Source organism: Bradyrhizobium sp. WSM4873, from assembly GCF_055811355.1.
Window position 1 is genome coordinate 1 of record NZ_JBVVPS010000014.1, and the last position, 56429, is coordinate 56429.

Below are 56429 nucleotides of genomic sequence, written 5' to 3' on the forward strand. Positions count from 1 at the left end.
CGCCCTCCCCGCGGCCCCCCCAACGCGCTTGCACCTGGGCCTATCAAACCCCCCGCCCGGGCGCCACGCCGGCAGGCGGGGCGCGGCCTAATATTCCCCCGGCCCCGGGGGCGGCGCCGCGGGCGCCGATGACGACGTTGGAGGCCGAGCCGCCGTCATAGTTGAACGCCATCACCGGCGAGCCGAGCTCGTCGAGCTTGACGTGGCGCGCGCCGTAAAGCCCGCTCTCCTCGCGGACGCAGAACAGCAGCGTGATCGGCGGATGATCGAGCTTCTGCTTTTCGAGCTCGGCTGCCAGCGTCACCAGCACGCCGCAGCCGCAGCGGTTGTCGCCGCCGAGCGCGGTCTTGGCCTCGTTGACGATCTTGCGACCGGACTTCTTCGGCCTGGCGCCGGCGCACAGCGGCACAGTGTCCATGTGGGTCATGAACATGATGCGCGGCTGGTTGTGCAGCGCGCCGCGGCCGGGCAGGTCGACGATGAGGTTGCCGGTCTCGGTCGGCACGGGAATGCGCGTATTGGCGTCGTCGAGCCGGATCGCCTTCGCCGGCACGCCGCTTTCCTTCAGCGCGGCCGTGAGCTCACGCCCGATCGCGGCCTCCTGTCCGGTGACGCCCTCGACGGCGAGAAAGCGCATGAGGCGGTCAGTGGCGGCTTTGGTGTCGACAGGCATGAGATGTCCCCTTGATGCAGGGCTCTACTCTATCGCCGGTCTTGGCGAGGTATAGACCAAAAAAACCAGCGCGCCGACGCCAAGCATGGCTGCCATGAACAGCAGCACCGCCGGCAGCCCCGCGAAGGCGGCCACCGCGCCGGTGACCGACTGCATCAGCGCCGCGCCGAGGAAGAAGGCGAGGTTGATCGCCGCGAGCGCCTTGCCCGCGACCTGGGCGTCGACCAGCTGCCGCGACATGCCGAACAGCAGCGGCTGCGCCGAGGTCGCCAAGCCAATGAGCACGAACAGCACGAGGTCGTATTGCGGCGGCATCACGGGAAGGCCGAGCAGCATCGAGACGGCATAGTGCGGCGCCCCTAACGCCATCAGCGCCAGCAGCAATGCGCCGACCAGGTGCGTTCCGGCCACCAGCGCGCGGCGGCGGCCGATCCTGCGGTCGATCATGCCGACGAGAAGCGGACCGGCAATCATCGCGAGCGTGAACGCGCCGAGCTGGTTGCCGGCCTCGACTCGCGACAATCCCTTGACCTGCATCAGCCACGGTCCGCCCCACAGGCCGCGCAGCACCAGCGAGGTCGCGAGCGACACCAGCGCCAGCGCGATCAGGCCGCGCAAGGGCCGCGAGAGTCCGAGCCTGAGCACCTCGATCATCTGCGACAGCGGCGAGGACTCGTCCTTGTGCTCGGCGGGCTGGCTCGGCACCAGCAGGAACACCGCGAGTGCCACGGCGACGCCGCCGAGGCCTGCGATCCAGAACCCGGCGCGCCAGCCGTAGGTGTCGACCACGAAAGCGAGCGGGCTCGACGACAACAGCATGCCGATATTGCCGATCGAGAGGATCGCGCCCGACCACAGCCCGAAGCGCGCGGCCGACAATTGCTTGGCCGCCAGTGTCATCGGGCACATCAGCATGCCGGAGGTGGCAACGCCCAGCAGCACCTGACCGACCGCGAAGCTTTCGGCTCCCGTCGCGAATCCCGACGCGATGGCGCCGACCACGGTTCCCGCGAGCAGGCTCAGCGACACCGGCCGCACGCCAAAGCGGTCCATCGCCGCACCGACCGGGATCTGCGCAGCCGCAAACGCGAACGGGTAGACCGAGGTGAGGCTCGCCAGCGCCTGCGGTTCGATGCCGAAATCCGCCGCCATCAGGTCGAGGCTGACCGCCGGAATGGTGCGCAGCAAGGTCGAGAGCATGTGCCCGCAGGCGAGCGCGAGCAACGCAAGGATCAGCGCGCGGGTGGCTCCCGCGTCGTTGGTGGCGGCGGTGGTCATGGGCGTTCCGTCCCGGCAAGGTTTCGGGTGGGGTTACATGATTGGCGGGTGCATGCCAACATCGGGACCGCCATGCCCGCAATGCCATGGACGCACAAGGCGATGGACACGTAAGGCAATGGGCACGCAAGGCAAGTGACATCATGTATCTCGGCATCGACCTCGGCACCTCCGCCGTCAAAATCGTTCTGGTCGACGACGCGCAGCGCGTGGTGGCGAGCCGCAGCCGGTCGCTGACGGTCAACTCGCCGCGTCCCGGCCATTGCGAGCAGGACCCGGCGCAGTGGATCGAAGCCACCTTCGCGACGCTGGACGCCTTGACGGCAGATCACGCTCGCGAACTGGCCGAGGTCGAGGGCATCGGCCTGTCCGGCCAGATGCACGGCGCGACGCTGCTCGACGCCGGTCACGCGCCATTGCGGCCCTGCATTCTCTGGAATGACGGACGGTCCTTTGCGGAATGCGCCGAGCTGGAGCGGCGCTGGCCCGCCTTGCGGACGACGACAGGCAACAAGGCGATGCCGGGATTCACCGCGCCAAAACTGCTTTGGGTCGCCAGGCACGAACCGGAGATCTTCGCGGCGACAAAACTCGTGCTGCAACCAAAGGCCTATCTGCGCCTGGTGCTGACGGGCGAGGCGATCGAGGATGTCTCGGACGCCTCGGGTTCGCTGTGGCTCGATGTTAACAGCCGCGATTGGTCGGATGAGGGGCTCGCCGCGACCGCACTATCGCGCCGGCAGATGCCGCGCCTCGTCGAGGGCTGCGCGCCGTCGGCACGGCTGCGGAGCGAGTTGGCGCAGCGCTGGGGCATGACCAGGCGGCCGATGATCGCCGGCGGGGCCGGCGACAATCCGGCAGGAGCCGTCGGCATCGGCGCCATCAATCCCGGCGCAGCCTTCATTTCGCTCGGAACCTCCGGCGCATTGCTGGTGCCGACCGAGACGATCGCGGCCAACCCGGAGCGGGTCGTGCACACGTTCTGTCACGCCGTCCCGGATAGATGGATTCAAGCCGGCGCGATCCTCTCGGCGGCATCGTGCCTGGCCTGGATCGCCCGGCTGTTGGGGACTTCCGAGGCCGACCTGCTGGCGCCGCTCGGGTTGCGCCCGCGGGCGCCGTCGCCGGTCAGCTTCCTGCCGTACCTCTCCGGCGAACGCACCCCGCACGATGACCCCGATGTGCGCGGCATGCTCGATGGCCTCAGTCACGCCACCGATCGTGACGCGATCGTGCAGGCCGTGCTCGAAGGCGTCGCCTTCGCGCTTGCCGATTGCCGGGACGTTCTCGCCGAGACTGGACTGGCGATCGCGGAGGCCGATGTCATCGGCGGCGGTTCGCGGTCGCGGTTCTGGTTGTCGGTGCTGGCCAATGTCCTGAACATGCCGGTGCATCGCTTTGCCGACGGCGAGACGGGCGCGGCGTTTGGTGCGGCGCGGCTCGGCCGCCTCGCCGTCACCGGGGAGACGATCGATTCCGTCTGCACCGCGCCACGGCGCGTCGAGACGTTCGAGCCCGACCGCGCGCTTGCACAAGCCTATGCCGAGCGGCTTCCGCAATGGCGCCGCCTGTACCGGCCGCGGCGCTGATCGCGATACGCGATGATGTGGCGAAGAAAAGGCATCACGCGCGAGATCGGTTCCGTCTGCAAAAGATAAAAGCAGCGCCGGACCGTGCATCGGCGTGCGGGAGGTATTGCCCTGCGCCACAACCTTTTGTTTAATGCTTGCACCCGCGCCAGGGACCAACGAGACGCGGGTGAGATTGCGATGCCGCCGTCGGCGCGTCGGGGAGGTGTGATGAGCGAGCCCATCCTCGAGATGCGCCGGGTCTCCAAATCGTTCTTCAGCATCAAGGCGCTGCGCGACGTCGACCTCACCGTCTACGCGGGCGAGATCCACGCATTGATGGGCGAGAACGGCGCCGGCAAATCCACCCTGATGAAGATCCTGTCGGGCGCCTACCGGCCGGACCCTGGCAGCGAAATCCGCATCGACGGCCAGCCCGTGCAGATCAGCGGTCCGCTCGGTGGCCGCGCGGCCGGCATCGCGATCATCTATCAGGAGCTCTCGCTCGCCCCCAATCTGAGCGTCGCCGAGAACATCTATCTCGGTCGCGAGGTCTCGCGCGGCGGCTTGCTGGCGCGCGAGGCGATGCAGGCCGGCGTCGGTCCGATCCTGGCGCGGCTCGGCGCGGATTTCACGCCACAGACGCAGGTCGCCAATCTCTCGATGGGCCAGCGCCAACTGGTCGAGATCGCGCGCGCGCTGCACGCCCGCTCCAGGATCCTGATCATGGACGAGCCGACCACCGCGCTGTCGGCCGGTGAGAGCGAAAGGCTGTTCGCGCTGATCCGCCAGCTGCGCGCCGAAGGTCTCGCCATCATCTACATTTCCCATCGCATGGACGAGGTCTACGCGCTCGGCGATCGGGTCACCGTGCTGCGCGACGGCACGCTGGTCGGTTCGCTCGACAAGGGCGACATCCGCGCCGACACCATCGTCCGGATGATGGTGGGACGCGACGTCTCCTCCTTCTACAAGAAGGAGCATGATCCCAGGAATGAGGCGCGGTCGGGAGCTCCGGTGCTCGCGGCCGTCGACATCGCCGACGGCAGGCGCGTCAAGGGATGTTCGCTGACGGTGCATGCGGGCGAGGTCGTCGGCCTTGCCGGCCTGGTCGGCGCCGGCCGCACCGAGCTTGCACACCTCATCATCGGCGCCGCGCCGATGGTCTCGGGCCATGTCGAGATCGACGGGCGCGCGGTCTCCATCCGCACGCCCGGCGAGGCGCTGGACGCCGGCATTGCCTATCTCACCGAGGACAGGAAGGCGCTCGGCCTGTTCCTCGACATGTCCTGCCTCGACAACATCAATCTCGCGGTGCTCGGCCGGGATGCGAAATTCGGCGGCATACTCGACCGCGACAAGGCCCGCGACCGCGCCAAACGCGCGTTCGCGGGGCTCGGCATCCGTGCTGCGAATGTCGGTGTTCCCGCCGGCGGGCTTTCCGGCGGTAACCAGCAGAAAGTGCTGCTGTCGCGGCTGCTCGCGATCGGCCCGAAGATCCTGATCCTGGACGAGCCGACGCGCGGCGTCGACGTCGGCGCCAAGTCCGAGATCTATTCGATCATCGACAATCTCGCGAAGTCGGGCACCGCGGTTCTCGTCATCTCGTCCGACCTGCCCGAGATCATCGGCATCTGCGACCGCGTCGTCGTGATGCGCGCAGGACATATCGCCGGGCAGATCCGGCGCAACGCGACATCGCCGCTCGGTCAGGAGGAGATCATGGCCCTCGCCACCGGAACGGAGCAGCTCGATGCCTGAGAACGGCGCTTCCGCCAACACCGCCCCCGCTGCGCCCGGTCTTGCCGCCGCGCAGGAGACGAAGCGGCAGCGGACGCGGATGATCATTCGCGCGGTCGGCATGCTGCCGGTGCTGCTGTTGTTGTGCATCGGCTTTCACGTGCTGTCGGACGGCCGCTTCTTCACCGGCCAGAACATCGGCATCGTGGTGCAGCAGTCCGCGGTCAATACCGTGCTGGCCGCGGGCATGACCTTCGTCATCCTCACCGGCGGCATCGACCTGTCGGTCGGCTCCATCCTGGCGGCATCGGCGATGGCCGGGCTGATCATCTCCAAATTCCCGGATCTCGGAGTGCTGTGGTTGCCGGCCGCGGTGCTCACCGGCGGGGTCTTCGGCATTCTCAATGGCGGCTTGATCGCGCTGTTGCGCCTGCCGCCCTTCATCGTCACCCTGGGGTCGTTGACCGCCGTGCGCGGCGCGGCGCGGCTGCTCGGCGCCGACACCACGGTGTTCAATCCGTCGATCCCCTATGCCTTCATCGGCAACGGCGCCTTGACCCTCATCCCCGGCGTATTGTCGATTCCCTGGCTCTGGGTGATCGCGTTGCTGGTCATCCTGGTGTCGTGGCTGGTGCTCAAGCGCACCGTGCTCGGGGTGCACATCTACGCGGTCGGCGGCAATGAGAGCGCGGCGCGGCTCGCCGGCATCAAGGTCTGGGCCGTGCTGATCTTCGTCTATGGCGTGTCCGGCCTGCTTGCGGGCCTCGGTGGCGCGATGCAGGCGGCGCGGCTCTATGCGGCCAATGGCCTGCAGCTCGGCCAGTCCTACGAGCTCGACGCCATCACCGCCGTGATCCTGGGCGGCACCTCCTTTGTCGGCGGCATCGGCTCGATCTGGGGAACGCTGGTCGGCGCGCTGATCATTGCCGTGTTGTCGAACGGCCTGATCCTGATCGGCGTGTCCGACGTCTGGCAATATGTGATCAAGGGCCTGGTGATCATCGGCGCGGTGGCGCTGGACCGCTATCGGCTGCAGGGCTCGGCCCGGACTTGAGAGCAAGAAATGCAGCGGGCGCTGTGCCGTCATGTTCATTCCGTCACGGCAACTGGTCGCCGTACGGGAGATTCAATAGACCAGGGAGGAAGCCAATGTTGAAGTCGATCTCGTTTGCCGGCGCCGCGATGGCGCTCGTCCTGAGCTCTGCACCGTGCTTCGCCAAGGAGCTCAAGTCGATCGGCGTTTCGCTGGGCTCGCTCGGCAATCCGTTTTTCGTCGCGTTGTCGAAGGGCGCCGAGTTCGAGGCCAAGAAGACCAACCCCAACGTGAAGATCACCACCGTCGGGTTCGAATATGATCTCGGCAAGCAGGTCACCCAGATCGACAATTTCATTGCCGCCGGCGTCGACCTGATCCTGCTCAATCCCGGCGATCCCAAGGCGGTCGGACCGGCGATCAAGAAGGCGCAGGCCGCCGGCATCGTCGTCGTCGCCGTCGACACCGCGGCCGAAGGCGCCGACGCCACGGTGACCACCAACAACGTCCAGGCCGGCGAGATCTCCTGCCAGTACATCGTCGACAAGCTCGGGGGCAAGGGCGACGTCATCATCGAGAACGGCCCGCAGGTCTCCGCGGTGATCGATCGCGTCGTCGGCTGCAAGAACGTGTTCGGCAAGAACCCAGGCATCAAGGTCCTGTCCAACGACCAGGACGGCAAGGGCTCGCGCGAAGGCGGCCTTACGGTGGCGCAGGGCTATCTGACTCGCTTTGCCAAGATCGATGCCATCTTCGCCATCAACGATCCGCAGGCGATTGGCACCGACCTTGCGGCGCGTCAGCAGCAGCGCACCGGCATTATCATTACCGCGGTCGACGGCGCGCCCGACATCGAAGCCGCCCTCAAGGACCCGCAGGCGACGCAGATCCAGGCCTCCGCCTCGCAGGACCCGTTCTTCATGGCCCGCCGCGCCGTCCAGGTCGGCGTCAACATTCTCAACGGCCAGAAGCCGGCCTCCACCGTCGAGCTGCTGCCGTCCAAACTCGTGACGCGCGACAATGTCAAAGACTACAAGGGCTGGACCTCGGATCGGTCGCAGTAGCGCGCGGGAGACGGCCGGCGCCGGATGCGGCGCTGGCCGGCTTGCGTATTGGCTAGGCATGCAGCGGTTGACCGCGACTGGGTCGGCCGCGCTCTCCGACGTCCGCTTTTCGACACGAAGCGGGCCCTGGCTTCCAGTGGACCAGTTCAGCTTGTGCCCCAAAGGCGAAGTCGTGGCCGCTTTAGTCAAAATTGAGCATCTGCCAAGCCCGTGGTTGACAAAGGTTATCCGCACAACCTAGTGACGAGCCTTTATTTGGGCAGAACATAATGCCGATGATCTTGCCACTCGTTACCCGGCTCGGGGCACTCGTCGCCATCAGTCTTTGCCTATCGGGATGCGGAAGGACAGAGAGCTACCGATACAAGCTAACGTTGGCGGTCAGCACGCCTGATGGCGTTAAGCGTGGTTCGACAGTGATCAAAGTGACCTTTTGGGATGTTTCGTTCCCTGCGAAAGGCACGATGCACAAGCTCGATGGTGGGGCTCTCTATCTGGACCTCGGCCCAGGCATGCGTCCCCTGATCGCGTTGCTTACAAGTAGGCTCCACCGGAAATACGATGACGAGATCCGCTGGACGGAGGAGGCAGGGCCTGGAACCGACCTCGTGCTGCGGGCGTACGGCGAATCTTGGTCCCGAGAGTTTATGGATGATGTGCCACGCGTCGCGCGTTTGCGCGGCCCGCGCCAGATTGCTCCAAAAGATCTGCCGGATCTGGTGACGTTTGCGGACGTAAATGATCCGAGCAGCCTGATCGAAGTTGACCGCAATGATCTCCAAGCATCGCTAGGTGCGAATATTGCTTGGAATGACATTACGATCGAGAGCACCGACGAGCCGATTCCAAAGAGCATTGAGCAAAAGTTGCCCTGGCTATTGACCTACTTCGAAAAGAATCTGCGTCTCGACGGATCCAGTCTCACAGGCGAAGAGACGGTCGCCAACCGTCTGACCTGGTGGGATTTCATCCAATCTAGCGATTTGAAGAGGAGCAACTGACATGACGCCTAGCTTCCGACACTCGATCGATGCTCGGGATGTCAGCTTGTGGCCGGGCCCGTAGCCGACCTGTCCCGCGCAGCCGGTCCATGACCGCTTGTCACTCTTAGCCGACCTCGCGCCGCTTTGGCTCAGGTGCGGACATCAAGTTGCACCAGAATTGCGGTCGGACAATCCCAACGGGTCCCGCAGCGGCATCGTGTGTTGGTGGGTTGCGCCGCCGCGTCAATGCGTTACCACGATGAAGTCCGTGTCTTTTCCCGTCTCCTGGCTAATTCCGTTGTCGGAAACAATCAACGAAGAAGCCGGCGTCAGGAGTTCAGAGATCTTCTCAACCGTATCCTGGGGCATTTCGATACGGTTGAGCGCAGCGTTGGCTTTGTCGGGTAACGGTTCCGGCGCGGTTTGCTTCGCGGGCGCTTCTCGCCGTTTCGTGGCAGCTTCGGACATACGGGGCAATTCCTCCGGCATCGACACGACGCTCCAGCGAATAGCCGTTCCCTCGTTCTGGAATTCCATTGCGGTAAACACGTGCGTTCCCAGCGGCTCCTCCGGATTTTCGATCTTGACCGGGACATCAAACAACGGCGTGAAGCCCTGACGTACGAACAGCTTGCTCAACTTGCGACTGACGAAGATGGAGATCGGGACGATCTTTTTAGGCCCGCTTGCAGCGGGAGCCGAGCCTGGCTCCTGGAGACTGGCGGCTTCTGGAGTCTCGGCGTTTGACACCAGTGATCCCTGCGTTGCCGCGGCTGCATCGATGCTCTTGGTTGCGACGGTGGCACTCTGGAATTCGGACGAACCGGACGCGGCTTTCGGTTGAAAAAGATGCGGATTGGCTATCTCGACCGGCTGGACATCACCATGCGCAATGATCACCCGCGTGCCGCGCTTCGTGAGATGCCAGAGTCGAACGGCAAAATCATTTTTCAAACGGATGCAGCCGTGTGACGCTGGATGCCCGGGCACGACACCGGCGTGCAACGCTATCCCTGACCAGGTGATGCGTTGCATGTAGGGCATGGGGGCGGCGCTATAAATATTTGAACGGTGCCATCGTTCTTTGCTGATGACGCTGAACACGCCGAGGGGCGTCGGATGCCCCTCCATTCCCGTGGACACCGAAGAGCGTGCAATCAGCGCCCCGTTGTCAAAAAGCGAGACCCGTTGGTCTGCGATCGAGATGATGATCTGGAGCGGGCCCTTCGGAAGGGGCTCCGGCCGAACGCTCTTCGCCGTTTCAGAGCTTGTCTGCCGGTGGTGGTGCTTGTCCTTGTACGGAGCGTATTGGCTTCGCCAGAACGTGTGTTGGGGTCCAAACAGAAATTGAGCGTGTGCGATCCCCGCAGGGATCATGAAAATGGCGAATACAGCGGTTGTTATCGCGCGCTGCATTGCTGGTAATTCCTTAACGAACATCGCCCGGTCCCGTAGGCGCGACTCCATCGTTTCGAGACGATGCGCGAAGCCGAAGCCTGATGCGTCATCCTGACGGCGCGCCAAGCCTCTCCTCCAAATCTGGTCGCAGTGGGTCGAAAATTGGACGGTACTCACAATTACCGTGCGAGTTGCCGCTGAGACGGGCGCAATGGCTTGTGATCGACGCGTTGCAATCGGGCAACACGCTTCGGAAAAATTGACGAGCGGCGGTTCGCGCCATTGCGCGGCCCACATTGATCCCAAGGATGAGCCTCTTCGCATGCTTGGCTTTTCTACACGCTCCGGTGGAGCCTATGGGGGCGACGGCATCATGAACCCGCGGCGATTTGCGATAGTGGCGCCGACATTTTGCGGAACGGTCGTTCTCGCGGGGTGGATCGTTGGCTGGCTGGCTGGCTTCGGTCCGGCCGGCACCGAAAACTCCCGCGCGGTGACAATCCAGCAGCGCACAGCATCCCTCGCCGCCAGCGCGAGGCTCGCGGATGAACCGCAGGCAATCGCAATGGGCAACACCGGGCCCGCGAACGCCGCTGTTGCTAGCGCCGAAGTGGCGACGGCCGCTGAGCCCGCGGCAGGGACGGCCACCGACACGACGGTGGCCTCGGACAAATCGGAATCGATCGTCGTGGCCGCGTTGCCCGATCCGTCGCAAACGCTGTCGGCCGATTTACCGCCTGCGCAGGACACGGTGGACCTGGGCCACCACGATGTCGCCCAGCCGGCGCCGACCACGTGCGGTGCATCCGGCGGTGCCTCCAGCACGGGGCCGCAGGATTTCCGGTATCTCATTTGTTATGTCTGGTCCGAACTGCCGCCTGCCGAGAAGCCGGCGGCGATCGTCTTGCGTTCGTTCAAGGACATCCCGGTCGGAACGCCGGTGGAAGAGATCAAGCGCGCGTCCGACGCTTTCGGTCTGGATTTCAATTTCATGAAGGCCGTGGCCAAGGTCGAGTCCGGTTTCGATCCCAAGCAGCGCACCGGGTCGTATATCGGGCTGTTCCAGCTGAGCAAATACGAGTTCAGAAAATTCGGCTCCGGAGACATTCTTAATCCCCGCGATAATGCCGTCGCGGCAGCCTACAAGGTCATCACGGAAGGCATTCTATTCCAGTGGGTGACACGCAGGAAGCCGGACTTGAACGATCTTTACCTGATTCATCAGCAGGGCTGGGAAGGCGCCGCGGAGCACCTCAGCCAACCCAATCGCATCGCCTGGAAATCGATGTGCGCCACCGGCGAAGGCAGGGAGAAGGGCGAAAAATGGTGCAGGCGCGCGATCTGGGGCAATACGCTTCCGGCCGTCAAAGAGGCGTGGAAATCCGTGGACAAGCTGACGTCGGAGGCGTTCGTCGGAATGTGGCGCGAGCGGGTTGCTCATTTCCAATCGAAATACATGGGCACCGCGACCGCCGACGCCGAGCGGGCGCAGGCACCAGTGAATATCCGTTGAGTGGCTAGCAGGAGTTGCCGCACCCGCGGGCGAGCGGGGTTTCACCGTCGCCGGTCGCGCGGATGCACTTTATATCGTCAACAACGCGCTCGGGTCGTTCCTGCTGCTAGCGAGGCGATCGATCGGGTGCCGATGTCTGCTTGTGGTCCGAAAGCGAAGTGTCCGGCACGCCGGCAGCTAGGGCCAAAGCGGACATCGAGAATACGCGGGCAAATCGACGCGAGTGACCCGAAGCGGAGCATTTGAAAGTGAAGTCAAGTCATGATTCCAGGCATGAAGCATCGGACGCGCGGATGGCCGTCTATGTAATGCCTCCAGACCATTGTACGGCCGAAGCGGTTTGGTTCTGTGACAACTGCACCGTCAGGTACGAGCACCCATTCGCCGTCAATGAGGACGCGGTAACGGCCCCGACTGGACTCCCAATCGGCATCGGACACGATGTATCCATCGGCATCGGTACAGCACTTTCCAAATTCGCTCTGCAAGCTTTCAAACCAAGACTTCAGCGGAGAGTGGTCGTATCGGCCGTCGTCGCGTGCAAGTACCGGCGTCAGTAGCAACGCTGAACCCAGCAACGATGCCGCAAGTTTCGCTGGAAACATCTGTTTGCCTCCGCGATATTCGCCGGGCGATCCGCTGGCCTGATGCGGCTTAGGCTGGCAACCCGGAAACCAAGTCCGTTGCAACTGCCGCTGACGAGTGTCGATAGCTACAATCGCTCGATGCTGTGATGGGACAGTTCATTCCCATCGCCTACTGACGTGAGTCCGGCCATTCGAGCGAAGGTTCAAATACGACAACGCTTCAACTAAAGGTCAGTGCAGCTGCTTCTTTGGCCTAGCTTGCACCTTGGCCGACCTCCAGGCTGGCGCCGGGCTTGTCCGCTCAGGACGGCGCAGCCGACCAAAGCCATCACAGACTTATGGAAACGACCCGCGGTGCAAGTCTGCAGGGCATCTGTTGCGGGTCTCAGCAAGCGTGTTCGTCAACAACGATTGCGGTCTTCGCTGGTTCGCCTTCAAGGTCTATCCGGCAACTCACGACAGCTCCCCAAGTAGCTTCAACGCATCATTCAGCAGCTCCCGGTCCTGCCTTCGTTCAGCGGCCGCATCACGCGTGAAGGCACCATGCGTCCGCGCATTCTGATTTCCCCTCGGCGCGCCCGATCTGCGTGCGCCGCCGTGCATGCGGCAGCGAGACTTGCCATGCACTGCGGGTGAGCGGCAGGTCGTGCCGTTTCGCGTTTCGGCGCCACAGCGCGGGCTCGTCCACATCGCGCTCGTGTTGCGGACGTGATTGCCGCTCATGCGTCGGCGCCTTGCCTCGATTCGGCCCTTTTGCATTCGCCGGCCTCGCGCGGCGGGACCGTTCCAGCGGCCGTCGCAACGTTCGGCTCCGCGACGATTATGTTCGCGTGTTGCGTGACGTTGCCCACGATCGCCCTGCCGCCGTCCTGCACCGACAAATTCCGGACCGTGATCGCGCGCTCGCCGTTGTTGCGGTGGCGGCTCAGTGCCTCGATCTGGGCTGCGAAGGTGCGGTTCAGCCGCGTCAATGCGCGCGTGATGCTCTCCTGCTGCGGAATGTCGTCGGTGAGGGCGAGGCGGCAGGCGGAGCGCATCGCCGCGGCGTGAACGGACACCATCTGTACCGCGAGCATGGCCTCGATCGAATCCTTCGGCGCGATGCTCTTCACCAGCGAGATCAGGAAGGCGAGATTGGCTTCATCGGGTTTCCGTCCGGTTACGCTCGCCTTCACCAATTGCCTGAGGAGACCATGCAGCGCGTCGCAGTCGGCGGCACCGAGCGCCTCTGCCAGCAGCTGTTCGCCGGCTTGCGGGTCGGCATGGAGGATCGCAATCCGGCGCTTGTAGAGCTTGACCCGCGGGCTCGCGGCGGGGCCGCTGCGATCGTTTGCCGCAACCGGCAGCGTGCTCTGGCGTTTCGAAGATGTCGTCATGTGCTGTGTCCTTTGCCCGCACGGGCGCGTTGCGCGCGACATCGATCGCTCGCCTGCTGCGCGCTTGTGGGATTTTCGAGATGTTGATGAAGGGCTTACGCGCAATCGCCACGCGACGCCCGTGGTCGGGCGGCGTGGAGGCTGACGATTGTTGCGATGATGGCATTCTGCCGGTGTTTTGCCCGACGAGTCAAACGAAGATTGCGAAGCGCGCAATCCTCGTTCGTCCAAGTCCCCGTTCGTGCAAGTGCTTGATCTCGCAAGCGTCGGCTACTGTGCATGGGGTTGTTTTTGCGTTTTTTGTTTTGAAGCGGCCCTGACCTGCCGCGCGACGGAATGCCAGCCTGCAAACGCGATTGCGAAATCCGGCGCCGCCGCTCATCATGATCCGCGAATCCGCTGCGTCATGGCAAAGCGGCGCGGTTCGTCTGGGGAGAGAACGAATGCAACGAACGCTTCGCCTGCTGGCGATCGTCGCCGGATTGTGCGCCACGACGGAGGCCCTCGCCCAGAAATATCCGGTGCGACCGGTCAAGATCATGGTCGGCTTCAGCGCGGGCGGCCCGGTCGACGTCGTTGCGCGCATCGTCACCGATCGGCTGGGCAACAAGCTCGGGCAGGCCTTCGTGGTCGAGAACCGCGCCGGCGCCAACGGCATGATCGCAGCCGAAGGCGTCGCGCGTGCGGAAGGCGACGGCTACACGATGCTGGCCTGCAACTCCTCCACGATCACGCTCAACAAGACGCTGTTCAGGGATATCCGCTACGACCCGGAAAAGGACTTCGCGCCGCTCACCACGGTCGTGTCGGCGCCGCTCGTGCTCGTGGTCAATCCGGAGAATCCCAAGACGGCCAACATCAACACGGTCGCCGATCTCGTCGCCGCGGCAAAGGCCGCGCCCGGCGCGCTGGCCTACGGTTCGGGCGGCAACGGCAACCTCGCCCATCTCGCCATGGAGCTGCTCAGCCAGAAGGCCGGCGTCAGGATGATCCACGTGCCCTATCGCGGTGGCGCTGCGTCCGAAGTCGGTATCCTCGCGCAGGAGGTGCTGGCGGTGTTCGATCCCTTGTCCGCCGTGCCGCTCGTGAAGGCCGGCAAGCTGCGCGCGCTCGCGGTGTCCTCAGCCGAGCGGCTGCCGGCGCTGCCGGACGTGCCGACCGTCGCGGAGGCCGGCTACCCCGGCTTCGACCTCTCGTTCTGGGTCGGCTTCTTCATGCCGAAGGCAACCCCCGCGCCGACGCTGGAGATGCTGCATCGGGAGATCGTCGCCGCCGCCAATGATCCGCTGTTACGGGAGCGGCTGGAGACGCAAGGCGTCGTCAGCGTGCTGAGTCCGGCCGACTACGCCGCCAAGATCGCGAATGAGACCAGGGAGCTCGCCGAAGTCGTGGCGGCGGCGAACATCAAGGCGGAGTAGAGCGTCTGCTTGGCATGATGCCGACCACCTCAGCCAGCCGCTCGAGCAGCGGGCGCTGTCCCGTGTTGATCTTCTCGTGGGCTTGTTCGAGCATGAACCATTCGGCACGATCGACCTCCGGGAAGGTCTGACGTTTGCCGCTGCGCGGCGGCCATTCCATTTCGAAAGTATTGCTGCGAATGCTGCGCACGTCGAGGTCGAACTCGGCCCCGAACGCGGTGACGATCTTGCCGCCGCGCTGCTTGATCTGACCAAGCGAAGTCAGCGGCGTGGATAGCTCAAATCCAAGCTCCTCGGCAAATTCCCGTCGTGCGGCGATGTCTGCGTCTTCTCCGTCGGCGTATTCGCCCTTCGGGATCGACCAGGCGCCGAGGTCCTTGTTGCTCCAGAACGGTCCGCCGGGATGAACGAGGAGAACCTCGATTCCCCGGCGCTTCCGATAGGCAATGATCTCGGCGCTCTTCGATGGCATCGCAGGTTCCGTGCAGGCGGCGCATAGCGTAGGTCAATTGGCCAACGTTTCAACTGTCCACGGCCCGCCGGAAGCCGCTCCATCGAGCGGCTTCCGGATTTCGCATCAACCCGAAGATCGTTCGCGCGCTGCAACACGGATGGCGCGGGCCTTCGCGCTCTTTCCCGCCGCGCGCGCCGCGATCATGCTGCGTGCCTTGCCGTGGGTGCCGTTCCGGATCAGGGACGCGAGCCGCTTGCGTGCGCGGCTGGTCGTCAACCGGGCCGCCAGTTGCTCGGCCTTGCGAATGATGGTCGTGACAGAGGGCGTCAGGTTCACCGGAACCCAGGCGACGTCTTTCGTCTTGGACAGGCTGCCGATGCCCTCGCATGGAGCTTCGCGCGGCAGGTCGATCCGGATCGCGAGGGCTTCCGTGCGCTCGGTCCAGTCTTCGGCTTTGGTGCCGGTGATGATGCGGACATAGTCGCGGGTCTCACGCGGCAGCTCGGTCTCTTTGGCGAGCCATTTCTGGATCCGGCCGGGGCCTGCGTTGTAGGCGGCTGCGGCAAGTCCGAGATTGCCGAAATCGTCGCGCAGCTTGCGCAGGAATTTGGCCGATGCCGGCAGCGCCTTCATCGCATCGAACGGATCATCCAGCCCGACCTCGGCTGCCGTTTCCGGCATGAACTGTGCGACGCCCTGCGCGCCGGCCTGGCTGACCTCGTTCGACTTGAAACGGCTCTCCTGCCAGATCAGGCGTGCGAAGAACGGCACCGGAATGCCGCTGGCTTCGGCTGCGCCACGAAGCGCGTGGCAGAAGCGCTCCGTCGGCGAAACTGGCGCCTGCGCGACGGGTGCGACCGTATCCGGCGGCTCGGGTATCTCCTCATAGGCCGCACGTGCATTGGCAAGCTCGAGCGCCTGCACGCTTGCGAGGAACAGCTCGACCACCGGAACAAGTGGCGCGGCCTGAGTGTTTTGAAGAACGGTGTGGTCGAAAGCCGATGTTTGGCGGGACGCCGACGGATCGAAGTCGCACATCAGAATCATGAACGCGGCGCAAGCCGCGACGACAAATCGCATTTGCTGGAGCAACCTCGAACTGTGGGTGAACTGCCAGCGGTGCGCCGGCGATAAGGAGTTATTAACCGAGCGATTGCGGCAAAGCTGCGGTCTCGTCGGTTCCGCCGGTGTTACTACGGTGTTCCCGCCGGGAAACTCTTTTATCCGCGAAGTTGCGGGGCCTTGGCGAATTGGGACGAGCGAGATGATGCGATGGATGCTTGGCGCGGTGATTTCGCTGTCGGTGATCGCTCCGGCGCTTGCGGGCAATCTCGATGCAGCAGCGGTGAACGACGCTGCGCGTCCCGCAAAGCAAATTGCCAGCGACAAGCTCAACGCATCGATCGTGAAGCTTCAGATTCTGCTCGACCGGGCCCGGTTCTCGCCCGGGGAGATCGACGGCAAGCTCGGGGAGAACGCGCAGAAGGCGCTGAAGGCATTCGCCGAGCAGAACGGCGTTGCGTCCGACAAAACGATCGCACCGGAGCTTTGGGACAAGTTGAACGCCGCGAGCGAAGGCCCCGTCGTCGTCGAATACAAAATCACGGATGCGGATGTGAATGGCCCGTTTCTGAAGGAGCTGCCCGGCAAGCTTGATGACATGAAGCCGCTGAAGGCGCTGAGCTACACCAGTCCGCTCGAAGGGCTTGCCGAGAAATTCCACATGAGCGCAGACCTGCTTCGGACACTCAATCCGGACAAGGCCTTCGACAAGGTGGGAGCGACCATCGTCGTTGCAAACGTTCCGGCCCGGCGAGAGCTTCCGCACATCGCGCGGCTCGACATCGACAAGAAGGACGGCACGCTGAAAGCATTCGACGATGGCGGCACCCTGATCGCGTTCTATCCCGCGTCAATCGGAAGTCCGGATCGTCCCACGCCGAGCGGTACGCTCAAGGTCACCAGCACCCATGAGAATCCGGTCTATCACTACAACCCTGACTACAAGTTCAGAAGCGTCAAATCGAAAAAGCCGTTCGACGTTCAGCCGGGCCCGAACAATCCGGTGGGAGCATACTGGATCGGGTTGTCCGCGCAGGGTTACGGCATCCACGGAACGGCGGAGCCCGACAGGGTCAGCAAGTCCGCGTCGCATGGCTGCGTCAGGCTGACCAATTGGGACGTGCGCGCGCTGGGCGAGCACGTCAAGCGCGGCACACGGGTGGTCTTCCTGGATGCGCCGACGGACTCCTCGTCCAGGCAGCAGGTGAAGTCCGCCGGCAAGCGCGCCTCGAACTAGCTCTTTGGGAAAGTCCTTGCGCATCGCGATCTCGGCGGCATCGCCGGGCGATAGCACGGTCTGGTCGAACGCTGCTTGCGGCCTCGTCATGATATCGTAAAGCGAGATGCCTTTGATCGGCTTGCCCATGAGCTCGCGGACGCAATCGGCGAGCGTGCCGTTGTAGACGAGATAGGGCGGACCTCGATCCTTCTGCCTCTCGCCTTTCAGTGACGGCCACTTTTTCAGTTCGGCCGGCGTGTCATAGGCGATCGGCGATTTCTCTTTAAACATGCGCTTGGCCCCTGAAGGCGCGGGTAGCCCAGAAGCCTAGGGCGGCCCGGTAAAACGCTTGTTAAAGAATTAGTTCAAATCAGCCGGCAACAAAGGCGAGCAGGGTGCCGTTCGCCTTGGCCGGCGGTACGCAGATCGCAGACCCGCTGCGCACCGCTGCCGAACCGAGCGCCTTCTCGGTGGCCGCGAGATCGCCGCTCACGAGCACCAGGGCCGCGCCACCGCGTTCGGAAAGACCCGCGAGCGGCACGCCGGGATAGCGTTTGCCGAGCTGCTCCAGCGTCAAATAGACAAAGTCGGCACGATCGCCACCGGAGGCCACGGTCACCGCGCCGTCGGCCTCGGCCTTCGGCTCGCGGTCGATCAGCCGCCCCAGATGCGCGGCTTCCTTCGCAGGCTCGGGCGCAGCGATCAATGTCTGCTTGATGCGCTTTGCCGCATTGGCGTGCTTCATCAGCTCGGGAATCCACACCGTCTCACGCGTCTTGTGCTGGCAGGCGAAAATGCGCACGCCGCCGGGCGCTTCCGCGGTCGGCCACATGAAGGTGCGGAATTTCGCCGCCGAGATCGTGCCGTCAGGCAGCGTCACGGGCCGCTCGAAATCGGTCGGGCCGATCGGCTCCAGGCCGCGCGCGCGGATTTCCTCCGCGCCGGCGGTGGAATCGACCGCGGTGAAGGCGATGCGCTCGATGCCTTCGCCGCGGCTGTCCAGGAAGGCACGCGCCGGCGCGTTGTGCTCGGTCGCCGCGAGCACGCCGAGCAGCTCCATATAATCCGGGTCGAACATGATGGTGTAGTTGCCGGTGCCCATATGTGCGCTGTGGGTGCCGCGGGGCGAGATGGTGAAGCCGAGCTGCCGGTAATTCTCGGCGGCTTTGTCGAGGTCCTGAACCATGACCACGGCGTGGTCGATACCGATGACGTTCTTGAGGGCCACTGTTCTCATCCCCGAATGCAAACTGACTTCAGGCCGCGCCGGGCCGCTGCTTCTGTCTACGCCGGATAGGCGGTCAAGTCATTTTCAAATCGGCCGGGAAGGGCAGAATTTCATTCCGCGAAACGCGATATCGATGCGCGATGGCGTCAGCGCGCCTGCTCGATATAGGCGGCGAGGGTGGCGCGCTCCTCGCTGGTCATTTCGGTGATGTTGCCCGGCGGCATCGCATTGGACCAGGCGGCGACGCGGCCGATCAGGCGGATGTTGCGATGGATGTGCTCGGGCGCGTCGAGCAATATGCCCTTCGGCGCGGTGATGATGCCGGCCCAGACCGGCTCGGCGGCGTGGCACATGCTGCAGCGGGACATCACGATCTCCTCGACATTGGCAAGCGTCGGCTGCGCTGACATCGCGCTTGCCTTGACCTCGCGCGGGCCGGCCGCCGAGAGAAAGAGAATTGCGATCACGCCGACCGCTGCGATGCCCCACACCCACCACGGCGATCTGCGCCCGGCATGCCCCTCGTTGAAGAAGTGCCGGATCACAGGCCCGAGCGCCAGGATGATCGCGACGATGATCCAGTTGAAGCGGGTGGCGTAGAGCAGGGGGTAGTGGTTGCTGATCATCAGCACGACGACAGGCAGCGTCAGATAGTTGTTGTGAACCGAGCGCTCCTTGCTGGTCTTGCCGAGCTTTGGATCGGGCGCCTGGCCCGCGATCAAGGCGGCTGCGATCTTCTTCTGGTTCGGGATGATCAGCGTGAAGACGTTGGCGACCATGATGGTGCCGATGATCGCCCCGATCTGATTGAACGCGCCGCGGCCGCTCAGCACATGGGTGAAGGCGTAGGTCAATCCGACCAGGAACAGATAGCCGCCGATCGCGAAGGGCAGCTCGCGCTGCGCGAGCCCGGTACGGCAGGCCCCTTCATAGAGCAGCCATGCCAGCGCGAGGCTGCAGAGGCTGAACAGGCCGGCCTGGAATGGCGTGAGGTCGAGGATCGACCTGTCGACCAGGAACAAATCGGCCTCGAGATAATATACCACTACCATCAGCGCGAAGCCGGACAGCCATGTTGTGTAGGCCTCCCATTTGAACCAGGTCAGCTCGTCCGGCATCTGGGCGGGTGCGACCAGATATTTCATGATCCGGTAGAAGCCGCCGCCATGGACCTGCCAGGCTTCGCCCTGCACGCCGTCCGGGAGATCGCTCCTGGGCTTGAGGCTGAGGTCGAGGGCGATGAAATAGAAGGAGCTGCCGATCCAGGCCATCGCGGCGACCACGTGCAGCCAGCGGAGCAGCAGGCTCGCCCATTCCGATATGATGGATCCCCACATGATCACCCCGACAGATGCGACCCCAATGCCACAGCTTTGATGACCGCAACCGGCGGCCCTGCCCTTACAATGTGTCGCACCGATCAGCCGCATTTTCCAGTACGATGGGCTGCGGCTGTTGCACATCGTGCGGGCATGAGCTGACGTGGGATTCGGCAGGCATTTGACCTGTCGCAGAACGCTTGCGTGTCGATCGGCGTTGATGCGCCAGACGTGACGGCCGGGAGGAGACGATTTGAAGAACAGGATTTCGTTCGTGGCGATATCCGCGGGGTGGCTGGTCGCGGTCGCGACCTGCGCACAGGCTGAGCCGGTGCTGCAGGGCAAGGAGGCCTACGGCGATTGGCAGGCCGACAAACCCGGCACGGTCAGGTTGATCCGGCCGCAGGATTTGGTCAGGCCCGGGGCCACGCGGTCGGTTGCGAGCTCGTCGCGCGTGGTGCCGCGCCCGCCGGAGGGGGCGCTTCAGGTGCCGGCCGGCTTCAAGATCGAGCTGTTCGCCGAGGGTCTGCGCGCCCCGCGCATCGTGCGCGTGGCGCCGAACGGAGATGTCTTCGTCGCCGAGACGCGCGCGGGCAACATCCGCGTGTTGCGCGCCGGCGAAGGCGGCAAGGCCGCGACCAACGAGGTGTTCGCTGCCGGACTGAGGCAGCCGTTCGGCATCGCCTTCTTTCCGAACGGCGACAATCCGCGGTGGGTCTATGTCGCCAACACCGACAGCGTCGTCCGTTTTCCCTATCAGGCCGGCGATCTCAAGGCGCGTGGCAAGGCGGAGACGATCGTGGCGAGCCTGCCCCACGATGGCGGTCATTCCACCCGCGACATCATCTTCACGCCTGACAACAAGCGCATGCTGGTGTCGGTCGGCTCGCTCAGCAACGTCGCCGAGGGCATGGGCACGCCGCCGGGCGGCGTGGAAGCCTGGTCGAAAGCGCAACCGCTTGGTGCGGCCTGGGCCAGCGAGACTGAACGCGCCACCGTGCTCGCCTTTACCCCCGAGGGCAAGGAGCGGAAGATCTACGCCACCGGCATCCGCAACTGCGTCGGTCTTGCGATCCAGCCGCAGACCGGGCTGCCCTGGTGCTCGACCAACGAGCGCGACGGCCTCGGCGACGATCTCGTGCCTGACTATGTGACGAGCGTGAAGGAAGGCGCGTTCTACGGCTGGCCGTGGTTCTATATCGGCGGCAACGAAGACCCGCGCCACGCCGGCGCGCGGCCGGACCTCAAGGACAAGGTGACGATACCCGACGTGCTGGTGCAGCCGCACTCGGCCTCACTTGGCATGACCTTCTATCAGGGCACGCAGTTTCCATCAGAGTATCACGGCGACGCCTTCGCCGCCGAGCACGGCTCCTGGAACCGGTCGAAGCGCACCGGCTACAAGGTGATCCGGATCCGGATGAAGGACGGCAAGCCGACCGGCGAGTACGAGGATTTCGTCACGGGATTCGTCGTGAGCGATACCGAGGTGTGGGGGCGGCCGGTCGGTGTCGCCGTGGCGAAGGATGGATCGCTGCTGGTGTCCGAGGATGGCAACGGGACGATCTGGCGGGTGACAAGCGTGCCGCGATGAACGTGTACCCTCGCCCCTTGTGGGAGAGGGTGGCTCGCCGCGCAGCGGCGAGGCGGGTGAGGGGTTTCTATCGGCGAACTCCTCTATGTGTCTGCGGAGAGAGACCCCTCATCCGGCGCTTCGCGCCACCTTCTTCCGCAAGGGGAGAAGGAAGAGCGGCGTGCTTGGGATGTCTATCCCCTCCGCACACTCGCTCCGCCATCCACCGGCAGCGTCACACCCGTGATGAAATTCGCCTCGTCCGAGGCCAGGAACAGCGCCGCATTCGCGACGTCCCACCCCGTGCCCATCTTCCTGCGCAGCGGCACCTTGCTGTCGCGTTCGGCTTCGATTTCGGCGCGGGTCTTGTGCCATTCGCGGGCGCGGGTGTCGACGGCCATCGGCGTATTCATCAGGCCCGGCAGGATGACGTTGGCGCGGATGCCGTATTCCGCGTTCTGGTAGGCGAGCTGTTCGGTGAAGGCGATCATCGCCGACTTCGTCGCCTTGTAGGCGACGTAAGGGTAGGTCGTGATCGCCGCCATCGAGGAGATGTTGATGATCACGCCGCTGTTCTGCGCGCGCATGATCGGGATCACCTCTTTCGCCGCCAGAATGCAGCTCTTCAGGTTGATCGCGACGACGCGGTCGAACGCCTCCTCGGTGATTTGCAGCAGCTCGGCGTCGCCGCCGGCCAGGCTTACGCCGACATTGTTGTGCAGTACGTCGATCCGGCCCCAGCGCGCCTGCGCCTCCGCGACCATCGCCTTGATGTCGGCGGAGTTTGTGACGTCGGCCCTGAACGCCGCGGCGGTGCCATGTTTCGCGGCGATCATGGCGGCGGTTTCCTGCGCCGATTCCAGATGATGATCGACGCACAGCACCTTGGCGCCCTCGCGCGCGAAGGTCAGCGCAGTGGCGCGGCCGTTGCCCATGCCTTCGCCGGGACTCTGGCCGGCGCCCACGACGATCGCAACCTTGTCCTTCAAGCGCATGTCAGTTCACTCCCGGGATCGGGTACTGCTGGAGTACCTCTTTGTAATATGGCTCGTTGTCGATCTTCATGGTGGCGAGCACGCGCACCACGCCGCAATAGAATGCGATGGTCAGCACGAGGTCGACCATGTGCTCGTCCGAGAGATGCTGCTTGATCTCGGCAAATGTCGCATCCGAGATCGCGAGCTCTCGCACCATCTCGCGGGCACCTTTCAGGATCGCTCTTGCAAGCGGCTCGAGCTTCGAGGGCCTGCCGTCGGTCTCAGCCATCAGGCTGGCGATGTCATCGTCGGTGACGCCGAATTCCTTGCCGATCTTCACGTGGTGAGTGAACTCGTATTCCGACTTCTCCATCCAGCCGACCTGGAGGATTGCAAGCTCCCGCAGCCGCGGGTCGAGCTTGCTCTTGAAGCGGATGTAGCCGCCGATGCCGTTGAAGGCGCGCGCCATCGCCGGCGAGTTGACCAACAGCTTGTGCAAATTGGTGTTGCGCTTGAGCAGGTCGCGATATTCGGGCGCGACCTGGTCGGCCTCGAGATAGGGCAGGCGGGCCATCCCTGATGTTCCTTTCAGTGTTCTTGTGATTCACGTTCGGGCGCTTGCAGCGTCACCCCGCCGTCCACCACCAGCACCTGTCCGGTGATATAGCGCGAAAAATTGCTGAGCAGGAATTTGACGGCATGGCCAACGTCCCAGCCGGTGCCTTCCGTTTTCAGCAAAGACGCCTTGGCCCGCTGGGCGCGCGCCTGTTCGCTCATGCCGCGGCCATAGACCATCGGCGTGTACATCGGCCCGGGGCAGATGCAATTGACGCGGATGTTGTCGCGGCCGTGATCGACCGCCATTGCGCGGGTCAGGCCGATGATCGCGGCTTTCGAGGTCGAATAGGTCGTCAGGCCGCGCGGCCGCAGCGCCGAGATCGAGGAGATGTTGACGATCGCGCCGCCCCGCGCGGTCTTGATCATGGCAGGGATCGCGTGCTTGGAAAGCAGGAACATGCTCTCGACATTGACCTGCATGACGCGGCGATATTGCTCGGGCGCTTCGTCGACCACGCTGCCGCGGCTCCCGATGCCGACATTGTTGTCGAGGAAATCGAGCCGGCCCCAGCGGTCGAGCGCGGCTTCGACCAGCGTCCTGCAATCGTTCTCGCTGGTGACGTCACCGCCATGCGCCGCGGCCGTGCCGCCTTCGGCTGCGATCATCTCCACGGTGCGTTCGGCGAGCTTGAGGTCGCGATCAGCCACCAGCACTTTGGCGCCGGCGCGAGCCAGCAGAATTGCGGCGGCGCGGCCGTTGCCGATGCCGTCGCCGGCAGCGCCGCCGCCGCTGACCAGCGCCACCTTGCCGGCGAGACCGGGATCGTCCTCGGGCCCCTGCATGTCGTTTCATCCCAATTATTTTCGTGCACTCTAGCAATCGCCCCGAGTGGAGAGAAGGGCCGGGCTGCCGCTTTCATGTCATTGACATCGCATGGAATTGCATGCCGCCGCACGAGAAGGGCGAACGATCGATCCGCGCCGTTAGGAACCGACCTCACGCGACTGCGTTTGCCGCCGGAGCCTTTCCCGCGCTAGGCTCTGTCCCGGGGCTTCCCAACCGCCAGTGGCTTGCCGATGAATCTGCTCGATCCACAAGGGCCTGTGGCTGCGGCCAACAGCACCATCCTGGTCGATTCCGTCTTCATCATGCTCGCGATCGTGGTCCCGACCATCATCGCGATTTTGGCCTTTGCGTTCTGGTTTCGCGCCTCGAATCCGAAAGCAAAATTTCAGCCCGACTTCGTCTATTCCGGGCGGGTGGAGATGGTGGTGTGGGCGATCCCCGCGCTCACCGTGATCCTGCTCGGCGGCGTCGCCTGGATCGGCTCGCATCAGCTCGATCCCGCGGCACCCGTGCCTGGCACCGGCAGTCCGGTCCGCATTCAGGCCGTCTCGCTCGACTGGAAATGGCTGTTCATCTATCCGGACCAACGCATCGCTACCGTCAACACGCTGACGGTGCCGGCGGGTGCCGAACTGAATTTTCAGCTGACGTCGTCGAGCGTGATGAACGTGTTCTTCATTCCGCAGCTCGGCAGCATGATCTACACCATGAACGGCATGGTGACGAAGCTGAACCTGCGCGCCGACAACGAAGGCAAGCTGCAAGGCCTGTCGGCGCATTTCTCCGGCGACGGCTTTCCGGACATGATGTTCGACGTCAACGTGATCTCGCCGCTCGCCTTTCCGGAGTGGGTCGCGACCACGGCGAAGAGCGATGCCGTGCTGAACGAGGACAGCTACAAGAAGTTGATGCAGCAAGGCATCGAAAAGGGCAGGCCGACCTACCGGCTCGACGATCCCCGGCTGTTCGACCTGATCGCCACCCAGCACATTCCGCCAGGACCAGGGCCGGAGCTCGCATCCGAAGCAGGGCGGCCGCACAGTGGAGGCCATGATGCTCGGTAAGCTCGATTGGTCGGCCATTCCGTTCGATCAACCCATCCCGCTGATCGCAGGCGCTGTGGTGCTGGTCGGGATTCTCGCCGTGCTGGCCTGGGTCGTGGTGAAGGGGCATCTGCCCTATCTCTGGCACGAGTGGATCACCAGCGTCGACCACAAGCGGATCGGCGTGATGTACATCCTGCTGGCCTCGGTGATGCTGCTGCGCGGCGGCAGCGACGCCATCATGATGCGGATCCAGCAGGCGGTGGCCTACCAGTCGCAGGGCTATCTGCCGCCGGAGCATTACAACCAGATATTTTCCGCACACGGCACCATCATGATCTTCTTCGTGGCGATGCCGTTCGTGATCGGACTGATGAATCTCATCGTGCCGCTCCAGCTTGGCGTGCGCGATGTCGCTTTCCCGACGCTCAATTCGGTCGGCTTCTGGCTGACCGCGACCGGCGCGCTGCTGGTCAATCTCTCGCTTGTGATCGGCGAGTTCGCCCGCACCGGCTGGCTCGCGTTTCCGCCGCTGTCGGAGCTGTCCTACTCGCCGGGCGTCGGCGTCGATTATTACGCGTGGTCGCTGCAGATCTCCGGCGTCGGCACGTTGGTGGCCGGCATCAATCTCGTGACGACAGTGCTGAAGCTGCGCACCAAAGGCATGAACTATCTGCGCATGCCGATGTTCTGCTGGACCACGCTGGCGTCGAATCTTCTGATCGTCGCGGCCTTCCCGATTCTGACGGCCACCCTCGCGATGCTGCTGCTCGACCGCTATCTCGGCTTCCACTTCTTCACCAACGAGGCCGGCGGCAATGTCATGATGTTCATGAACCTGATCTGGGCCTGGGGGCATCCCGAGGTCTACATCCTGGTGCTGCCGGCCTTCGGCATCTTCTCCGAGGTGGTGTCGACCTTCTCCGGCAAGGCGCTGTTCGGCTATCGCTCGATGGTGCTGGCGACCATGGCGATCTGCGTCATCTCCTTCATGGTCTGGCTGCATCACTTCTTCACGATGGGCGCGGGCCCCGACGTCAACGCCATCTTCGGCATCGCCAGCATGATCATCGCGATACCGACCGGGGTGAAGATCTACAACTGGCTGTTCACGATGTATGGCGGCCGCATCCGCTTCGAGACGCCGATGCTATGGTCGATAGGCTTCATGGTCACCTTCATCATCGGCGGATTGACGGGCGTGCTGGTCGCGGTGCCGCCGGCCGATTTTGTCCTGCACAACAGCATGTTCCTGGTCGCGCATTTCCACAACGTCATCATCGGCGGCGTGCTGTTCGGCGCCTTCGCCGGGTTCGAGTACTGGTTCCCCAAGGCGTTCGGCTTTCGCCTCGACGACCGCTGGGGCAAGCTCGCGTTCTGGTTCACTTTCCTCGGCTTCTACGTCACCTTCATCCCGCTCTACGTCGCCGGCATGCTGGGCATGACGCGCCGCATGCAGCACTACGACGTCGCGGCGTGGCGGCCCTGGATGCTGATTGCAGCTGTCGGCATGGCCGTGCTGACGATTGGCGTAATCTGCCAGATCGTGCAGATCGTGGTCAGCATCCGCAACCGCGAAGCCCTGCGGGACCGCACTGGCGATCCCTGGGACGGCCGTTCGCTGGAATGGGCGACGTCGTCGCCGCCGCCCGTTTTCAACTTCGCTTTCAATCCCGATGTGCGCGGCGAGGATGCCTACTGGGACATTAAGACACGTGGCCAGCAGCAATCGCTCGATCATGATGCGCCCGAGTATCATGACATCGAGATGCCCAGGAATTCGCCGACCGGCTTCGTCTGCGCGTTCTTCGCCACGGTCATGGGCTTTGCGCTGATCTGGCACATCTGGTGGATGGTGATTTTGGGCGGCATCGGAGCGTTCGCGACCTTCGTCGTGTTCGCCTGGCGCGACCATGACGAATACGTCATTCCGGCCGAGAAGGTCGCGGCGATAGACCGCGTCAATCTCGAGGAGCGGCGCAATCTTGTCAGCATGGCGGGGACAGTCTGATGTCAATGACCGCAACCGCCGGCCATGCGCACGCCGATCCCCATCACATCGGCCTCGTCGTCGAGCATCCGGGCCCGGCGCCGAAGCGCATCGTGACCGCCTATGGCTTCTGGATATTCCTGCTCTCCGACATCGTGATGTTCTCCTGCTTCTTCGCGGCCTATGCGGTGCTGGCCGACCAGACCGCCGGCGGCCCGAAGGGTTCGGAGATCTTCGAGCCGCGAAACGTCGCGATCGAGACGGTCTGCCTGCTGCTGTCGAGCTTCACCTGCGGCATGGCCAGCATCGCCGCCGATGTGCGCAATCGGTTCTGGTTCTATCTCGGGATGGCCGTGACCTGTTTGCTCGGCCTCATCTTTCTGGTCATTGAGTTTCGCGAGTTCGCCGATCTCGTCGCGCGAGGCTATGGCCCATCGCGCAGCGCGTTCCTGACTGCATTCTTCTCCCTCGTCGGCTGCCACGGCCTCCACGTCTCGGCCGGCATATTGTGGCTGCTCACCATGATGGCCCAGGTTTTTGCGAAGGGCTTTCGTGCCGACGTGCTGCGCCGGATGATGTGCTTTGCGCTGTTCTGGCACGCGCTCGACATTGTCTGGGTCGGAGTTTTCTCCGTCGTCTATTTGCTTGGGAGTGGCGTATGAGCGATCAGACGCATATGCCGGCCGACCATGACCTCGCGCCGGGCGATGAGGAGCAACACAGTGTCGGCACGCGCGTCCTCGGCTACGTGGTCGGTCTTGTTCTCGCGCTGCTGCTGACGGCGACGTCGTTCTTCATTGCCGGCACGGATCTGGTCTGGCAGCCTTCCATTCCCGTCGCACTGATCGTGCTGGCGATCGCGCAGATGGGCGTGCACCTCGTGTTCTTCCTGCACATCACCACCGGCCCCGACAACACCAACAACGTGCTGGCGCTGGCCTTCGGGCTGCTCGTCGTGTTCCTGGTGGTCGGTGGTACTGTCTGGATCATGGCGCATCTGAATGCGAACATGCCGGCCATGGATCAGATCATGCCGATGCGTCACTAGGGGCGCGCAAAAAAGAAGAGCCGCTTTGTGACAAGCGGCCCAAGTCTAGGGAGGAAACGCCCGAGCAAAGCAATCGGGCCGGAGCCGGATTGCCGCCAAGGAAACGCTCGCGCAAAGCGCTTGCGTACGCTTACAAATGCAGCAACTCCCGATAGAGTTCAATTCCGGATGAATACTGTCTCCGGCTGCCGCTCACGGGTGCGTGATGGGCGTCGTTATTTCGGCCGCCGGCAATTGTAGGCCTTGCGGAAGCCCGCAGCCTGGGCGTCGTCCTCCGAGCAGAACCAGCGGTCCGGCTTGGTGGTCGCGGGGTAGCTCGGGCAGCCGCGTAAATGGTAGATGCCGATATTGCCGGTCACGCGCGCGCGCACCGCAAGCTTGCCCTTGATGCCACAGCTCGGCGGCATCGTCAGATCATCGGGAAACAACACCGCCCGAATCTCCTTGTCGCGGTCGGCGCGGCAGGCGGCGCCCAGGAGCGCGCCGTCCTTCTTGCCGGTGCGGAATTCTTGCGGCGCAACAAAGCAGCCCTTCCAGATTCCGGCCGAGGCTGATTTGGCGTCCGCCGCGGCCGACTTGACGTTCGCCTTGACCGGCTCGCGGGCAATGGCATAGCCGAGCTTGACCAGCTGCTCGTTCAAGCTGGTCTTGTCGCCCTCGGCCGTGCAGATCGCGCGGTGACGCTTGCCGAAACTCTTTTCCGGTCCGACATCGTCGCAACGCACCGATCGCTTGCCGATCAGCTTGGCGAGCTGGTCGCGGGCCTCGATGCCGCAGGTCGAGGGATCGGCGTGGTCGTCGATGCAGACCTGGTCCAGCTCGGGGGCGTCGACGCCGTCGAGGCGGTAGGTGACGTCGCCAAGCTGGATGGCGTTGCCGTCGCGGACCGTCGCGGCGGCTGTCAGCGCGGAGGCGGGGCCGGTCGTGCCCAGAAATCCGAACAGGGCGAAAAAGAAAACGAGCGCAAAAGCGCGGGCGTTGGCAAAGGATTGTCGGAAGGACATAAGGTCTCGCTATCGATGGCTCGTACGCCCCGTTCCTAGCATCCGGATGTGGCGATACCAATGGTCTGCGCCCCGCGAAGTGCGACATTCCGGCCTCGTGGCTTTACTCGGCCGTAGCTCTGATCCTATCGTTCGCCGGCCTTGCGGAGCGGAGGCCGAATCGCCCGGGAAGCGGCGAAGGGAGGAAAAATTTGCGATGAAAGACCCCGTGGACGTCCTAATCATCGGCGCCGGCGCTTCAGGCGCGGCGGTGGCGTGGTCGCTGGCCGAGACCAAGATGCATATTCTCTGCATGGAGCAGGGCGGCTGGATGAACCCGGCGGAATATCCCAGCACGGGCCGGGACTGGGAGGCCAAGTTCTACGGCGAGTGGTCGTCCAGCCCCAACGTCCGCGGCCGGCCCGAGGACTATCCGATCAACGACGACAACTCGCCGATCAAGGTCGTCAACTACAATGCGGTCGGTGGCTCGACGGTGATGTACACCGCGCACTGGCCGCGGCTGCATCCCTCCGATTTCAAGGTGAGGACGCTCGACGGCGTCGCCGACGACTGGCCGATCGACTACGACGCGCTGACCCCGTTCTTCGAAGAGAACGACCGGATGATGGGCACGTCCGGCCTCTCGGGCGACCCGCTCTCACCGCTGACGCATCCGCCGATGCCGCAACAGCCGCTCGGATTGTCCGGCGCCATCATCGGCAAGGCCATGAACAAGCTCGGCTGGCATTGGTGGCCGTCGGACACGACGGTCGCGACCATGGACTACGAGGGCCGCGCGCGCTGCATCAATCTCGGCCATTGCACGCCGGCCTGCGCGCAAGGCGCCAAATCCTCGACCGACATTACCTATTGGCCGCACGCGGTCCGCGCCGGCGTCGAGCTGCGTACGCACTGCCGGGTGCGCGAGATCACCACCGACGAGAACGGCATGGCCACCGGCGTGGTCTATTACGACAAGGATGGCGTCGAGCAGTTCCAGCCGGCTCATGTCGTCATCATCGCCTGCAACGGCGTCGGCACGCCGCGGCTGCTGCTGAACTCGGCATCGAACCGCTTTCCGAACGGGCTTGCCAATTCGTCGGGCCTCGTCGGCAAGAACCTGATGTTCCATCCTTATGCGCAGATCTACGGCTATGTGAAGGAGCCGACCGATAGCAACCGTGCGCCGCCGACCTGCCTGTGGAGCAAGGAATGGTATGACACGGACCTCTCGCGCGGCTTCGTGCGCGGCTACGGCGTCCAGTTCGTGCGCGGCGCCGGGCCGGTGTTCGAGGCTGTCGTCAGCGAGCAGAAGGGGATATTGCCGTGGGGCGCCGATCATCACCGCATCTTCCGCAAGCTCAACGGCCACCGGCTCGGCTTTTCCGCGATCTGCGAGGACCTGCCGGAGGAGCATAACCAGGTTACGCTCGATCCGGTGTTGAAGGACAGCCACGGCATTCCCGCGCCGAAGATCGACTATACGATCAGCGAGAACAGCCGGAAGATGATGGAGCATGCGCTGGCGCGCGGCCGGGAGATTCTCGAAACCGCGGGAGCGAGCGACATCTGCGTCAACTCGCCGATCCCGTGGGGCGGCTGGCACCTGCTCGGCACGGCACGCATGGGCACCGACCCCGAACGCTCCGTCGTCAACGAATGGGGCCGCTCACACGACGTGAAGAACCTCTTCATCGTTGACGGCAGCATCTTCGTCACCTCGGGCGGGGTCAACCCGACGTCCACCATCCAGGCCCTCGCGCTCTACATCGCCGACCAGATGAAGCAGCGCCTCGCCAATTTGTTCGATTGAGGCCGACATGTCCGCAGACAATCAACTGACACACAGCCAGCGCGACGACCTCCGCGCTATCGCCGCGATGATCGTGCCCGCCAGCGACGAGTACAAGGTGCCCGGCGCCGACGACTCCGCGATCCAGGCCGACATGCTGGCGACGCTGGGGCGTGACGCCAAATTGGTGGTGGCGGCGCTGGACCATCTGGCGCGGCTCGCGGGCCAACCGTTCGCCGAGCTCGATGCTGCCCGGCGGGATGCGGTGGCGCAGGAGTTTCGCAGTTCCGGCGGTGCGGCTGCGGCCACGCTCGTCCGCGTGGTGCTGCAATGCTATTACCGCGACGACCGGGTGCTACGCTCTCTCGGGCTCGAGCCGCGCGCACCTTTTCCCGAGGGGCATGTGCTGCCGGATGGCGACTGGTCGCTGCTGGACCCGGTCAAGGCAAGGGCGGGCACGCTGCGACGGGCGCCCTAGCCACCTGGGCAGTCCAGCCTTGCGCCTCGGGCGGGGTCCCTTGCGCCTAACGGAGCAGGCCACCATTTGTGTGAGCCTCAAGGACTCCTATCATGCTGGATTTCACCTCAGATATCGTCGATGACACCGCGTCATCGCGAACGGAAACTGCCGCTCCGGTCGATGACCGGGCCCTGCTGGACGCCTATTCCAATGCCGTGATCGACGTGACCGACCGCGTCGGTCCTGCCGTCGTGCGCGTCGAGACCGGACCAAAGGTGCCGAACGGCCGCGAGCGCGGCGGGCTCGGCTCGGGCATCGTGATCTCGCCGGACGGGCTCGTTCTCACCAATAGCCACGTGGTCGGCTCGTCGAAGGAAATCCGGCTGCGCGACGTCGAGGGCCATGTCGGCGACGCCCGGGTGCTCGGCGTCGATCCCGACACTGACCTTGCGCTGCTTCGCGCCAATGGGGTGCGGGACTTGCCCTATGCGGCGCTCGGCAACTCCAAGACCTTGCGGCGCGGCCAGCTCGTGATCGCGATCGGCAATCCGCTCGGCTTTGAATCGACCGTTACCGCCGGCGTGGTCTCGGCGCTCGGGCGCTCGATTCGCTCGGTCAGTGGCCGCACCATCGAGGACGTGATCCAGACCGATGCTGCGCTCAACCCCGGCAATTCGGGCGGGCCGCTGGTGTCCTCGAACGCCGAGGTGATCGGCATCAACACCGCGATCATCAATGGCGCGCAAGGCATCTGCTTCGCGGTCGCCAGCAACACCGCGCAATTCGTGCTGTCGGAGATTATCCGCCACGGCTATGTCCGTCGCGCCTATATCGGCGTCGCCGGCCAGACCGCGCCGATCCCGCGGCGGCACGCGGTGCTAGCTGGCGTCGAGAACAAGATGGGCGCGCTGCTGGCGCAGATCGAGCCGGACGGGCCGGCGGCGAAGGCGGGCCTGTTGTCCGGCGACGTCGTGATCGGCCTCGACGGGGTCGAGATCAACGGCGTCGACGATCTGATCCGCGTGCTCGACCGCGATCGGATCGGCCGTCGGCTGGCCATGGACGTGCTGCGGCTCGGCCGCCTGCGGGCGATCGATATCGACCCGGTCGAGCGCAAGCCGGCCCGCTAGCGTGTGGGCGCCGAAGCGAGGTATGACGGTGTCATGCCTCGCTTCGGGAACCCCGCCGCATGATGCCGGCGCATGAGACCTACGATGTCATCGTCGTCGGCGCGGGCGCCGGTGGCATGACCGCCGCGGCGGTCGCCGCCGCCGAAGGCCTGCGTGTGCTGGTGATCGAGAAGACCGCTTTCGTCGGCGGCACCACCGCATGGTCCGACGGCATGGTCTGGATCCCCGCCAATGCCAAAATGAAAGAGGCGGGGCTCTCCGATAGCGTCACGGACGCCGTGCAATACCTATCGAACACGGTGCCCGAGCCCGCCAATGCGGGCCTCCGCGCCGCCTTCCTCGCGCGTGGACCGGAGGCGGTCGCCTATCTCGAGGCCAACACGCAAGTGCGCCTCCAGCCGGTGAAAGCCTGTCCGGACTATTATCCGGAGCGACTGGGCGCGACCGCGGGCGGGCGCGTGCTCGAGCCGGTCGTCTTTGACGGCACGCGACTGGGCGCGCATTTCGCGCGGCTGCGCGCTCCGCTGCCGGAGCTCACTTTGTTCGGCGGGATGACGGTCAACCGCCTCGACATCCCGCATCTGCGCCGGGCCGGAAAATCGCTGCGCTCGACTCTTCGCGCGATGCGGCTGGTTTCGGAGTATGGGTGGCAGCGGCTGCGGAGCCCGCGCGGCACGACGCTGCATCTCGGCAATGCGCTCGCCGCGCGGCTGTATGCGTCGCTGCTGGCGCGGCAGGTTGAGATCCTCTTCAGGGCCGACGTCGAGGATTTGTCGATGCAGGGCGAGCGCGTCGGCGGTGTGGTTATCCGTCACGGCGCGCGCGATCGGCTGATCGCCGCGCGACGCGGTGTGGTGCTGGCGACCGGCGGCTTTTCGCACGACGCGACCTTGCGCAAACGCTTGTTCCCACCCGCGGCCGGATCCGTCTCGGCGGCCCACACGTCCGTTACGGGCGACGGGCTCCGCCTTGCGACTGCAACCGGCGCAGCGCTCAACACGGATGCGACGAGCCCGGCCTATTGGGTGCCGGCCTCACTGTTCCGGCGCACTGACGGAGGCCGAGGCGTTTTCCCGCACATGGTGACCGACCGCGCCAAGCCCGGCGTGATCGCGGTCAATGCGGCAGGTCGGCGCTTCGTCAACGAGGCACTGTCGTACCACGAGTTCGTGCTCGCCATGCTGCGCGATGGCAATGGTGAGCCGGAGCGGCCGTTTTATCTGATCTGCGACCGTCCCTTCCTGTGGAGCTACGGCCTCGGCCGCATCAAGCCGTTCACGCGCAGTATCAGGCGCTATGCGGCGAGCGGCGAGTTGGTCGAGGCGACTGATATCGCGCAGCTCGCAATGAAGATCGGCATTAAGCCGTCGACACTCGCGGCGACGATCGCAAACTACAATTCCGATGCGAAAGAGGGCCGCGATCCGGAATTCGGTCGCGGCAGCACCATCTATCAGCGATACCTCGGTGATATCAGCCACAAGCCGAACCCGTGCGTCGCGCCCATCCTTTGCGCGCCGTTCTATGCGATGCGGATCTATCCCGCCGATCTCGGCACGGCGATCGGCATGAAGGTGGATGCCCAGGCGCGCGTGCTGCGCGAGGACGGCGCGCCGGTTGCGGGCCTCTACGCCTGCGGGAACGACATGGGCTCGATCATGAACGGCAATTGTCCCGGGCCGGGGATTGCACTGGGGCCCGCGCTGACATTTGGATATATCGCGGGGCGACATCTGGCGGAGGGAAGTGTGGCAGCGACGCCGATCGCCGCTACAACGCCGGTCTAGCCATCTCCACCGCTGTCATGCCCCGCGAAGGCGGGGCATCCAGTACGCCGCGGCCTCTCGACTTGATCACAACCTTCTCGGAGTACTGGATCGCCCGGTCAAGCCGGGCGATGACACTGAGTGTGTGGCGCCGGCTTGGTCTTACTCCGCAGCCGCCGCAAAGCGGCTGTTCTCCAGTTCCGCTTCCAGCCGCGCCTTCTCCGCCGCAGCCAGCTTGATGTTGGCTTCCTTGACATGCCCGAAGCCGCGGATCGTTTCCGGCAGCCGCGCGAGCCTCGCCAGCAGCGGGATCTGCTCCGCCTTCAGCCCGGCGATCCGCTGATCGATCATGTCGAGATAATCCGCGACCAGCTTCCGCTCGGTCCGGCGCTCCTCGGTGCGGCCGAACGGATCGAACGCGCCGCCGCGCAGGAATTTTAGTTTGGCCAGTACGCGGAAGGCATGGATCATCCAGCCGCCGAATTCCTTCTTCTGGAGGTGTCCGGTCGTCTTGTCGCGCTGTGCGAAGATCGGCGGGGCCAGATAGAACTTCAGCTTGAAGTCGCCGTCGAATTTCTCCGAGACCTTCTTGGAGAAGCTGCCGTCGGTGTAGAGCCGCGCGACCTCGTACTCGTCCTTGTAGGACATCAGCTTGAACAGGTTTTTCGCGACAGCCTCGGTCAGCTCAGTGGATGCGGGCGAGGCCGCATTCTCCGCCTTGCGCACCTTAGCGACCGCGGCGAGGTAACGGTCGGCGTAGGCCTTGTCCTGATAGCCCGTCAAAAACTCGGCGCGCGTCGCGATGATGTCGTCGAGCGACTTCGTCGGCGCGGAGGCCCGGCTCCTGAACTGCAGCACGCTGCGCACCCGCGACATGTCGTGGGCGGCGAGGCGTCCCCAGGTGAAGGCGAGCTTGTTCATCTCGATCGCGGCGCCGTTGATCTCGATGGCGCGGAGCAGCGCTTCCAGCGACAGCGGGATGGCGCCCTTCTGGAAGGCGAAGCCGAGCATGAAGGGATTGGTCGCAATCGAATCGCCCATCAGCGCGGAGGCAATGCCGGTGGCATCGATGATGTCGAGGTTGTTGTCGCCGACAGCGTCCCGCAGCACGGTCTGCATCGTGCCCATCTCGAAATCGAGATCGGGGTTTTGCACGAAGCTCGCGGTCGGCTGCAGGTCGGCGTTGATATACGCTTTCGTGGTTCCGCGTTCGGCGCGGCTGAGCGCGGAGGGACCTGCCGAGACGATCATGTCGCAGCCGAGGATGACGTCGGCGCCGCCGGTGGTGATCCGGACCGCGGAGATGTCTTCCGGCTTCGCGGCAATGCGCACATGGCTCATCACCGCGCCGTTCTTCTGCGACAGGCCGGTGAAGTCGAGCGCGGAGCAGCCGCGGCCGTCGACATGGGCGGCCATGCCGAGCAGTGCACCGATGGTGATGACGCCGGTGCCGCCGATGCCGGTGACGAGGATGTTGTAGGGGGCTTCCAGCTCACGCGCGGGTGGCAGCGGCAGGTCGGCAAACAACTGGCCTGAGTCCACCGCCGAGGTCTTGATCCGCTTGAGTGTGCCGCCGTGCACAGTGACGAAACTCGGGCAAAAACCCTCCACGCAGGAGAAGTCCTTGTTGCAGTTCGACTGGTCGATCTGGCGCTTGCGGCCGAACTCGGTCTCCAGCGGTTGCACCGAGACGCAGTTCGAGGCTTGCGAGCAATCGCCGCAGCCTTCGCAGACGAGTTCGTTGATGAAAGCGCGCTTGGCGGGATCCGGATAGAGCCCGCGCTTGCGGCGGCGGCGCTTTTCCGCCGCGCAGGTCTGGTCATAGATTACGACCGTAAGACCCTTGATGTCGCGCAGCTCGCGCTGCACGGCGTCGAGCTCGCGGCGGTGATGGACGGTCGCGCCTTGTGGGAAGTAATTGCCGTCTGGATACTTGCCTGGATCGTCCGACACGATCGCGAGGCGCTTGACGCCCTCGGCCCAGACCTGATGCGCGATCTGGGCGACGTTGAAGGCGCCCTCGGCCGGCTGGCCGCCGGTCATCGCGACAGCGTCGTTGTAGAGGATCTTGTAGGTGATGCTGATGCCGGCGGCCGATGCCGCGCGAAGGGCAAGCAGTCCGGAATGGGTGTAGGTTCCGTCGCCGAGGTTCTGGAAGATGTGCTGCTCGGTGGTGAAGGGCGCTTGCCCGATCCAGTTCACGCCCTCGGCGCCCATATGCGAGATCAAATCGGTGCGGCGAGTCGGCATGCTCAAAGCCATGCCGTGACAGCCGATACCGGCCATGGCGCGGCTTCCCTCGGGCACGCGCGTCGAGGTGTTATGCGGGCAACCCGAGCAGAAGAACGGCGTGCGCGCGAGCTTGATCGGCGTGCTGGTCGTCACGGGATTGTCGAACGCCTCGAGCCGGGCGAGGCGCTGCTCCAGCACCGGGCTGTGGTGGCCGAGCTTGCGCAGCCGCGCTACCAGCGCGGATGCAACGATGGTTGGCGTCAACTCGCCCTCGCTCGGCAATAGCGGCGCGCCGCGCTCGTCGCGTTTTCCCGTCACGGTCGGGCGCCTCGACGCATCGATATTGTAGAGGATGCGCATCAGCTGGTCTTCGATGAAGCCGCGCTTCTCCTCGACGACCAGCACGTCCTGAAGTCCTTCGGCGAAGCGCTTGGCCCCGCTTTCCTCCAGCGGCCAGGTCAGCGCGACCTTGTAGATGCGCAAACCCAAATCCTGCGCATCCTTTTCGGTGATGCCCAGATCGGCCAGCGCCTGCCGCAGATCGAGATAAGCCTTGCCGGTCGCGACGATGCCGAGCCGTGCCGGCCTGGAGTCGAGCACGATGCGGTCGAGCTGGTTGGCGCGCGCAAAGGCCTGCACCGCGGCCATCTTGGGGCCGAACAGGCGCTTCTCCGCGTCGAGCGGCGGATCGGGCCAGCGGATGTTGAGGCCGCCGGGCGGCATCTCGAAATCTTCGGGGAGCTTGATCTGGATGCGTTCGGGGTCGCTATAGATCGAGGCCGAACTCTCCACGGTTTCGCTGATCGCCTTGAAGCCGACCCAGCAGCCGGAGAAGCGCGACAGCGCAAAACCGTAGAGGCCGAGATCGAGATAATCCTGCAGCGTCGCCGGGTTGATGACGGGGATCAGCGCCGCCGCGAACACCTGTTCGCTCTGGTGCGCCAGTGTCGAGGACTGGCAGCCGTGGTCGTCGCCGGCAAGCGCGAGCACGCCGCCATTGAGCGAGGTGCCGGCGGCATTCGCATGCTTGAGCGCATCGACCGAGCGATCGACGCCGGGCCCCTTGCCGTACCAGATGCCGAACACGCCATCGACCTTGGCACCAGGAAACAGGCCCACCTGTTGGCTGCCCCAGACCGCGGTCGCCGCAAGGTCCTCGTTGAGCCCGGGGACGAAGGCAATGTCGTGCTGCTGGAGGTGCGACTTCGCCCGCCACAGTGCGTGGTCGTACATGCCGAGCGGGGAACCGCGATAGCCCGAGATGAAGCCGCCGGTGTTGAGGCCCTGAAGCCGGTCGCGTTCGCGCTGCAACATGGGCAGCCGGACCAGCGCCTGCGTACCAGACAGGAAGATCCGCTTCGATTCGAGCCGGTATTTGTCGTCCAGCTCGACCTGCATCAGCGTCATTTCAGAAGTCCTCGTCTCTTGTTTCGGCTCTTATTCGACTTGGGGTTTGCGCTGCGGGAGGGAGGAGCGGCTGCGCGACGCGAATTGTGACAGTCAAGGGCATGCGCAGACGATGTCAATATCGCTGGCCGCATCCGTGGCGCTCCTGCTGGTCATGGCTTGCTTGCTGAGAACACCATGGCTGCAAGCGCGTTCGATACCGAGATCACAGAGACGGCTGAGGCTCTAATCGAGCCGTGGCGCCACCCGCACCAGATGCTCCAGGCAGAAGTATCGCGCGGCACGGCCGATAACGTTGGTGCGCCGATAGCCCTCGACAGACGTCTTCGCGAACTCATGCCGCTGGCCGATCCCGTCATCCTCAAGACCTGAAGGTCGATCAACCTGGCGACGACTCCTATGCCTCTTGCGAGGAGGCACATCGGTGGCCGTGGAGCGGGTCGCTAACGCCACCTTCGTTGTTCCGGGGCGCGCGTAGCGCGAGCCCGGAATCCATTTCACCACGTGTTTAGCCGCCCGATGGATTCCGGGTTCGACGCTTACGCGTCGCCCCGGAATGACGACAGAGAGCGCTCATCCTTTGGGCAAATGCACGTCGCAAAGCCGCCGCACAGCGAATAAGCAGACCTCGGCTTTTCTAATAACATTCTGACAGCGCAGTAAATTTTCCTAAGCCGTTGGCTCAATCGCAATTGTACACAATGGCACGCCGCTTGCAGAACTCCCGCAGAGAGAGTTCTCGCGGGGGCCTTGAGTCATGTTGAACTCAACCAAGCCGACACTGGGTGTCATCAGCGCCGAACCGGCGCCGGTCAAGCTCGACTGGCCTGCCACCGCGCTTCTCATCATCGACATGCAGCGCGACTTCATGGAGCCCGGCGGCTTTGGCGAGACGCTCGGCAATGACGTCAGCCAGCTCGCGCGCGCGGTGAAGCCGATCGGTGCAGTGCTGAAGGCTGCGCGGGATACCGGCATGCTGGTGATCCACACGCGCGAGGGCCATCTGCCCGATCTCTCCGACGCGCCGCCGGCGAAAATCGAGCGCGGCGCGCCATCCTTGCGCATCGGCGACCCCGGTCCGATGGGACGCATTCTCATTCGCGGCGAGGCCGGCCACGACATCATCCCGGAGCTCTATCCGCTCGACAGCGAGATCGTGGTCGACAAGCCCGGCAAGGGCGCGTTCTACGCCACCGAGCTCACCGACGTGCTGGAGAAATACGGCATCGAGAATCTGCTGGTGTGCGGCGTCACCACCGAAGTGTGCGTCAACACCACCGTGCGCGAGGCCAACGACCGCGGCTATCGCTGCGTCGTCATCTCGGACGGCTGCGCGTCCTACTTTCCCGAGTTTCATGAGATGGGCCTGAAGATGATCAAGGCCCAGGGCGGCATCTTCGGCTGGGTCGCAAGCTCAGCCGCGGTACTGGAGGCGATGAAGATTTCCACATCAGCGTAGGGGCATCACGATGAGCACAGGCACGACAGGGACGGCTGGCACCTCCGAGTTCAAGCCGGCACTATGGACACCGGGCGACTGGAACGCGTTTTTCGGCTTCGGCACCAACATCCTCGTCAACATGCTGGTACTCACGGGCCTGTTACGCTTCGTGTTAAAGATGCCCGACTCACTCGTGTTCGGCCGCATCCTGCCCGCACTCGGGTTGATGATGTGTCTCTCCACGTTCTACTACGCGTACCTCGCCTATCGTCTGGCGCAGAAGACCGGCCGCAACGATGTCTGCGCGTTGCCGTCGGGCGTCAGCGTGCCGCACATGTTCATCGTCACCTTCGTGATCATGCTGCCGATCACGATCAAGACCGGCGATCCGCTCAAGGGCTGGTCGGCGGGCCTGGTCTGGGTGTTTTTCCAGAGCTTCATCCTGATGATCGGCGGCTTCATCGCGCCTTTCATTCGAAAGATCACGCCGCGCGCGGCGCTGCTCGGCACGCTCGCCGGCGTTTCCGTCACCTTCATCTCCATGCGGCCGGCGCTCGAAATGTACATGACGCCGCAGATCGGCCTGGTCTGCTTTGCCATCATCCTGGTGAGCTGGTTCGGCGGCGTGAAATATTGGCGCGGCATTCCCGCCGGTCTCGTCGCGATCGCGGTGGGCATGGCCATTGCCTGGGGCTCGAACCTGTTCGGCCTCGGTCTCGGTGGACTGAGCGTCAAGGGCGTCGGTGATGCCTTCGCCAATTTCGGCTTCTCGGTGCCGATTCCGGCGGTGGGCCACGTCTTCTCCGGTTTCGAATTCCTCGGAATCATCCTGGTCACCGCCATTCCGTTCGGCATCTATGATCTCGTCGAGGCCATGGACAATGTGGAGAGCGCGGAAGCCGCCGGCGACGAATATCCGACCACGCGCGTGCTCACCGCCGACGGAATCGTCAGCCTGATCGGCTGCCTGATGGGCAATCCCTTCATCAACGCCGTCTATATCGGCCATCCCGGCTGGAAGGCGATGGGTGGCCGGATCGGCTATTCGGCCGCGACCGGCATCATGGTGGTCGTGCTGGCCTGGTTCGGCATCATCTCGGTGCTGCTGGCGCTGGTCCCGGTCGTCGCGATCTCGCCGATCCTGCTCTATATCGGCATGCTGATCGGCGCGCAGGCGTTCCAGACCACGCCAGTGAAGCACGCGCCCGCGATCGTGCTGGCGCTGACGCCGCATCTGGCCGCCTGGGCCAAGCTGCAGATCGACACGACGCTGGGCTCGACCATGAATGCGGCTGCGACCGTCGGCGGAATGGCCGCCGACAAGGCCGACGCGGTCAAGGCTGCGGCGATTGCCGCGTTGCCGCAGCAGGGCGTGTTCTATCACGGGTTAGAAGTGATGGGCGGCGGCTCCATCCTCGGCGGCCTGATCCTGGGTGCGATCGGCGTCTTCATCATCGAGCGCGACTTCGAGAAAGCCTCGGCGTTTGCGCTGGTTGGTGCGGTCCTGACCTACTTTGGCTTCATGCACGGCGAAGCCGTCGGCATCGGTGGCGGCTTTGGCGTCACGCCAGCGGTCGCGTTCGCCTATGCCGCGATGGCCGCCGGTCTGTTCGCGGCCAGCAAGCTCGGCGCGAGCGAGCCCTACATGCCGCATGCGGACATGCACGCGGCACCGGCGGAGTAGCTACCCGCCCTTGACGGCACCAGCGGTGAGCCCGGCGACGATCTGTCGCTGGGCGAACACCGTGAGCAGCAGCACCGGGAGGGTGACGATCAGCGCGGCGGCCGCGAGCGGCCCCCAGCTCAACTGGTCGAACGAGATCATGTTGTAGACCGCGACCGGCAAAGTGCGTGTCTCGCGTCCGGCCAGCACGATGCCGAAGACAAAGTTGTTCCAGGAGAAGATCACGGCCAGGATGAAGGCGACGGCGATGCCGGGCTTGGCGATCGGCAGCGCGACATGGCGGAAGACCTGCCAGCGCGTGGCGCCGTCGATGAACGCGGCTTCTTCCAGCTCCATCGGCGTCGTCTCGAAATAGCCGATCATGATCCAGATCACGATCGGCACCGTGACCACGAGGTGGATGATGATCTGCGGCACCAGCGTGCCCAGCAGTCCCAGCCACTGGAACATGAGAAACAGCGGGATCAGATAGGACAGGCCCGGCGTGATGCGGGCGATCAGGATCACGATCGCGGATTTGTGCGCGGCCATCCGCGCGATCCCGTAGCCGGCGGGAACGCCGACAATCAGCGCAAGCAGCGTCGCGCTCCCGGTCACGATCAGGCTGTTGATGAAATAGGTCAGGAAGCGGTTGGAGGCGAGCACGTCGGCATAGTTCTTCCAGGCGATATGCTCGGGAATGAACACCGGCGGATAGGCGGCATTGTCGATCTCGAATTTGAGCGACAGCGACAGCATCCAGAGGAAGAACAGAATTGCCGGGGACACGATGACGAACACCGAGAACCACAGGCCGATCTTGCCGATGATTTGCCTTGGAGTCATGTGCCGCTCGCGATCTCGGTCCACAGCATGCGCTGGCGCGCGTAGAGCATCACCGCCGCAAGCAGAACGATCAGCAGGAAGAACACGACAGCGATCGCCGAGCCGTAGCCGAGGTCGTAATAGGAGAAGGCGACGCTGTAGAGGTAGATATTGATCGTCTCCGACGCCGATCCCGGACCGCCCTGCGTGATCGCGAAAATGATGTCGAAGCTCTTCACGGCGTCGATCATGCGGATCATGCCGGCGATGAACAGGAACGGCATGATCAGCGGCAGGGTGATGAAGCGGAACACCTGCCAGAGGCTGGCGCCGTCGATCTGTGCACTTTCGTAAGGCTCGGTCGGGATCGCAGCGAGGCCGCCGAGCACGATCAGCATGACCAGCGGCGTCCATTGCCAGGTCTCGACCAGCACCAGCGAGGGAATGACGGTCGCGGGATGGAATACCCAGAGCTGTGCTGGGATTCCGACCAGTGACAGCAGATAATTCAGCACGCCGAGCTGCGGGTGGAACATCATGGTCCAGACCAGCGCGATCGCCACCGGCGTCGCCATCATCGGCATGATGAAGACGCCGCGCAGAAAGCCGCGGCCGGGGAATTTCTGGTGAAACACCACGGCCGCAAACGTGCCGAGCACGAGCGGCAGCAGCACGGACAGCACAGTGTAGACCAGTGTATGTCCGACGGCCTCGATGAAGCGGGGATCGCTCGTCAGCCGCAGATAATTGGACAATCCGACGAAGGTGGTCGAGGAGCCGACCTTCCACTCGTTCAGGCTCATCCAGATCGTGAAGACCCACGGGAAGATGATGATCGCGATCACGACGACCAGCGCCGGCACCACGAACGGCCAGTACGACGGCGGCCGTAACTCCTTCTCCGGCGCGGCATCAGACTGTGCCGCGCCCGGAGTCGATTGTGTCAACGCACTCACGCCTTCTCGCTACGCTCCAGGATCGGCCGGTACTGATCGTTGGCCTTCTTCAGCTCGGCGGCAGGATCGGCACCGGACAAGGTCGCAGTGACCGCGGCGCCGATGATGTCGCGGAATTCGGCGACCGGAATCACGACGGGCAAGCCCAGCTTGCTGATCTTGCCGGAATCGATCACCGATTGCAGCCACTCCTTGGTCTTGACGCCCTTCTGGACCTCGGGATCGCCAAGGATCGAGTTGCGGAACGGCACGCCGCCGCCGGCCTGCAGCAGCCGCGCACCTTGCGTTTTCGAGACCACCCATTGGCAGAGCAGATAGGCGGCTTCCTTGTTCTTGCTCGCAGCGGCGATGCCGATGCCGTCCCCATAGGTCGAGGAATATTGGCCTTTGGGGCCGGCGGGCACGACGGTGTAGCCGACCTTGCCGACGATGCGCGAGGCGGCCGGATCTTCCAGCGGTGGCGCCCAGCCGACGCCGTCGATCCACATCGCGGATCGGCCTTGCGTGAAGGAGGCCATCGACTCCATCCAGTTGAAGCCGGCGACGCCTGGAGGTGCCGATTTCGTCAGGAGCGTCTGATACAACTTGGTCGCGGCAATGGCTTCCGGACCGTCGGTCAGGATGTTGCCCTTGGCGTCGAGGAATTCCCCGCCATAATTGAGGAAGAAGTTGCTCCACATCGCCATGTTGGCATTGCGCAAGCCGCGCCCGACAAAGCCGTAGATGCCTTCCTTGGTGTCGGTGAGCTTCTCGGCGGCCGCAGCCATCTCGTCGAGGGTCTTGGGAACGGCGACGCCCTTCTTCTCGAACAGCTCCTTGTTGTAATAGAGGATGAAATAATCGACCGACCACGGCAGCGACAGCATCTGGCCCTTGTCGTTCCTGGCGTATTGCAGGCCCGCGGCAGAAAAATCGCTCTCGACGAGATCGGGCGCGGTCAGCGCCGGGTCCTTCATGAAGGGCGTCAAGTCGGCGAGCCAGCCGGCCTTCTCGAACTGCCGCTTCTGCACGTGATAGCTGAGATGGACGACGTCGAAGCTCGGACGGCCCGAAGTGAACTCGATCACGACTTTCTGCCGCTGCTGCTGCTCGGGAATCTGCTCCGCTTCGACCTGGATGCCGGTGAGCTCGGTGAACTCCTTGACGTATTTTTGCAGATTGTCGCCGCGGGGGCCCTTGGCGAGGATCACCTCGAGCTTGGTCCCTGCGTATTTCTTCCAGTTCACCTCGGCGCGCGCCGGCAATCCCGTCAGGCTGAGCGCGCCAGCTGCGGCCGTGCCAGTCAAGAGCGTACGACGCGAGATTTTGTGGTTGACCACTTGAGGTCCCTCCCTGTGACTCAATTTGGGCGGATACTAGCGGCCGTTCTGCGTCTGCCTAGTCCTAATCTGTGGAATTCAGGGCCGCACGGCCGGCGTTTCCATCGGCAAGCCATGCGCCCGCGACATCAGATAGAGTTCGAGCGCGACCAGCTCGGGCGCGCCGAAATCATACGCCTGGGCGCGGACACCCGTCATGCAACTGCGTAGCCGGCGCTCCAGCGATCCCAGCGTCTGCCATTCCAGGCGATAAAGCGGATAGCCGGTCGGCTGTGCCTGCGTGATCGGCGCGCCGGCAAGTCGCTTATCGAAATTATCGTCGTGGCAATTGGTGCACGCAAGGTTGAGCTGGCCCTCGCGCTGCATGAAGAGGTCGCGGCCCTGCTCGACGAATGGCTTCAGTTGCGGATCGTCGCCGGCCGTAATCGCGACGCCGCGCGATTGGTGCGCGACGAAGGCGGACAGGGCCAGCAAATCGCGGCTCTCGTAGGGCAGCGGGGTTGCCTGCTGATGATTGCTGCGGCACAGATTGATGCGCTGGTCGAGCGTGACCGGGCGCGCCAGCGCCTTGTCGAAGGCCGGATAGCGCGCCGCCACGCCTTTCATGCTGTCGCGTGCATCGCCATGGCAGTCAGCGCAGGCCTTGTCGGCGCTGCCGGTCTTCTTCGTCCACAACGCCTCGCCGTCGAGCACGAACAGCATGCCGGGATTCGAGGTGTCGTCATCCTGCATCGCGCGCGTGTCGGGCCGCATGAACGAATAACCGGAGCGGCGCGCGTCCGGCGGAATCTCGCCGGCGAGCAGGGCAGGGGCGGTGGCGAGGAGCGCCGCGGCCGCTATCGCGCGCCAGAAACTCATTCGACCGTGATCGACGCCGATGCGCTGGACGAATAGCCGTTGTCGCCAATCCATTCGAACTCGAACTTGCCGCTCTCCTTTGCGACCGTGAAGAACGACAGATAGGGATTGGCCGCGATCGCCGGAAAGAGATCGGCGCGAAAAATCTCGGCACCGTTGTAGCGGCACGTGAAGCTGGTGATGATGTCGCGCGGCACCAGCGCGCCGTCCGCGGTATGGCGGAAGCCGGTCTCCATGATGTGCGAGGTCAACGTGCGGATCTCGATGATTTCGCCGCGTCTGGCTTTCGCCGGGACATTGATGAGCGCGGCCATCAATTCATCTCCTCTGTGCAGGCGGCCAGCGTCACGACGATTTCGGTCGTGACCTGCCAGAACGTGCCGTCGGAAAGACGCGCGACCGCCACCACCTTCTGGGTGTCGGCGAGCCGGATCCGGGTCGAGACCTGGGCGCGGCCGGAGGAGGGGCCGAGATGGAAGTTGCCGATGTTCGGCTGTGGGTTCTTCTCGTTGAAGACGTGGATGCTCTTGACGTAGTCGTCCGCCGTCATCGGGCTCGCGACGCTCACGGTCATCGGCACCGTGTTGCCGTTCTCGACCAGCGGCGGAATGTCGAGCTTCACCTTGCCGGTGCGGACTGGTGCTTCGCCGACGACGTTGCGGATCGCGGCGCTGAGCATCGCCGGTGTCGCCTCGAGCGGCCGCAGCGTGACGATCGGGATCGTCGCGGCGACCGTCACGCTTCCGGCGAGATTTAGGAATTGTCGTCGCGTGGTCGGCATGAACAGTCCTAGTCCCGAAGCGTTGCAAGAAAAGCCACGATGTCCTCGATCTCGGCGGCGGACAATATCGGTTTGCCGACGAAATTTCGCCCGACCCGCACGAGGTGGTCGCTGCGATAATAGGACGGCATGATGGTCTCAGGGTTGAAGCGCGCTGCATCGACCAGTCGAAGCCGCAACTGGCTCACCGTCCAGCGGTTCCCTGCACCCGAGAGGTCAGGCGCGAGGTCGCCCTGGAACCGGGTTTCCGGGAAGGGACCGGAATGGCACAGGATGCAAGTCGTCGTGCGCGCCAGCACCAGCGCGCGCCCGCGCGCGGTATCGCCGGGCGCGCCGGTGAGCGATTCCGCAATGCCGTCGCCGGCGATGTTGTAGGGCAGGAGCTCCTCGGCTCCCGCATGGCAGGCGAAGGCGAGACTGGCGGCGATCAGCGCTGCGATATGGACCGTTGTTCTAGCCAAAGGTGTCCGCCGTGATGGTTTGAAACCAGCGCTCGGCTTCAGCCGCCTCGCGGGCGCGCAATTCGCGCGGCGCATCGACCGGGCTGGTCGTTCCGCCCTCGACCTCGGCGAAGATGTCGCCCCTGGGCTGGTAGTTGCCCGCGAGTGAAAAGCCGTAGCCGGGTGCGGCAATGTTGTAGCAGACGCCTGTCAATCGCGGGGTTTCTGGTGTGCGGCCGGCAAGGAGGTTCACGATCGCGGCAGCGCAGGCCTTGCCCTGTGCGCTTGCCGCGGATGCCGATTTGGGAATGCCCCCGCCGAGGCAGGCATCGCCGATGACGTGGATGTTCGGGACCAGCTTCGACTCGAAGCTAACAGGATCGATCGGGCACCAGCCGGTGGCATCCGCAGCCCCCGCGACCTGGGCGATGCGTCCGGCGCGTTGCGGCGGAATGACGTTGGCGACGTCAGGTGTGTAGTTGCCGAATTCGGTGACGATGGTCCTTGTCGCGGGATCGACCGAGGTCACGCGGCCGCCTTGCGACAGAGCGATGCGTTCGATCATGTCGCCGTAAAGCTCCTTCCACGCCTTTTCGAACAGTCGCTGCTGGGAGAAATTGTCCTTGGCGTCGAGGATCAAGACCTTTGAGCGCGGCTTCTTCGTTTTCAGGTAATGTGCGATCAGACTGGCCCGCTCGTAAGGCGCCGGCGGACAGCGCGAGGGATTGGCGGAGATCGCGATAGCGACGGTGCCGCCGTCCGGCATGGCCTCCAACTGCCGACGCAACAGCAGCGTCTGCGCGCCGGCCGTCCAGGCGTGCGGCATTTTTTCTGATGCCGGGCCGTCGTAGCCGGGCAGGGCCTCGAAATGGAAGTCGATGCCGGGAGAAAGGACGAGACGATCATAGGGCAGCGCAACGCCATCGGCCGTCACGACGCTGCGCAGCTGCGGCTCGATTGTGGCTACCGTCTGGCTGATCACCGTGACGCCCTCGGCGGCGAGTCTGTCATAGCCAAATTGCTGAGCTTCGATGTCGCGGAGGCCGGCAATCACCTCGTTGCTGAACGGGCAGGAGGTGAAGACCGCATTGGGTTCGATCAGGATGACTTGCAAGTTCGCCTGCGCGCGCTTCAGCGCGCGGGAGCACGCCGCACCGCCAAAGCCGCCGCCGACCACGACGATGCGACCCGCCGATTGCGCGCGCAGGATCGAAGGGACGGCGAATGATGTGGCCGCGGCGGCAATGCCGAGGACGGCATCCCGCCGTGTCACCGGAGCATTCATGAGTCTTGTCCGGAACGTCTGCCGCGACGGCCGTACGGCCGCCGCGGCGTTTCTCAGGCGAAGGTGATGTTCTGGTCGCGCAGCGGCACTGAGCGGATGCGTTTGCCCGTCGCCGCGAAATACGCGTTGAGCACCGCCGGCGCCGCGACACCGATGGTCGGCTCGCCGACACCGCCCCAGAACCCGCCGCTCGGCACCATCACCGATTCGACCTTCGGCATCTCGTTGATCCGCATCGAATTGTAGGTGTCGAAGTTGGTCTGCTCGATCTTGCCGTCCTTGACGGTGCAGCCGCCGTAGAACAGCGCGGAGAGGCCATAGACGAAGGAGCCCGCGATCTGCCGCTCCACCTGCGCCGGATTGACGACGTAGCCGGGATCGGTGGAGGCGACGATGCGATGCACCTTGATCTTGTTGCCGTCGGTCACCGAGATTTCGGCGGCGCCGGCGACATAGCTGCCATAGCCCATCACCTGCGCGATGCCGCGATAGATGCCCTGCGGCGCCGGGGTGCTCCAGCCGATCTTCTCGGCCACGGCATTGAGAACCGCCAGGTGCTTGGGGTGATTGCCCATCAGCTTGCGGCGGAATTCGAGCGGATCCTGGCCTGTGGCCTGGGCCAGCTCATCCATGAAGCATTCCATGTAGATCGCGTTGTGATTGACGTTGACGCCGCGCCAGAAGCCCGGCGGAACGTGCGGGTTGCGCATCGCATGCTCGACCAGGAGGTTGGGCACGGAGTAACCGAACGCGGCTTCGCCGGTCTGGGCGACGCCCTGGAATGCGGCCGGATCCATGCCGTTCTGCAGCGCTTCGGGACGGAGCGAGAACAGGATCGATTGCCCGGACAGGCGGTAGTGCAGCGCAACCAGATTGTTGTCCGCATCGAACGCGCCGGTCATCTTGCACTGGGTGATCGGGTGATATCTGCCGTGCGCCATGTCCTCTTCGCGCGACCACAGCAGCTTGATCGGCGTCCCCGGCATCTGCTTGGCGATCAGGACGGCCTGACGGACATAGTCGGTCTGGCCGCGCCGGCCGAAGCCGCCGCCGGGCATCACCTTGTGCACATCGCACTTCTCCGCCGACAGGCCCGATGCTTCCAACGTGGCCGCGAAGGCCGCCTCGCCATTCTGCGTGCCGCACCAGACCTCGCACTTGTCCGCCGTGTAGACCGCCGTGGCGTTCATCGGCTCCATGGTGGCATGGTTCTGGTAGGGATAGCTGTAGACGGCCTCGACCTTCTTGGCGGCGCTGGCAATCGCCGCCTTCGCGTCGCCGTTCTTGTTGCCGACATAGGCCGGCTGCCCGTTGTCGAGGCCCTCGGTCAGCCATTTCGCGATCGACTCGCTCGAGACCTTGGCGTTGTCGCCCTCGTCCCAGACGATCGGCAGCGCCTCCAGCGCGGTCTTGGCCTGCCACCAGGTATCGGCAACGACCGCGACCGCGGTATCGCCGACCTTGACGACCTTCTTGACGCCCTTCATGGCGGTGATCTTGGCTTCGTCAAAGCTCTTCACCTTGCCGCCGAACACCGGGCAGTCCTTGATCGCGGCGTTCAGCATGCCCGGCAGCTTGACGTCGATGCCGTAGATCATGGTGCCGGTGGTCTTCTCGGCGGTGTCCAGCCGCTTCACGCCCTTGCCGATCAGCTTCCAGTCCTTGGGGTCCTTCAGCTTGACGTCGGCCGGCGGCGTCAGCTTGGCCGCGGCCTCGGCGACCTTGCCGTAGGTGGTGGTCTTGCCGGACGGCGTGTGGGTGATGACGCTGTTGGCGGCCGTGCATTCCGACGCCGGCACTTTCCACGCCTCGGCGGCAGCCTGGATCAGCATCACGCGTGCGGTGGCACCGCCCTTGCGGACATAGTCTTGCGAAGAGCGGATGCCGCGGCTGCCGCCGGTCGAGAAATCGCCCCAGACGCGCTTGCGGGCGACGCTCTGGCCCGGTGTCGGATATTCGGTCGAGACCTTCGACCAGTCGCATTCGAGTTCCTCGGCGACGAGCTGGGCGAGGCCGGTGAGCGAGCCCTGGCCCATTTCGGAGCGGGCGATTCGGATGACGACGGTGTCGTCGGGCCTGACCACGACCCAGGCGCTGATCTCGGGGGAGCCGTCGGCCGCGCGGACCACGCCGGGGCCGCCGAAGGGGATATCGAGGCCGATTGCGAGACCTGCGCCGACCGCGGCGGTGCCGACAACGAAGGCACGGCGGTTCATCCTGGGAGAGACATGCTTGTTCATTTGGCGGCTCCTTACGCGCTTGCGATCGTGTGGATCGCTTCGCGCACCTGCTGGAAGGTGCCGCAGCGGCAGATATTGGTGATGGCCTCGTCGATGTCGGCGTCGGTCGGCTTCGGCTTCTCGCTCAGCAGCGCCGCCACCGCCATGATCATGCCGCTCTGGCAATAGCCGCATTGCGGCACGTCCTGGGCGATCCAGGCTTCCTGCACCTTGTGCAGTGCGTTGCCGGAGGCGAGCCCTTCGATGGTCGTGATCTTCTTGCCTGCGGCCTCGCTGACCGAAACCCCGCAGGAGCGGGTGGCGACGCCATCGATGTGAACGGTGCAGGCGCCGCATTGTGCAATGCCGCAGCCATATTTGGTGCCGGTCAGGCCCGCATTTTCGCGGATCGCCCAGAGCAGCGGCGTATCCGGCTCGACGTCGAGCGTGAAGGTTTTTCCGTTGATTGTTAGGTTTGCCATCGCAGTCCCCTGATTGGCCCAATCCACCAATTGGACTCAGGGGCGCAATGTGTCCGGCAAATTGGAAAGGTTCAAATCAATAGTCCGAGGGGTAACCGCCGGAGATTCCTTCCCTGGGCGCCCGCGGCATGGCTTGGGACGACGTCTACCGGCTTCCGCGCGCAGACGCCTTTGGAACCGGAGCGACAGTTTGTCCCTTTTGCCGGGGTGCAAGTCGACAATGCTCTGCTACAGTGGAATCAGCCAAAAAGAGGTTCCATGAACGTACCGCAGCCTTGCAACGTCCTGATGCTCTATCCGCTGTTCTCGGCAGAGTCCTTCTGGAGCTTTGGCGAATCCTGCAAAGTGTTGGGCGTGAAGCGCCCCGCGGCCCCTTTGGGGCTGATCACCGTTGCCGCGATGTTGCCCGAGCACTGGACGGTCCGGCTGATCGATTGCAACACGGAATCCTTCAGCGACGAGGATCTTTCCTGGGCCGACGTCGTCTTCACCGGCGGAATGATGCCGCAGCAGGCCGACACGCTGCGCCTGATCGAAATTTGCCGTGCCGCGGGCAAGCCGGTGGTCGTCGGCGGTCCCGATCCCACCTCGAGCCCCCATATCTATGAGAGGGCCGACTTCCAGGTGCTCGGCGAGGCCGAAAGCGTTCTCCACGAATTTATCGCGGCATGGGACAGCGGCGCACGCTCGGGCGTCTTCACGGCGCCGAAATTCCAGGCCGACGTCACCAAGACGCCGGTGCCGCGCTTCGACCTGCTCAAGTTCGAGGACTACCTTTATCTCGGCGTGCAGTATTCCCGCGGCTGCCCGTTCACCTGCGAGTTCTGCGACATCATCGAGCTCTATGGCCGGGTGCCGCGAACCAAGACGAATGAGCAAATGCTGAACGAGCTCGACAGGCTCTACGCCATGGGCTACCGCGGCCATCTCGACTTCGTCGACGACAATTTCATCGGCAATAAGAAGTCGCTGCGGCTGTTCCTGCCCCAGCTCGCCGAATGGCAGCGCGCTCACGGCTATCCGTTCGAATTGTCGACGGAAGCCTCGGTCAATCTGGCCGACGATCCCGAACTATTGGAGCTGATGGGCGCGGCGAATTTCTTCGCCATCTTCGTCGGCATCGAAAGTCCCGATCCGGCGACGCTGGTCGCGATGCGGAAGAAGCAGAACACGCGGCGGAACATCGCCGAGAGCATCCACAAGATCTACGCCGCGGGCATGCTCGTCACCGCGGGTTTCATCGTCGGCTTCGACAATGAGAAGCTCTCGATGGCGGATGCCATGATCGACTTCATCGAAGAGGCGGCGATCCCGGTCAGCATGGTCGGCCTGCTCTATGCCTTGCCGAACACGCAGCTGACGCGCCGCCTGGAGCGCGAAGGCCGGTTGCATCCGGGCCACGATTTGGCGCCGACCATCGGCGCGGATCAGTGCACCGCCGGGATCAACTTCGATCCGGTGCGCCCGTTGCGCGACATTCTGACGGACTACAAGCGCGTGCTGGAGCACATCTACAGCCCGGCCGCCTATGCAAGGCGCATCGACCGTCTGATGACGCTGCTCGACCGCTCTCGCCAGCGCCAGGAGCTCGCGGAAGGCGATATCCGCGCCCGGATCGGCGCGATGGAAACGGTGCACAAGGTGGTCACGGCCCTTCCCGAGGCGCGCGGGCCGCTGTGGCAGACCTTCATGAACTGCGCCAAGCGCGACACCACATCGGCGCGGATCGCCGTGCAGATGATCGCGGCCTATGCGCATCTCGGGCCGTTCTCGCGCAAAGTCATCGCTGCCATCGATGAGCGTCTCGCTGCGCTCGACGAGGAGACGGTCGTTCCGGTGGCGACTGTCGAGGTAACGGCGGCCCGACATCTGGCCTGACGGTCTACTTCACCGCCAGCCGCAAAAAGCTCATCACGCTGCCGAGCGCGGCAAAGCCGGCGCCGAGTGCCAAGGCCACGACTGCGCCGTCGTGACCGGCCAGCGAGAAGCAGGCTGCGGCGAGCGCCGCCCCCGTCGTCTGCCCCGTCAGGCGCGCGGTGGCGACGATGCCGGAGGCGCTGCCGCTGCGATGCGGCGGCGCGCTCGACATCACCGCCTTCATGTTCGGCGCCTGGAAGAAGCCGAATCCCATGCCGCAGATCACCATCCGCCAGATGATGTCGGGGATCGCAGGGTTGGCCGGCAGCATCGCCAGCAGTGCCATGCCAAGGCCGAGCATCACGAGGCCGATGCCGCCGAGCAATCCCACCGCGTGCCGGTCGGAGAGGCGTCCGGCGATCGGCGCCATGATGCCGACCACCAGCGGCCACGGCGTCATGAAGAAGCCTGTCTCGACCTGCGAACGTCCCAGCACGTCCTCGAAATAGAACGGCAACGAGACGAAGGCGAGGCCCTGCACCGCGAACGAGCACACGGCCGTTGCCGCCGACAGTGCGAACATCGGCCGGCTGAACAGGTCGATCGGCAGCATCGGCGCGGGATGGTCGGCGTGGCGGCGCGTCAGGATGAAGCCAAGCGCGAGAGCCGTGACCAGCTCGATGCCCACGACCACCGGTGAGAGATTATGCGCGGCACTGCCGATGCCCGTGATGAACAACCCGAGACAGGCCGACGCCAGGATCGCGCCGAGGAAGTCAAAGCCGTGATCGGCGCGCGGCGTCTTCGGCAGCATCGCGAATCCGATGCCGATCGCGACCAGGCCGAACGGGATGTTGACGGCGAATAGCCATGGCCACGGGCCGACCGCGAGGATGGCGGAGGCGATCGACGGGCCAAAAGTGAAGGCGGTCGCGACCACCAGCGCGTTGTGGCCGAAGCCGCGGCCGAGCATCCGGCTGGGATAGACGAAGCGCACCAGTGCCGTGTTGACGCTCATGATGCCGCTCGCACCCAGCCCCTGCAGCGTGCGCGCAACCAGCAGGCTCTCCAGCGACCACGCCACCGCGCAGAACAGTGAGGCGATGGTGAACAGGATCAGGCCGCCGAGATAGATGCGCTGGTGCCCGACGATCTCGCCGAGCGCTCCCAACGGCAGCAGCGTCGCCACCAGCGCGATCTGGTAGACGTTGACGACCCAGACCGATTGCTCCGGGCTGACATGCAGGTCGCCGGCAATGGCGGGCAGCGCGATGTTGGCGATCGCGGTGTCGAGCGAGGCCATCGCCAGCGCCGTGAAGATCGCCGCAATGGCCCAGCGCCGCTGTGCGGGCGGAAGGCCATCGGCAATGGGGTGGTCGGGCTTGCGCGCGGTGGCAGGTAACGTGATTGTCATTGCGTGGGCGCGTTGCTCCGGCGGCCGGCTCCAGGGGACTTTGGCATGTACTACGGCGCGGCCGCCTGCCACAGGCATATGCTTGCATGCAGTGTATGCGCGAAGGCTGGGCGATGATTCCGGGCGCCGGCGTATGATCACGCGAACTGCTGCAATGTCAGGGGAGCGCCATGCACATCGTCGTTTTGCCCGGTGACGGCATCGGGCCCGAGATCACGACCGCGACATCAGGCGTGCTGCGCGCGGCCTCCGAGCGCTTCCAGCTCAATCTGCGCCTGGAGGAGCACGCAGTCGGCCATGCGAGCCTCCAACAATTTGGCACGACCGTGCGCCCCGAGCTGCTCGGTATCGTTCGCGCCGCCGACGGCCTGATCCTCGGGCCGACCGCGACTTTCGACTTCAAGGACGAGGCCCATGGCGAGCTCAACCCGTCGCGGCATTTTCGCAAGAACCTCGACCTTTACGCCAATGTCAGGCCCGCGCGCACCTATGCGGGGCGGTCCGGGCGGGTCGGCGATTTCGACCTCGTCGTGGTGCGCGAGAACACGGAAGGGTTTTACGCCGACCGCAACATGGAGCAGGGCAATGGCGAGATGCTGGTCACATCAGACGTCGTGATTTCGCTGCGCCGGATCACGCGCCTTTGCTGCGAGCGCATCGCGCACGCGGCGTGCCGGCTGGCGATGAAGCGGCGCAGGCATCTGACCATCGTGCACAAGGCCAATGTGCTCAAGCTCGGCGACGGCATGTTCCTCGAGATCTGCCGCGAAGCGGCGAAGGCCTATACTGGTCTTGGGGTCGACGACATCCTCGTCGACGCCATGACGGCGCATGTGGTGCGCAACCCCGACCGGTTCGACGTCATCGTCGCCACCAACATGTTCGGCGACATCCTGTCCGATCTCACCGCCGAGCTCTCCGGCAGCCTCGGCCTCGGCGGCTCGCTCAATGTCGGTCACAGCCACGCCATGGCGCAGGCCGCGCATGGCTCGGCGCCCGACATCGCGGGCCAGGATGTCGCCAATCCGGTGTCGCTGATCCTGTCGGCGGCGTTGCTGCTGGCCTGGCATGGCGAGAACAGCGGCGCGGTGCGCTACGAGGAAGCCGCACGTGCGATCGAGGCGGCCGTGGCGAAGGCGATCGGCGAGGGCAGGGCAACGCGCGACGTCGGCGGCGAGCTCGGCACGATCGCGGCGGGGGCGGCGATTGCGGAGATCTTGCAGGCGAGGTGAGTGGTCATGCGGGGTCTTGCGTGTTTTTTTAGGCGCCCAAAACAAAAAACGCGAAAACAACCCCATGCACAGTAGAAGGCCCCTTGATCGATAAGGGATTTTCGAATCGCGTCACGACGACATTTGCCGCTGCCGCGACGTTGACCCGTCGGGCAAAACACTGGCAGGATGTCAGGATTGCACCGGTCGGCAAAAGTCTATTGCCGGCTTCGAAGTGCTGAGTTTCATTTTTTCTTTTCCGCTGAATTTACTCGATCCATTTGCAGAGGTTTATTGCCATGAAGATGTCTGTGCCGATTTTGTGGGCAACCGTGATCCTCACCGCGACCGCTGCCTTGGCCCAGAATGGCCTTCCGGCCTGGGCGTTCTTGTGGGACCCGACCGTCAAGGTGCCCCCGGCTGACGACAAGCCCAATCAACTCGCCGGCAGTAGTGCCGCATTCAGCTGGAAGCAGGCGCGCGACCTTTTCTTTGCGCCTGATTGGCATCCGGATGACCATCCGGCCATGCCGGAGATCGTTGCCAACGGACGAAAGCCGGATGTCCGCGCTTGCGGATCGTGCCATCGCGTCGAGGGCACCGGCGGTCCTGAAAATGCGAGTCTGGCGGGCTTGCCGGCGAGCTATCTCGTTCAGCAGCTAGCCGATTTCAAAAGCGGCGCGCGAAAGATGTCGGGGCCGGAGAGGCCCTCCACACAATTGATGATGGCGTCAGTCAAAGGCATGACGGACGCCGAGGTGCGCGCCGCGGCAGATTATTTCTCTGCGCAGAAGCCCAAGCAGATCATCAAGGTCGTCGAAAGCGAGAGCATTCCAAAGACGGGCCCGTCCCGCTTGTTCTACGTCAAGAGCCCGGAGGGCGGCTCCGAAACTCTCGGCCCGCGCATCGTCGAGGTACCGGACGATGTAGATCAGTTCGAGCTTCGAGATTCCCGGGCGACCTTCACGGCCTATGTGCCGGTTGGAAGCCTGGCGAGGGGAGAAGCACTCGCCAAGACGGGCGGATCGGGAACAACCGTTGCCTGCGGTAGCTGCCACGGTCCGGAGTTGAAAGGCGTCGGTGATATTCCGGCAATTGCCGGGCGCTCGCCGACCTATATCGTGCGCCAGCTCCATGAATTCCAAAGCGGGGGGCGCGTGGCAAGCACAAGCTCCCTGATGCAACAGACTGTCGAAAAGCTGTCGCAGAACGACATGATCGCGCTGGCTGCCTACGTGGCGTCGCTCTCCCCATGATCCGAGCCGCTGCTGCGGGGGATAACGTCGCTCCTTGGCCCTAAGCGTCGGTTGGCGTGGGGCATCGGCAGGTCCGGAGTCTGGTAGAGCAGATGTCATCGCTCCGGTGCAGACTGCCGCCTTTCACCCGACCCGGTCATCGGCTCGCTTGGACCAACGTAGAATAATGGCTGTTCTCAGCCGGGTGTATGAGATTGGATTGGTAATGAAACGACGAGAATTCCTGACTCTGGTTGGTGGTGCGTCTGCGTTGCCTCTGGCAGCGCGAGCACAGCAAGCGAAGCGAATGCCGCGAATTGGCCTTCTCCTCCCCCCACCGCGGAATTTGGAAGTCGACGCGTTCCTCAAGGGGCTCAGCGATCTCGGTTGGGTTGACGGCGTGAACGTTCATGTCGAATACCGGGACGCCGGTGGCGACGACGCCAGGCTGCCGGCGCTTGCGAATGAACTTGTCGCTCTTGATGTTGACGTTCTCGTCACAGCCACATTTCCCGGGATTCTTGCCGCTCACAACGCGACGACAAAAATTCCGACGGTGATGATCGTGGGCCCCGATCTGGTGACCATAGGCCTTGCAGCCAGTATGGCTCATCCAGGCGGCAACATCACGGGGCAAACCTTTTTCCTGACAGAACTGGCTGCAAAGCGCTTGGAGATTCTCGCAGGCTTGGCTCCCTCGACGCGACGCGTAGGGGTGCTC

The 56429-nt window shown here is 64.3% G+C and carries 49 protein-coding genes and 1 pseudogene (1 of these 50 running past the window's edge); 24 read left to right on the plus strand and 26 right to left on the minus strand.

Annotated features, from left to right (window positions below; translation table 11 throughout):
* Nucleotides 1–46 precede the first annotated feature (46 nt).
* A pseudogene (locus AC0L21_RS19315) lies at nt 47–673 on the minus strand (M28 family peptidase); the annotation flags it as partial.
* 24 nt (nt 674–697) lie between these two features.
* The gene (locus AC0L21_RS19320; RefSeq protein ID WP_473263399.1) at nt 698–1951 is read right to left on the minus strand and encodes an MFS transporter; all 1254 of its coding nucleotides are present in this window, start codon (nt 1949–1951) and stop codon (nt 698–700) included.
* A gap of 143 nt (nt 1952–2094) precedes the next feature.
* Between AC0L21_RS19320 and xylB the strand changes: the two genes are divergently transcribed.
* The 5 genes from xylB to AC0L21_RS19345 all read left to right on the plus strand — a co-directional run bounded on the left by xylB (nt 2095) and on the right by AC0L21_RS19345 (nt 8357).
* Nucleotides 2095–3540, plus strand: a complete 1446-nt coding sequence (gene xylB, locus AC0L21_RS19325) for a xylulokinase (protein ID WP_473263400.1) — start codon at nt 2095–2097, stop codon at nt 3538–3540.
* 210 nt (nt 3541–3750) lie between these two features.
* The gene (locus AC0L21_RS19330) at nt 3751–5280 is read left to right on the plus strand and encodes a sugar ABC transporter ATP-binding protein (protein WP_473263401.1); all 1530 of its coding nucleotides are present in this window, start codon (nt 3751–3753) and stop codon (nt 5278–5280) included.
* Entirely contained in the window at nt 5273–6313 is a 1041-nt protein-coding gene (locus AC0L21_RS19335) for an ABC transporter permease subunit (RefSeq protein ID WP_473263402.1), read from the plus strand. Before AC0L21_RS19330 ends, AC0L21_RS19335 begins: the two co-directional genes overlap by 8 nt.
* A gap of 95 nt (nt 6314–6408) precedes the next feature.
* Nucleotides 6409–7356, plus strand: coding sequence for an ABC transporter substrate-binding protein (locus AC0L21_RS19340; protein WP_473263403.1), 948 nt, complete (start codon nt 6409–6411; stop codon nt 7354–7356).
* A gap of 269 nt (nt 7357–7625) precedes the next feature.
* The gene (locus tag AC0L21_RS19345; protein ID WP_473263404.1) at nt 7626–8357 is read left to right on the plus strand and encodes a hypothetical protein; all 732 of its coding nucleotides are present in this window, start codon (nt 7626–7628) and stop codon (nt 8355–8357) included.
* A gap of 225 nt (nt 8358–8582) precedes the next feature.
* On the opposite strand, the gene AC0L21_RS19350 is transcribed toward AC0L21_RS19345, so the two are convergent.
* A complete protein-coding gene (locus tag AC0L21_RS19350) occupies nt 8583–9863 on the minus strand; it encodes a L,D-transpeptidase (RefSeq protein WP_473263405.1) in 1281 nt (426 codons plus the stop codon).
* A 196-nt stretch (nt 9864–10059) separates the two neighbouring features.
* Here AC0L21_RS19350 and AC0L21_RS19355 point away from each other — a divergent pair, with 196 nt between their 5' ends.
* On the plus strand, nt 10060–11250 hold the full coding sequence (locus AC0L21_RS19355; protein ID WP_473263406.1) for a lysozyme family protein: 1191 nt from the start codon (nt 10060–10062) through the stop codon (nt 11248–11250).
* 254 nt (nt 11251–11504) lie between these two features.
* Here AC0L21_RS19355 and AC0L21_RS19360 read toward each other — a convergent pair whose 3' ends face one another.
* From AC0L21_RS19360 to AC0L21_RS19370, 3 genes are all read right to left on the minus strand, one after another.
* On the minus strand, nt 11505–11855 hold the full coding sequence (locus tag AC0L21_RS19360) for a hypothetical protein (RefSeq protein ID WP_081747933.1): 351 nt from the start codon (nt 11853–11855) through the stop codon (nt 11505–11507).
* A gap of 435 nt (nt 11856–12290) precedes the next feature.
* Nucleotides 12291–12596 (minus strand): HGGxSTG domain-containing protein, encoded by a 306-nt coding sequence (locus AC0L21_RS19365; protein WP_473263407.1) that lies wholly within the window; start codon nt 12594–12596, stop codon nt 12291–12293.
* Complete coding sequence (locus AC0L21_RS19370; RefSeq protein ID WP_473263408.1) at nt 12557–13213, minus strand: hypothetical protein; 657 nt, start codon at nt 13211–13213, stop codon at nt 12557–12559. The genes AC0L21_RS19365 and AC0L21_RS19370 overlap by 40 nt, the downstream gene beginning before the upstream one ends.
* Before the next feature lie 443 nt (nt 13214–13656).
* Between AC0L21_RS19370 and AC0L21_RS19375 the strand changes: the two genes are divergently transcribed.
* Nucleotides 13657–14631 (plus strand): Bug family tripartite tricarboxylate transporter substrate binding protein, encoded by a 975-nt coding sequence (locus AC0L21_RS19375; protein WP_473263409.1) that lies wholly within the window; start codon nt 13657–13659, stop codon nt 14629–14631.
* Here the strand turns inward: AC0L21_RS19375 and AC0L21_RS19380 are convergent.
* Together AC0L21_RS19380 and AC0L21_RS19385 are read right to left on the minus strand one after the other, a co-directional pair.
* Nucleotides 14618–15103, minus strand: coding sequence for an NUDIX hydrolase (locus tag AC0L21_RS19380; protein WP_473263410.1), 486 nt, complete (start codon nt 15101–15103; stop codon nt 14618–14620). The genes AC0L21_RS19375 and AC0L21_RS19380 overlap by 14 nt on opposite strands.
* A 105-nt stretch (nt 15104–15208) precedes the next feature.
* Nucleotides 15209–16165, minus strand: coding sequence for a lytic transglycosylase domain-containing protein (locus tag AC0L21_RS19385; protein ID WP_473263411.1), 957 nt, complete (start codon nt 16163–16165; stop codon nt 15209–15211).
* 184 nt (nt 16166–16349) lie between these two features.
* On the opposite strand from AC0L21_RS19385, the gene AC0L21_RS19390 reads away from it, so the two are divergent.
* Nucleotides 16350–17384, plus strand: coding sequence for a L,D-transpeptidase family protein (locus AC0L21_RS19390; protein WP_473263412.1), 1035 nt, complete (start codon nt 16350–16352; stop codon nt 17382–17384).
* 352 nt (nt 17385–17736) lie between these two features.
* Here AC0L21_RS19390 and AC0L21_RS19395 read toward each other — a convergent pair whose 3' ends face one another.
* Both AC0L21_RS19395 and AC0L21_RS19400 read right to left on the minus strand, forming a co-directional pair.
* Nucleotides 17737–18594: a VOC family protein gene (locus tag AC0L21_RS19395; protein ID WP_473263413.1), complete on the minus strand. Its 858-nt coding sequence runs from the start codon at nt 18592–18594 to the stop codon at nt 17737–17739.
* A 146-nt stretch (nt 18595–18740) separates the two neighbouring features.
* The gene (locus AC0L21_RS19400; RefSeq protein WP_473263414.1) at nt 18741–19931 is read right to left on the minus strand and encodes a urate hydroxylase PuuD; all 1191 of its coding nucleotides are present in this window, start codon (nt 19929–19931) and stop codon (nt 18741–18743) included.
* A 235-nt stretch (nt 19932–20166) separates the two neighbouring features.
* Here AC0L21_RS19400 and AC0L21_RS19405 point away from each other — a divergent pair, with 235 nt between their 5' ends.
* On the plus strand, nt 20167–21507 hold the full coding sequence (locus AC0L21_RS19405) for a PQQ-dependent sugar dehydrogenase (RefSeq protein WP_473263416.1): 1341 nt from the start codon (nt 20167–20169) through the stop codon (nt 21505–21507).
* A gap of 173 nt (nt 21508–21680) precedes the next feature.
* On the opposite strand, the gene AC0L21_RS19410 is transcribed toward AC0L21_RS19405, so the two are convergent.
* The 3 genes from AC0L21_RS19410 to AC0L21_RS19420 are packed head-to-tail and all read right to left on the minus strand — an operon-like array spanning nt 21681 to nt 23864.
* Nucleotides 21681–22481: an SDR family NAD(P)-dependent oxidoreductase gene (locus AC0L21_RS19410; protein ID WP_473263417.1), complete on the minus strand. Its 801-nt coding sequence runs from the start codon at nt 22479–22481 to the stop codon at nt 21681–21683.
* Between the two features lies 1 nt (nt 22482).
* Nucleotides 22483–23037 (minus strand): carboxymuconolactone decarboxylase family protein, encoded by a 555-nt coding sequence (locus tag AC0L21_RS19415; protein ID WP_473263419.1) that lies wholly within the window; start codon nt 23035–23037, stop codon nt 22483–22485.
* Between the two features lie 14 nt (nt 23038–23051).
* Nucleotides 23052–23864, minus strand: coding sequence for an SDR family NAD(P)-dependent oxidoreductase (locus AC0L21_RS19420; protein ID WP_473263421.1), 813 nt, complete (start codon nt 23862–23864; stop codon nt 23052–23054).
* Between the two features lie 234 nt (nt 23865–24098).
* Here AC0L21_RS19420 and AC0L21_RS19425 point away from each other — a divergent pair, with 234 nt between their 5' ends.
* The 4 genes from AC0L21_RS19425 to cyoD are packed head-to-tail and all read left to right on the plus strand — an operon-like array spanning nt 24099 to nt 27949.
* Entirely contained in the window at nt 24099–24932 is an 834-nt protein-coding gene (locus tag AC0L21_RS19425) for a cytochrome ubiquinol oxidase subunit II family protein (protein WP_473263422.1), read from the plus strand.
* Complete coding sequence (cyoB, locus tag AC0L21_RS19430) at nt 24922–26922, plus strand: cytochrome o ubiquinol oxidase subunit I (RefSeq protein WP_473263552.1); 2001 nt, start codon at nt 24922–24924, stop codon at nt 26920–26922. Before AC0L21_RS19425 ends, cyoB begins: the two co-directional genes overlap by 11 nt.
* Complete coding sequence (locus AC0L21_RS19435; protein ID WP_473263423.1) at nt 26922–27563, plus strand: cytochrome (ubi)quinol oxidase subunit III; 642 nt, start codon at nt 26922–26924, stop codon at nt 27561–27563. Before cyoB ends, AC0L21_RS19435 begins: the two co-directional genes overlap by 1 nt.
* Nucleotides 27560–27949 (plus strand): cytochrome o ubiquinol oxidase subunit IV, encoded by a 390-nt coding sequence (cyoD, locus tag AC0L21_RS19440; protein ID WP_473263425.1) that lies wholly within the window; start codon nt 27560–27562, stop codon nt 27947–27949. Before AC0L21_RS19435 ends, cyoD begins: the two co-directional genes overlap by 4 nt.
* 215 nt (nt 27950–28164) lie before the next feature.
* Here cyoD and AC0L21_RS19445 read toward each other — a convergent pair whose 3' ends face one another.
* A complete protein-coding gene (locus AC0L21_RS19445) occupies nt 28165–28953 on the minus strand; it encodes a thermonuclease family protein (RefSeq protein WP_473263426.1) in 789 nt (262 codons plus the stop codon).
* A gap of 196 nt (nt 28954–29149) precedes the next feature.
* Between AC0L21_RS19445 and AC0L21_RS19450 the strand changes: the two genes are divergently transcribed.
* The 4 genes from AC0L21_RS19450 to AC0L21_RS19465 all read left to right on the plus strand — a co-directional run bounded on the left by AC0L21_RS19450 (nt 29150) and on the right by AC0L21_RS19465 (nt 34104).
* Complete coding sequence (locus AC0L21_RS19450) at nt 29150–30748, plus strand: GMC family oxidoreductase (RefSeq protein WP_473263427.1); 1599 nt, start codon at nt 29150–29152, stop codon at nt 30746–30748.
* Between the two features lie 7 nt (nt 30749–30755).
* Complete coding sequence (locus AC0L21_RS19455) at nt 30756–31205, plus strand: gluconate 2-dehydrogenase subunit 3 family protein (protein WP_473263428.1); 450 nt, start codon at nt 30756–30758, stop codon at nt 31203–31205.
* A gap of 92 nt (nt 31206–31297) precedes the next feature.
* Nucleotides 31298–32317 carry a S1C family serine protease gene (locus AC0L21_RS19460; RefSeq protein WP_473263429.1) on the plus strand — a complete coding sequence of 340 codons (1020 nt, stop codon included), beginning with the start codon at nt 31298–31300 and terminating at the stop codon, nt 32315–32317.
* Between the two features lie 59 nt (nt 32318–32376).
* Nucleotides 32377–34104 carry an FAD-dependent oxidoreductase gene (locus AC0L21_RS19465; RefSeq protein WP_473263431.1) on the plus strand — a complete coding sequence of 576 codons (1728 nt, stop codon included), beginning with the start codon at nt 32377–32379 and terminating at the stop codon, nt 34102–34104.
* Between the two features lie 141 nt (nt 34105–34245).
* Here the strand turns inward: AC0L21_RS19465 and AC0L21_RS19470 are convergent, their stop codons facing one another.
* The gene (locus AC0L21_RS19470; RefSeq protein ID WP_473263432.1) at nt 34246–37722 is read right to left on the minus strand and encodes an indolepyruvate ferredoxin oxidoreductase family protein; all 3477 of its coding nucleotides are present in this window, start codon (nt 37720–37722) and stop codon (nt 34246–34248) included.
* 177 nt (nt 37723–37899) lie between these two features.
* Between AC0L21_RS19470 and AC0L21_RS19475 the strand changes: the two genes are divergently transcribed.
* The 3 genes from AC0L21_RS19475 to AC0L21_RS19485 all read left to right on the plus strand — a co-directional run bounded on the left by AC0L21_RS19475 (nt 37900) and on the right by AC0L21_RS19485 (nt 40847).
* On the plus strand, nt 37900–38094 hold the full coding sequence (locus AC0L21_RS19475; protein WP_473263433.1) for a hypothetical protein: 195 nt from the start codon (nt 37900–37902) through the stop codon (nt 38092–38094).
* Nucleotides 38095–38479: 385 nt separating this feature from the next.
* Nucleotides 38480–39181, plus strand: coding sequence for a cysteine hydrolase family protein (locus tag AC0L21_RS19480; RefSeq protein ID WP_473263434.1), 702 nt, complete (start codon nt 38480–38482; stop codon nt 39179–39181).
* 10 nt (nt 39182–39191) lie between these two features.
* Complete coding sequence (locus tag AC0L21_RS19485) at nt 39192–40847, plus strand: regulator (protein WP_473263435.1); 1656 nt, start codon at nt 39192–39194, stop codon at nt 40845–40847.
* On the opposite strand, the gene AC0L21_RS19490 is transcribed toward AC0L21_RS19485, so the two are convergent.
* From AC0L21_RS19490 to AC0L21_RS19535, 10 genes are all read right to left on the minus strand, one after another.
* Nucleotides 40848–41672 carry a carbohydrate ABC transporter permease gene (locus AC0L21_RS19490; protein WP_473263436.1) on the minus strand — a complete coding sequence of 275 codons (825 nt, stop codon included), beginning with the start codon at nt 41670–41672 and terminating at the stop codon, nt 40848–40850. It lies immediately after the preceding gene.
* Nucleotides 41669–42607, minus strand: a complete 939-nt coding sequence (locus tag AC0L21_RS19495; protein ID WP_473263437.1) for a carbohydrate ABC transporter permease — start codon at nt 42605–42607, stop codon at nt 41669–41671. Before AC0L21_RS19495 ends, AC0L21_RS19490 begins: the two co-directional genes overlap by 4 nt.
* Nucleotides 42604–43926 carry an ABC transporter substrate-binding protein gene (locus tag AC0L21_RS19500; RefSeq protein ID WP_473263438.1) on the minus strand — a complete coding sequence of 441 codons (1323 nt, stop codon included), beginning with the start codon at nt 43924–43926 and terminating at the stop codon, nt 42604–42606. The genes AC0L21_RS19495 and AC0L21_RS19500 overlap by 4 nt, the downstream gene beginning before the upstream one ends.
* Before the next feature lie 78 nt (nt 43927–44004).
* Nucleotides 44005–44784 (minus strand): sulfur oxidation c-type cytochrome SoxA, encoded by a 780-nt coding sequence (gene soxA, locus AC0L21_RS19505; RefSeq protein ID WP_473263439.1) that lies wholly within the window; start codon nt 44782–44784, stop codon nt 44005–44007.
* Nucleotides 44781–45098 carry a thiosulfate oxidation carrier complex protein SoxZ gene (soxZ, locus tag AC0L21_RS19510; protein WP_473263441.1) on the minus strand — a complete coding sequence of 106 codons (318 nt, stop codon included), beginning with the start codon at nt 45096–45098 and terminating at the stop codon, nt 44781–44783. The genes soxA and soxZ overlap by 4 nt, the downstream gene beginning before the upstream one ends.
* Nucleotides 45098–45565, minus strand: coding sequence for a SoxY-related AACIE arm protein (locus tag AC0L21_RS19515; protein WP_473263442.1), 468 nt, complete (start codon nt 45563–45565; stop codon nt 45098–45100). The genes soxZ and AC0L21_RS19515 overlap by 1 nt, the downstream gene beginning before the upstream one ends.
* An 8-nt stretch (nt 45566–45573) precedes the next feature.
* Nucleotides 45574–46026, minus strand: a complete 453-nt coding sequence (soxX, locus tag AC0L21_RS19520; RefSeq protein WP_473263443.1) for a sulfur oxidation c-type cytochrome SoxX — start codon at nt 46024–46026, stop codon at nt 45574–45576.
* Nucleotides 46019–47290: an FCSD flavin-binding domain-containing protein gene (locus AC0L21_RS19525; RefSeq protein ID WP_473263445.1), complete on the minus strand. Its 1272-nt coding sequence runs from the start codon at nt 47288–47290 to the stop codon at nt 46019–46021. Before AC0L21_RS19525 ends, soxX begins: the two co-directional genes overlap by 8 nt.
* 53 nt (nt 47291–47343) lie before the next feature.
* Nucleotides 47344–49530: a xanthine dehydrogenase family protein molybdopterin-binding subunit gene (locus AC0L21_RS19530; RefSeq protein WP_473263447.1), complete on the minus strand. Its 2187-nt coding sequence runs from the start codon at nt 49528–49530 to the stop codon at nt 47344–47346.
* Between the two features lie 11 nt (nt 49531–49541).
* Entirely contained in the window at nt 49542–49991 is a 450-nt protein-coding gene (locus tag AC0L21_RS19535) for a (2Fe-2S)-binding protein (protein ID WP_247360071.1), read from the minus strand.
* A gap of 258 nt (nt 49992–50249) precedes the next feature.
* On the opposite strand from AC0L21_RS19535, the gene AC0L21_RS19540 reads away from it, so the two are divergent.
* The gene (locus tag AC0L21_RS19540; protein ID WP_473263448.1) at nt 50250–51869 is read left to right on the plus strand and encodes a B12-binding domain-containing radical SAM protein; all 1620 of its coding nucleotides are present in this window, start codon (nt 50250–50252) and stop codon (nt 51867–51869) included.
* 4 nt (nt 51870–51873) lie between these two features.
* Here AC0L21_RS19540 and AC0L21_RS19545 read toward each other — a convergent pair whose 3' ends face one another.
* The gene (locus tag AC0L21_RS19545) at nt 51874–53262 is read right to left on the minus strand and encodes an MFS transporter (RefSeq protein ID WP_473263449.1); all 1389 of its coding nucleotides are present in this window, start codon (nt 53260–53262) and stop codon (nt 51874–51876) included.
* 170 nt (nt 53263–53432) lie between these two features.
* Between AC0L21_RS19545 and AC0L21_RS19550 the strand changes: the two genes are divergently transcribed.
* The 3 genes from AC0L21_RS19550 to AC0L21_RS19560 form a co-directional block, all read left to right on the plus strand.
* Nucleotides 53433–54494 carry an isocitrate/isopropylmalate dehydrogenase family protein gene (locus AC0L21_RS19550; protein ID WP_473263450.1) on the plus strand — a complete coding sequence of 354 codons (1062 nt, stop codon included), beginning with the start codon at nt 53433–53435 and terminating at the stop codon, nt 54492–54494.
* A gap of 311 nt (nt 54495–54805) precedes the next feature.
* Nucleotides 54806–55729 carry a c-type cytochrome gene (locus tag AC0L21_RS19555; RefSeq protein ID WP_473263451.1) on the plus strand — a complete coding sequence of 308 codons (924 nt, stop codon included), beginning with the start codon at nt 54806–54808 and terminating at the stop codon, nt 55727–55729.
* 166 nt (nt 55730–55895) lie between these two features.
* On the plus strand, nt 55896–56429 hold the 5' portion of the coding sequence (locus tag AC0L21_RS19560; RefSeq protein WP_473263452.1) for an ABC transporter substrate-binding protein. Its footprint extends 477 nt past the window's final position; 534 of the gene's 1011 nt are visible here — the first part of the coding sequence; its start codon is at nt 55896–55898; its stop codon lies off the right edge, out of view.

Bases quoted from the DNA above. Each gene is read 5' to 3' on its own strand.
- AC0L21_RS19525 (WP_473263445.1), bottom strand. From the start codon at position 47,290: ATGAATGCTCCGGTGACACGGCGGGATGCCGTCCTCGGCATTGCCGCC.
- AC0L21_RS19535 (WP_247360071.1), bottom strand. From the start codon at position 49,991: ATGGCAAACCTAACAATCAACGGAAAAACCTTCACGCTCGACGTCGAG.
- AC0L21_RS19410 (WP_473263417.1), bottom strand. From the start codon at position 22,481: ATGCGCTTGAAGGACAAGGTTGCGATCGTCGTGGGCGCCGGCCAGAGT.
- AC0L21_RS19480 (WP_473263434.1), top strand. From the start codon at position 38,480: ATGTTGAACTCAACCAAGCCGACACTGGGTGTCATCAGCGCCGAACCG.
- AC0L21_RS19345 (WP_473263404.1), top strand. From the start codon at position 7,626: ATGCCGATGATCTTGCCACTCGTTACCCGGCTCGGGGCACTCGTCGCC.
- AC0L21_RS19380 (WP_473263410.1), bottom strand. From the start codon at position 15,103: ATGCCATCGAAGAGCGCCGAGATCATTGCCTATCGGAAGCGCCGGGGA.
- AC0L21_RS19515 (WP_473263442.1), bottom strand. From the start codon at position 45,565: ATGCCGACCACGCGACGACAATTCCTAAATCTCGCCGGAAGCGTGACG.
- AC0L21_RS19320 (WP_473263399.1), bottom strand. From the start codon at position 1,951: ATGACCACCGCCGCCACCAACGACGCGGGAGCCACCCGCGCGCTGATC.
- AC0L21_RS19435 (WP_473263423.1), top strand. From the start codon at position 26,922: ATGTCAATGACCGCAACCGCCGGCCATGCGCACGCCGATCCCCATCAC.
- AC0L21_RS19470 (WP_473263432.1), bottom strand. From the start codon at position 37,722: ATGACGCTGATGCAGGTCGAGCTGGACGACAAATACCGGCTCGAATCG.
- AC0L21_RS19400 (WP_473263414.1), bottom strand. From the start codon at position 19,931: ATGTGGGGATCCATCATATCGGAATGGGCGAGCCTGCTGCTCCGCTGG.
- soxZ (WP_473263441.1), bottom strand. From the start codon at position 45,098: ATGGCCGCGCTCATCAATGTCCCGGCGAAAGCCAGACGCGGCGAAATC.
- cyoD (WP_473263425.1), top strand. From the start codon at position 27,560: ATGAGCGATCAGACGCATATGCCGGCCGACCATGACCTCGCGCCGGGC.
- AC0L21_RS19375 (WP_473263409.1), top strand. From the start codon at position 13,657: ATGCAACGAACGCTTCGCCTGCTGGCGATCGTCGCCGGATTGTGCGCC.
- AC0L21_RS19335 (WP_473263402.1), top strand. From the start codon at position 5,273: ATGCCTGAGAACGGCGCTTCCGCCAACACCGCCCCCGCTGCGCCCGGT.
- AC0L21_RS19490 (WP_473263436.1), bottom strand. From the start codon at position 41,672: ATGACTCCAAGGCAAATCATCGGCAAGATCGGCCTGTGGTTCTCGGTG.
- AC0L21_RS19390 (WP_473263412.1), top strand. From the start codon at position 16,350: ATGATGCGATGGATGCTTGGCGCGGTGATTTCGCTGTCGGTGATCGCT.
- AC0L21_RS19475 (WP_473263433.1), top strand. From the start codon at position 37,900: ATGGCTGCAAGCGCGTTCGATACCGAGATCACAGAGACGGCTGAGGCT.
- AC0L21_RS19420 (WP_473263421.1), bottom strand. From the start codon at position 23,864: ATGCAGGGGCCCGAGGACGATCCCGGTCTCGCCGGCAAGGTGGCGCTG.
- cyoB (WP_473263552.1), top strand. From the start codon at position 24,922: ATGCTCGGTAAGCTCGATTGGTCGGCCATTCCGTTCGATCAACCCATC.
- AC0L21_RS19445 (WP_473263426.1), bottom strand. From the start codon at position 28,953: ATGTCCTTCCGACAATCCTTTGCCAACGCCCGCGCTTTTGCGCTCGTT.
- AC0L21_RS19455 (WP_473263428.1), top strand. From the start codon at position 30,756: ATGTCCGCAGACAATCAACTGACACACAGCCAGCGCGACGACCTCCGC.
- AC0L21_RS19340 (WP_473263403.1), top strand. From the start codon at position 6,409: ATGTTGAAGTCGATCTCGTTTGCCGGCGCCGCGATGGCGCTCGTCCTG.
- AC0L21_RS19530 (WP_473263447.1), bottom strand. From the start codon at position 49,530: ATGAACAAGCATGTCTCTCCCAGGATGAACCGCCGTGCCTTCGTTGTC.
- AC0L21_RS19330 (WP_473263401.1), top strand. From the start codon at position 3,751: ATGAGCGAGCCCATCCTCGAGATGCGCCGGGTCTCCAAATCGTTCTTC.
- AC0L21_RS19370 (WP_473263408.1), bottom strand. From the start codon at position 13,213: ATGACGACATCTTCGAAACGCCAGAGCACGCTGCCGGTTGCGGCAAAC.
- AC0L21_RS19355 (WP_473263406.1), top strand. From the start codon at position 10,060: ATGCTTGGCTTTTCTACACGCTCCGGTGGAGCCTATGGGGGCGACGGC.
- AC0L21_RS19550 (WP_473263450.1), top strand. From the start codon at position 53,433: ATGCACATCGTCGTTTTGCCCGGTGACGGCATCGGGCCCGAGATCACG.
- xylB (WP_473263400.1), top strand. From the start codon at position 2,095: ATGTATCTCGGCATCGACCTCGGCACCTCCGCCGTCAAAATCGTTCTG.
- AC0L21_RS19465 (WP_473263431.1), top strand. From the start codon at position 32,377: ATGATGCCGGCGCATGAGACCTACGATGTCATCGTCGTCGGCGCGGGC.
- AC0L21_RS19485 (WP_473263435.1), top strand. From the start codon at position 39,192: ATGAGCACAGGCACGACAGGGACGGCTGGCACCTCCGAGTTCAAGCCG.
- AC0L21_RS19415 (WP_473263419.1), bottom strand. From the start codon at position 23,037: ATGGCCCGCCTGCCCTATCTCGAGGCCGACCAGGTCGCGCCCGAATAT.
- AC0L21_RS19365 (WP_473263407.1), bottom strand. From the start codon at position 12,596: ATGCAAAAGGGCCGAATCGAGGCAAGGCGCCGACGCATGAGCGGCAAT.
- AC0L21_RS19545 (WP_473263449.1), bottom strand. From the start codon at position 53,262: ATGACAATCACGTTACCTGCCACCGCGCGCAAGCCCGACCACCCCATT.
- AC0L21_RS19450 (WP_473263427.1), top strand. From the start codon at position 29,150: ATGAAAGACCCCGTGGACGTCCTAATCATCGGCGCCGGCGCTTCAGGC.
- AC0L21_RS19425 (WP_473263422.1), top strand. From the start codon at position 24,099: ATGAATCTGCTCGATCCACAAGGGCCTGTGGCTGCGGCCAACAGCACC.
- AC0L21_RS19360 (WP_081747933.1), bottom strand. From the start codon at position 11,855: ATGTTTCCAGCGAAACTTGCGGCATCGTTGCTGGGTTCAGCGTTGCTA.
- AC0L21_RS19385 (WP_473263411.1), bottom strand. From the start codon at position 16,165: ATGCGATTTGTCGTCGCGGCTTGCGCCGCGTTCATGATTCTGATGTGC.
- AC0L21_RS19460 (WP_473263429.1), top strand. From the start codon at position 31,298: ATGCTGGATTTCACCTCAGATATCGTCGATGACACCGCGTCATCGCGA.
- soxA (WP_473263439.1), bottom strand. From the start codon at position 44,784: ATGAGTTTCTGGCGCGCGATAGCGGCCGCGGCGCTCCTCGCCACCGCC.
- AC0L21_RS19540 (WP_473263448.1), top strand. From the start codon at position 50,250: ATGAACGTACCGCAGCCTTGCAACGTCCTGATGCTCTATCCGCTGTTC.